Below are 57,671 nucleotides of genomic sequence, written 5' to 3'. Positions count from 1 at the left end.
ACATTAATTTAGTTAAAAAGTCAACCAAATGTGATTAGCTATAAATCATCATTTTGTTTTGTAGCAGGTTTTAAAGATAAGCCTTGTCATTCATAGTGTACTCTGTATTTTTATTTAAACATCAATATAAAGAGAGTGATATAGTAGTTATGGTCTGCAGTGAGGTGATGAAGAAAATAGTATTTCTGAAATACAGATCTGGCCTGAGATTTAGCAGCTAAACTTTTCTTGTTATTGAATAAGTTGCAATTGTAGTTTGCTCTGGTAAAACCTTAAAGCTACTATATTGTATGTCTATATTCTATGTCCATTTTTTATTATCTCCAATTTAGTTATTGAACATTTTACAATTAGCCCTTAGTATCACGAACATTTAGTAATCGAGGAGTATGTATGTTTGATATTTTAAAAGATTCTTATGGCAAATTTAATAAAAAAAATGTTTTACCCCTTTTCAGTGCCACTGTAACTATAGTAGTTTCGAAAATGAATGATAAATTTTCATTACGAGATTACCCCCTAAAAGCTGCGAGTTTGTATGTTAGTGCACTATCATTTATTTTAGAAAACACTATAGTATTATAATATTATTAAGTGCAACAGTAGTAATTCCAAAGTTTTTCTCTCATCCTTCTCTATCTAGTCCTCTCGGTTGGAAAGATCCAAGTTATAGTGAATTTCTTGCTACTCACATACCAGCTACCATAGTTACTTTCTCAATACTTGGTTTATGCATTTACCTTCCGATTGATAGCATTAGAAAAAACAAACAAATAGAGAATCTTAAAGCTAATTCTCAACCTAATTCATACATTTATAACACTTTAGTAAATGATGTTTCAGAAGAGCAAAGTATAGTATAAAGTACAATCAATTATAGATTAAGGCTTTAGAATCTTTTCATTCAGGTGCTTGTGATTAGCAACTATTCAGTTTACAATGCACCTAATATAGTTTAAATTTATGCCAAACAAGCTCATAATTAAATCTCTTTCAGTATTGCTAATTTTTTTGCTATCTTTATATATAATACTGCCAAACTTCTTTGATAATAAGTTTCTCACCTCAAAAAAGAGGATAAATCTAGGGCTCGACCTGAAAGGTGGATCATCTCTGCTTCTAAATGTAGACTTAGATTTTTACTTCAAAGAGAAACTAAGCATGCTAACCGATGAAATAAAAGAAGGTCTGTTAACACAAAAGATTGAATTTAGCGCAAAAAACGATAAACAAGTGGTTGTAACTTTAAATAATATTGATGATTACAAAAAAGTTTCAACGTTAATACATAAAATAAACCCAAATTTAGAATTGAGTAGAAAAAATACTGCAATTTTCATTTCATATAAACCGCATTATAAGAATTCATTAATCAATGAAGTAGTTTCAGAGTCAATAGTTAATGTTCAAAGACGCTTAGATAAGCTTGGTACTAAGGAAGTAAGTGTGCAAAAACAAGGACAAAATAAGATATTAGTCCAAGTTCCTGGAGTAGAAGACACTCAGCAGATAAAATCTCTGCTTGGCAAAACAGCCAAGCTGGCCTTCCATTTGGCAAACACCAATGTAGCTAAAATGCAAGATATCGATCATGACACTACGATTATGCTCAAGGATTCTTTGGGTAATTCCTACCCGATATTCCGCAAAACTGAAATAGGCGGTGATTCATTAGTTAACGCATCAGTTAGATTTGGCAATTTAGGTAAACCAACAGTACATTTCAAATTCGACAGCATAGCAAGCAAAAAATTTGCAAAAATTACTAAAGAAAATGTAGGAAAGCCTTTTGCAATTGTTTTAGATAACACAGTCTTAACTGTACCAACAATACGTGAACCTATTCTAAATGGAGAGGGAGAAATTAGCGGTAATTTCACTGAAAAACAAGCGAGTGAACTTGCAATACTTTTAAAATCAGGTGCACTACCTGCACCACTTAAAATAATTGAAGAAAAAAACATTGGTCCAAGCCTTGGAGAAGAGTCAATAAAAGCAGGAGAAATTGCAGCAATAATCTCTATCATAGCCGTTGGTTTATCTATAATCATTACTTACGGCAAATTAGGCTTGTTAGCGTCTGTTGCACTCGTTTTTAATGTAATCTCTATACTACTCATTCTTACCTTACTTGAAGCAACTCTTACTCTCCCTGGAATTGCTGGCATTGCTCTAACTGTTGGCATGTCGGTAGATGCAAATGTTTTAATATTTGAACGCATTCGCGAAGAAATAAGAGCAGGAAAAAGAACGGTTCGTGCAATTGAAGAAGGATTTAAAAACGCAATAAAAACAATCCTTGATTCAAACCTCACTACACTAATTGCTTCAGGAATAATGTTCATTATTGGTAGCGGAGCAATTAGAGGATTTTCTATCACTTTATCGATAGGAGTTTTATGCTCGATGTTTTCTGCAATTATAGTCACAAAACTTCTGATAGAATTGTGCATCAACCCACAAAAGCTAGTACTTTAGTATCTGTTCAGAAGAGTGACAAAATAAGATAGACGAGAAAAGACAACTAAATGGTTGTCATGCAAGTAGCTATCCAGTCTTTTCGTCGTCAAAAACGTTGTAACATGCTTACCAACTTAGTGTTTAATCTGGATTCCAGTGTGTCACCCCAGCGCCCAAACACTGAAATGGCTTTGTTGCATCACTAACTATGAAAGGCCAACTATACAAGCAACGTATTGAAAATCTTATTTTTTGCAATCAATCTGATCAAATTTAAGAATAGTAATTTATTGTTTGTATTAGTAAATTTAATTCTACTTAAAATAGCTAAAGCATTGAAATTCGTGAATTTTATCTGGGTTCTGTGAACAAAATATGCTGTGAGAAAATAAAGTAAAGAAAAAGTAGGAGAAATAAGGAAAAAGAGACCGTGAATAATATAGAGAAACTACCAATGGAATATTACATAGAAAAAAGAAAATGGGAACAAACTTTTGAGTTCTTAAAGGGAGTCAAAAAAGGACAGAGAAAATTTTGAAATGAACGTTAAGACTGCCACGATTTAAGAAAAATGTCAAGACGATGGGCATTTTCCAATAGTATAGTATTTTCTAAAATGGATGATAAAGTTCCATTATGGCATTACCAACCAAAAGTTGTAAGTCTGTATATTTATACATTAGAGGTCTGAGACGGCTTTTGATGTTATGCCAACAGTGTTCTATGGGATTCAAATCTGGTGAATATGTTGGAAGATAGAGCAAATGACAGCCAAAAGATTCTATTAATGACCTTGTTGTAGGAGTCTTATGAAATGTAGCATTATCCATAACTATGGTTGTACCAGGTTGTAACTGTGGAAGTAATATCTGCTCTAACCATGCATTAAATACTTCTTTGTTACACCCTCCAGTAAAAGTTATTGGTGCAATAAATCTCTTTCCAATCCACCCGGCTACTATACTGATTCTCTCTCGTTTTCTTCCTGGAATATCTTCATAAATTTTCTTTCCTCTTGGAGCGCGCCCATACTCTCGGTATAATCTATTGTCAACTCCTGCTTCATCTATATATAAGGTGCTAGAATGGTCTATTTTTGAGATTTTATCGGTAAATTGCTGTCTATCTTCTTGATTGCGCTCTTGATATAGTGTGACTTTTTTTTAAAGTAATTCTTAGCTGTTTTAGTCTATACCAAATTGAATGTATTCCAAATCCAAGATTTCGTTTCATCTCTGCCAGAGTATGATCTGGATTCTTTGTAACATATTCTTTGAGTATTTTTGGGTCTATTTTTCGAATAAAGCTGCCGTTTTTAGATGGCTTTAGGCTTTCACCAGCAGCTTTCTTTTTTAACCAGCGGTACAGAGTTGCTATTCCTATCTCCATAAGCTCTGCTACCTCAATCTTCGTCTTCCCTTTTTCTATCATCAATACTGCCTTTTCCCTTAAATCCACACTATATGCCATTATAACTTAAATACCTTATTATATCTTTATCATTTACTTTAGGAAATACTATAGTTGATGAAGAGAGAGGTAAATTACAGGAAATTTTATAAAAAAACCTCTGATCAAGAAATAGATAAATATAAGTGTAGAGTAGTGGTAAATCATCTGATTAGGAATAATGTAAAATCGTCTGATATAGAGGTAACAAGTGTGAGTAATGGAATAGTGATTAGAGGCAAGAGCAAAACAGGTGTTTAAAAAATATATTTAGTGTTTCTGTAGGTGGAGAGGAAGGAGGGCTGTATAATTTGTTTTAACTTTCGTGAAAACTGTATTGAGAAATAACCATATCAATATTAATATATTAATATTGATATGTTAAAATTATATTAGTTTTTTAATTAAGGAGAATATTATGTTAGGAAATTTACAGAGTGAAAAAATAGGAGTAGATTTACAACAAAAGTTGGATGTACAGTATGTGAGCGCATGGCATCGCAATTGCCTCAACAACTGTGAAAAAAATTCATGGACTGTGCCCGGTGAGGCACTATGCAAACTCAAGTGTGATTTACAGGCTTCCCCATCTGATTCACAAAAGTCAGCATCTATTGATGTAAGTGATACATTAAGAGGTATTGGAGACAATTTCCATGCTCTCGCAGATTCATTTTCTGTTCTGTAGCAGATACAGTAAAAAGCGTGAGGCTTCTCTTGTTTTCCGGAATTTTCAATAAAGAATTGTATTGACATATTATGGTAGGTTAAGTATATACGAGCTTGCTGATGCTCGGAAGAAATGACACAGACTAAGTATAGTATTGCAAGACATTATTAGTAATAGGGATCAGCAGCTGGCTACTGGATTGTATTTCTATTACTCTTCGTCATCAAAAATCAAGAAGGCTCTGCAACTTGATAACTCTATTCTTTTATTGACGTAGATGACTCCGAAAAATTGCGAAGCTGAAGTGCTAATGCTATATCCCTTAAAGAATAAAACCTATGTTATACTAGAAATAATGTGCGGAAAAGGGGGGATTCGAACCCCCGACATATTTTCATATGTGCACGCTTTCCAAGCGTGTGCTTTAGACCGCTCAGCCACCTTTCCATACTTATTCATAATATTAAAAATTATGCTGCTAAACAACTAGTATATATGGTTCGCCACGGAAATTCACAGTATTGTTAAACTTGTTTTTGCACGTTAAAAACGCTTTATCACAACCTGCAAGTATCGAATATTTATCTCCGGTAGAAATTTGATATGGAGGAGAAGCAAATAATGTAACTACTTTATTTTTGTATTCTTTAACTACAACTTCAAATGTTGCTGAACTAAACACTCCGTGCTTATAATATCCATCGCTTTCGATTAAATTAGTGTCTTCAAATCTTCTTTCATCTATCACTTTAGTAATTGTGCTCATTCTACTAAACTTTTTAGCATCAGCTTTACATCTATCATCGCAAAATTGTGCCCTGCATACAGGAGAATATAGCTCTGTTATGCTTCTCTCAAGCTTTGTCGCAAGACCTCTAATTTCAGCGATAAACCTCCCACTATTTAATGTTACTTTACCAAAAGTTCCTGCATGCAAATTCATAATTCCCTGACTCAAATCTTTATAATTCACAAGAAATATTTCAATATTTGCAAAGTCATACCTTCCTGATAAAACATCTTTTTCTTTAATATCGGTACTATTTAATATTCCTTCAATTTCTAGATTATCAGTTCTCAAATCGCTATTTAATATTATGCTACTAGCTGTAAACCCACTTGAAGATTTATAGAGTATATTATTGACATTTAAATCTTCGTCATAGTCGGTAAATCCCATTACTTTCCCACCTACAAGTGTTAATTTCCAGCAAGTAGCGATGGTAAGTAATTCTCCAGCTAAATGGTTTTTTAATTTGGTTTGCATAGTTGCCTCTTATAAATAATGGCATACCTGCATTTAGCTACACTTGTTTTTTCAAATCTCTATAAAAATTTTCGTGTGGAGCAAATGCAAGAAGTGTTAATATGTTATTTTGTTCGTTGTGAATATAGGCTAATAATGTCAGTTGATTAAAAATAGAGAATTTATACACGCGAACACCTGCAAGATCGCCTGACTTTAGCTCTCCAATATATGGGTTACCTTGAATTTGTTTGATGGCTTCTTCAAGTTTGGGTAGTTGATTATTGTGCAGCTTCTTCATTGACCGCTTAAAAGTGTTGGTGAGAAGAATCTTCAAAATTTTGTGGACTTATACTCCTCAACATTACCTGACTTGATATCCTCAATGCCTGAAAGGATTTCTTTGATAATATTATAGCTTAGCTCAGGGTTATCTTCAACAATCTGACCAATCTTAGCCCAATGCTCGATTTGTTGCGGTACAGAACGATTTTGCAATACGGAATGAGACTGCACTATCTTCTCAAATTCCCCATCAAGATTTACTGTTATACTCATTAGATTATTACTTCCTAGTTTTAGCTATTATATCATATATTGGAAATTTTTTCAACATTTTGAAAGTGCATAGTGAAAACACACACCACATTCAAGCTGTGGTGTGTATTGTTAAATAACTAGAAAGAAAACTTCACACCAGTGAGGAGAAGAATTCCTTGGTTAGAAGGTACATCAGTACCTTTTTGGTCTTTCAGCGCACCTTGTTCATCAGTCATAAAATAATGTAAGGCTGCATAAGGAACAAACTTGCTCTTATTGCAAGAAGATAGATCATACTGAACACCAAGTGCAATATCATGAAGCATATCTTTATCATTCATTGTACTGCCAAAGTATGTCAAGCTTGTATAGATATTATCATATTGATAACCAGCACCTGCAGTCCAATACATGGTATTGTTATCATTAAATTGCTTTAAGCCATTTTTTCTAGCAATATCAGTAGTCTCTTTATATTCTTTTGAAGCAAGGTCGAGTTCCTTGATACTCTTAGGTTGACCAGATTTGCCTAAATATGCAAAAGAAGCAGCGAATTTTACACTTTGATCTTCATCAATCTTATAATCAGCGCTTGCACCCAAATTAATGCCTGCCAGATTATTGTATTCTATGAACTCATTATAAAGGTGCTTATCTTTACTCGGTTGCTTTGAAAACCCATATTCACCAACTACGGAAGTTTTAACTTTTACATTATGTTTACTAAAGTCATATTCATATGATGCACCAGCGCTTACTATATGCTGGTAATCTGGCCCAACATGTCTTAACATTTCCTCATTCTTTACCTCTGTTACCTTATTACTTGAATCTTTGAGTAAATCTGGAACTATTTCTTTTACAACGGATAAACCACTATCGTAGCGAGGTGAGTAGCTAATACCAAATCTTGCACCCATATAATTTGGTGAGTAGTAAGCAGCTCTAAATGGCAATGTGGTCATAACCTCTTTGTTGTATTTTCCTGCCATACGGAAGGAGAGTTTTTCGCTCTCGCTCGAGAAGCTTTCAGTGTAAAGACGTGGTGTTACGTAAAATGGGAAGTTTGCAGCACTTCCTTCTAAGTTTACTTTTCTGAACCAGTCACTATCTGCAGCTCCATCAACAGTTGCAATTCTTGTTGCATCAAGTCTCATCAGAGACTCAGGACCAAACTGATAGCCAAGTTTCAGATCACCATATTTTGAATTCAAAAACACATGTGCACTTCTACCTCTTGCAGCATTCACGCCTTGTGAAGCTCCTTTACCTTCAGTAACTGGAACATGGAATTGTACATCGGCACCATAACGAAGACCAATATCCTCATTTTTATTTTCAGCTCTTAAGTGCAATATTGCATCTGAAATCATGCCCATGTTTTCACTGTAATCACCAATATTCCCTATCCCTTTAGGAAATATTGGATTTGCTCCTTTTATACTATCTGGAGTATTGTTAAAATAATCTGTAGATTTACCTGGCATAACATTATAATGGTTATAGCCACTTAGCCCATGGTTACCATAACCTTGAGAATCAACAACGCCACCGAAAGTTATTCTTAAACCATCCCCTTGATTGGTATTGATAATATCAACCCCACCAACTGAAACAACAGGACTTGCCTTACCTTTTTCCTCTGTATTGCTGTTAACAACCTTTACATCCTTTTTTATATCTTTAGCTTCAATTTTAGCATTCTTAGTTTTAGAACCCTTAATTTTTGACTTTTCTACATTAGAATTTTTAGTGCTTAGAGCTTTCACCTTTGAATCCTCTATAAGCTTTGCTTTTTTCTCTTTTGCTAGCCTAATTTCATCTTTTTTCTTTTGTTTTGCTACTAATTTTAACTCTTCTTTTTTCTTCTTTTGTTCAGCTGCTAATTTTAACTCCTCTTTTTTCTTCTGCTCAGCTGCTAATCTTAGTTCTTCTTTTTTCTTAAGCTCCTCGGCTTTTTTTCTTGGATCAGCATTACATATCCTGTCCATTTTTTCTTTTAGTTTCTTATTTGACGTCTTCATCACTTCCATCTTTCCAGAAGTTTTGATTGACTCGTTACTCTCTTGCTTTTTTACTTCCTTCATACTCTCGTCAGAAAAGTCAGCAGCAAAGCCACTGAAAGAACATAAAGTCAATAGAGAAGCTAGAGCAGTTCTAGTATAAATAGATTTTTTCATGAAGTGCCCCCAAAAAATTTTAAAATCATAACATAAATAGTATAAAGGTGTTGAAAATCCAACTTAAAGCAACCTTATAGCGAAAATAAAAGTAAAATGCAATACTTTAAAAGCAACTTTCTTAATACGCTCAACGTGTATATTAACCAAAATTTAGTACAGAGGTTTGCTTGTTAGTGTATTATAACTCTATACTTATTCTATGGAAGTAAAATTTACTCAAAGTAAAAGCATAAAAAGATTAAATTATTAATATAAATTGTTGACAATAATATTAATTTGTATTACAGTTGGTAGATTATTGTTTTATTTTTGACAGATTGGGGTACTTATGGATTTTAGTTTTTTACGCAATTGGTTTAGCACTACAGGTGCTGCTACAGGCTCAGAGCCAGGTAATACTGAACAGCCAGACTCTATCTCAGTAGATGATGGCAAATACGAGATGAAAGAATATGACGATGAATTTGAGATCATTGAAGATTATGAATTTATAAATCGTGCTGATCCAAATGAGCCATGTTCTTTACCTTCTGATACCAATTCTCATTGTTGTGGAGTCAAATAGGAAACAGAGCAGAGTTGTTTAATTGTAGAAGTAGCAAGAGAGGTAAGAAATTTGCATAAAGTGCTCTCAAGCAAAGCAATAGTACTGTATATTTTATTGCGCAAAATGTTCTGTTTTATATATAACCAAAGCCTCTCAACAGGATTAAGTTCAGGTGAATATGGAGGTAGGTATATAATCTCAATGTTTTTAGGTACCTTTAAATTTTTTGACTTATGCCAACTAGCACAGTCCATAACAAGAACAGCTTCTCTTGTCCCTAGATATTGCAACATTTGCTCAAGAAATATATTCATGCAATCAGTGTTAACATTTGGTGCAAATAAGCTAAAACTCTCTCCATTTTTAGGATTAACTGCACTGTAGAGATAAAAATTATGCCTACCTAACTTTATTTTAACCCGAGTTCTAGTACCTTTTTTAAACCATCCATGCCCAACTTTCGAATGTGTGCCAAACCTTGATTCATCAAAGAAAAATAGCTCTTTTTCAGGATACTTTCCAATAACTTCATTGAGATTTTTTTTTGAATTCCTCTTGTTTACTTTTATCTTGTACGTTGTGTACTGGTCTTGGTGTAATATATGAAAATTTCATCTTTTGCATATGGCGGTGTACTGTAGATTTGCTAATATTTAAGTCGAACTTTTCCTGTATTCTTATTCTCATTTCTTTAATGGTAATATTAGGGTTTTCTTCTATCCATGCTTCAATTTGCTGTAGTTGAGCCTGATTTAATTTAGTTTTTCTTCGGCGTGATCGAGGAGCAAACAGTTTTTCTTCTCTGCCAAATTTCAAGAGTTTTATCCACGAAGTTAGTGCCTTTCTTGAAATGCAATATATTTTTGCTACAGACGTTATACTGTACTTTTTTGCTGCAATTACAGCGTTTAGTTTTTTTGAAACATATGCATTATTCCTTACTTTCTTCAGCATCTCTTTTGCTGATTTTACTACTTCTTCATCCAATAATTTTGATCTGAGTGCCATTTATACCTAAACTATTTCACTTATTTCATTATGGCTTTTCTTCCATTATTGTCTATCTGTTTCCCGTGTAACGGGAATTGGTATGACTATAAAATAGATGAAAGTATTGTAAAAATTGCAGGATTTGATAGAGAGAAATTATTAGAAATGGGTAATTTCTGCAAGATAAGCTATGGCGATGATGATGGTAAATTAAGTAAAAAAAGATGTAACAACCTAGCTCAAAGAGCGTACAAAACTGAATTTGAAATTGTAGAAGATTTTGAAATTGTTCCATCTACTGAAAAAATGTATAAAACTAGAGCTGAACTCATCAGCGAAGGTTATGAAATTATTCCATTTGGTAATAGCTTTGAGAAAGATGCTGGTCACGTTTTTATAAAAGGTAAAGAAATAACAATAGCTTACCATGGCACTCGTCTGAGCCAGAGTTTTAATGATGGAATTACTGATATAAATGTACTTTTTGCTACTTCGGAATTTTTACCTGAAGGTGGAAGAATTCATTGTGGTTTCTATAATTCATTTATGGATTCATGGCCTAATCTGTATGGCATTTTGAAATCTCATGCTGAAAAACAGGGATCAGAAATCAAGGATTTTAAAATTAATCTCACAGGTCACAGTATGGGAGGAGCTATTGCTAATACCAATTCTCATTGTTGTGGAGTCAAATAGGAAACAGAGCAGAGTTGTTTAATTGTAGAAGTAGCAAGAGAGGTAAGAAATTTGCATAAAGTGCTCTCAAGCAAAGCAATAGTACTGTATATTTTATTGCGCAAAATGTTCTGTTTTATATATAACCAAAGCCTCTCAACAGGATTAAGTTCAGGTGAATATGGAGGTAGGTATATAATCTCAATGTTTTTAGGTACCTTTAAATTTTTTGACTTATGCCAACTAGCACAGTCCATAACAAGAACAGCTTCTCTTGTCCCTAGATATTGCAACATTTGCTCAAGAAATATATTCATGCAATCAGTGTTAACATTTGGTGCAAATAAGCTAAAACTCTCTCCATTTTTAGGATTAACTGCACTGTAGAGATAAAAATTATGCCTACCTAACTTTATTTTAACCCGAGTTCTAGTACCTTTTTTAAACCATCCATGCCCAACTTTCGAATGTGTGCCAAACCTTGATTCATCAAAGAAAAATAGCTCTTTTTCAGGATACTTTCCAATAACTTCATTGAGATTTTTTTTTGAATTCCTCTTGTTTACTTTTATCTTGTACGTTGTGTACTGGTCTTGGTGTAATATATGAAAATTTCATCTTTTGCATATGGCGGTGTACTGTAGATTTGCTAATATTTAAGTCGAACTTTTCCTGTATTCTTATTCTCATTTCTTTAATGGTAATATTAGGGTTTTCTTCTATCCATGCTTCAATTTGCTGTAGTTGAGCCTGATTTAATTTAGTTTTTCTTCGGCGTGATCGAGGAGCAAACAGTTTTTCTTCTCTGCCAAATTTCAAGAGTTTTATCCACGAAGTTAGTGCCTTTCTTGAAATGCAATATATTTTTGCTACAGACGTTATACTGTACTTTTTTGCTGCAATTACAGCGTTTAGTTTTTTTGAAACATATGCATTATTCCTTACTTTCTTCAGCATCTCTTTTGCTGATTTTACTACTTCTTCATCCAATAATTTTGATCTGAGTGCCATTTATACCTAAACTATTTCACTTATTTCATTATGGCTTTTCTTCCATTATTGTCTATCTGTTTCCCGTGTAACGGGAATTGGTATAAGATAGCTGCTTTATGCCTCAATAAAACAGAAGGAGCTGAAGATGTTCATGTTGCAACTTTTGGTGATCCACGAGTTTTTGATCTTACTGCTAGTGAATTTTATAATGATGTTCTTCAAGAAAAAACCATTAGAGTAACTCAACATAGACAAGACCCAGTACCAGCGGTATCACCTGGTATTTGTGGTTATGCTCATGTAGGTGCACAATTGAGAATATCAGTACCTGAAGGATATTTTGTTCATCAAATAGATGGTTATCATGAAGCCATTAAAATAATGGATGAAAAGGATTTCCGATCGAACAATAACGTTTCTCTCTTTTATTACCCTTCGAGAATATTAAGTCGAATTAACTGTGCAGTTTTAGGTAATGCTCAATATTATGCTGCTAATTTAGGTAATTATATTCTTGGTGGACAAAATTTTTTCGAGAAAGTAAAAAAGGAATACCAAGATAAAAACTTAGAAAATTTTTCTAAGCTTGAACAAGCAGAAGTTAAGCAAAGGGCACATCAAAATGTCTTTTCTACTACAAGGAGTTTATAACTACTATACAGAGCAATCATTAGATTGCTCTGTAGCATCTATTCATTTAAATTCAATATAAAAATTTTCACCAGAAGTTATTTTCCATTCTTCTTTAAATTTCTTTAGGTGTTCTTTTTTTTCGCATTCTAAAAGCAGTTCTTCTATGCTCTTATTATAGCTTTCTGTAGTAATTCTTCCTTGATGATGCATAAACCTCAAATAAATCAAATAAGTGTTAATCACATCTGTTTCACAATAATCGCGAATCTCTTGTATTTTGCCACTATCATATAAGTCCATAACTTGTGAACCATCAACTCCAATCTTACCGGGAAGATTAAATGCTGCGCAAACTTCGTTCATCTTCATTCTTGCAGAAGCTCCAAAATCAGAGAGAGATTCAAGCAAATCACAATGCCAATCACTACTGTACCTCTGATTGTAACTATTCCACTTATCGCCAGCTTTGTGAAAATATTCTGCTTGAATGCCATGAACCATAGCACGGTACTTCAGTACCGGTATATCAAAAGTGCGTCCATTGAACGAAACTAGTCTTGGCTTTTTCTCTGATATGTAGTTAAAAAATCCCTTTACTAGCTCTTTTTCATTGGAGTTTAATGTGCCTCCAGATCTTATTTCTTGTAGTGTGAACATTTCATAACCGCTCTGGCGTGTTATATTACAAAGTAAAAAACTAATAACTACAACAAGGTGGAGGGGCTGACGCAGAAAAGAGTTTTGCCCGTTTGTTATTTCAAGATGATATTTTGTTAATGCATCCCTCTTTTCTTCTACACTGCTATCATCACTAATATTGAGTAAATTCTTACAGGAATTTACATCTGGTATAGTTTCAATATCAAATACCAACAAAGAATTAAGCATTACTTATATATTCCTCAGGGCGATCAGTCCAAGGTCGCACTTTTACGAACAAAAAGAGATGAACTTTACACTCAAATAACTTTTCCAATTCTGTACGCGCCTCGATATTAATTTTTTTTATGCTACTGCCGTCTTTTCCTAGCACTATTTTCTTATGATTATCTTTCAATACAAATATGATCTGTTTTATGACTAAACTCTTATCTTTTTTTTCCTCAAATTGTTCAGTTATAACAGCTGTAGAGTATGGCAATTCTTCACGTAGGTTCAAGAATAACTTCTCTCTTGTAATTTCTGCTGATAAAAAATCAGCTGAGGAATCGGTTACTTGATCTTTTTCATAGAACCAAGGGCTTATCGGTGCAATTTCAGATAAGTAATTCATCAAATTAGAAAGTCCATCATTCTTCAGTGCCGATATCGTAAAAATTTTTTCAAACTTATAAAGCAAATTTAGGTGCTCATGTGCCATCTTGAGCTCTGATTTCTTTACTAAATCAGTTTTATTGATAACCAAAATGCATCTGCCTTTTGTGCGCTCCAGTCGTGCAAATATCGTTTTTATTCTTTCTATATTTTTTAGGTAATTGTTTACATCAACAAGCAACAAAGTAATGTCACTATCCTTAACTGCTCCCCATGCAGATTTGACTAAAGCTTTTTCAAGATTTGTTTCTGCTGAAAACACTCCTGGAGAGTCAGTAAAAACAATTTGCGCATTGTTGCATATAGCAACACCCCTTACCTGCGTCCTTGTTGTCTGCACTTTAGGGGTGACAATTGCAATTTTCTTGCCTACGATGCTGTTAATTAGCGTTGACTTTCCAGCATTTGGCAAACCAGCTATCGTTACAAATAAGCATTTTTCTTCTTTCACAAAGGAAATTATAAAGAAAACTAAACGTTAACGTCAATTGATTATTTTGCAGGTAGATCGCGCTCTTCCTCTTTTGAAGAAAAACGCTCAACTATAGGTGATATAATATAATCATTCACTTTTTCAGCTATTGGTTCAATAACACAAACTGTTACAAGGCACCCTGCGATTACTGCTATGGGTGCTATCACCGCACCTGCTAAAGCTGCCGATCCCATTCCAAGCATTGCACCCAGGGAAAACAGCAGTTGCAGCTGCAGCAAGACCAACTCCAATTGCAGCACTTGCAAGTGCGAAAATACCAGAATAGATAGGCTCATATTTTTCATCCTTTTGAATATGATCTTTTTTGCAAAATTTGTATAGTAGCTTCCCCGCAAACAGAGCTGTAATCAATGCTGGAACTATAGAACCAACAATCCCACCCATTACCAATGGTGATAGAGTTGTAAAACTGAGCCCTAAGCCTGTAAGTGCTCCTATTGGTGTAGCTATACCTGAGAGAAATAACATTGCTTTAGTATCGTCGTCCATATAATCCTCCTAAATAATAATTTTCTAAAAAGCTTTTAGCTACTTTTAGTATAGCTGAACTAGTTGAATAGGGGAAGGAAATTTTTTATGTTAAAATTAAAGAGCGGGAGAAGGGGTTCGAACCCTCGACCTCAACCTTGGCAAGGTTGCGCTCTACCAACTGAGCCACTCCCGCAATGAAAATTTACTTATTCTTATTATAGATGCATATCATAATTTGTAAACCCTACATACATGAAAATCATGAGAGCCAATTTTCTATGATCTTTTCGTATACTTAAAACTCATTTTTGATTATTGTATGTGTCATAAAACATATTAAATTTATGAGAATATTTATATATAAAGACGACCTGCCAGCCAGTGCAATACCGAATGATATAAAATCTATAGCTGTTGATACAGAGGCAATGGGGCTACTTCATGGTAGAGACAGATTATGCCTTGTGCAGCTCTCTTTTGATGATGGCAACGCTCATTTGATTCAATTTAAAAACGATTATACAGCTCCAAATTTGAGAAAAATATTAGAGGATAAAAATATAACCAAAATATTTCACTTTGCGCGGTTTGATGTAAGTATAATACATTATTATTTAAAAACCTGGGCACTGCCTTGCTATTGCACGAAAATAGCCTCACGTTTAGTTCGCACTTATACAGATAGTCATAGCTTAAAAGAGTTGTGCTTAGAACTACTTGATATAAAATTAAATAAGCAACAACAATCTTCTGATTGGGGAAATGAAAATTTAACAGACAAGCAAAAAAGTTATGCTGCATCTGATGTTTTATATCTCCATAGAATAAAGGAAAAGCTAGATTTAATGCTGGAACGTGAAAATAGAAAAGAATTAGCCGAAAAGTGCTTTGAATTTCTTCCTACTCGTATTGAGCTAGATTCAATGGGTTGGGGAAATGTAGATATTTTTAACCATCAGGTTTTATGCAAAACACCTTGAGTTTGCAAGAATTTAGTTGATTAGCTACTAATTGGTACGCTATATTTTATAAAAATTTAGGTATTTTATGAGTGATGATATTAAAGCGGTAAATGATCAAAATTTCGAATCTGAAGTTGCTAACCACAAAGGATTTGTGCTGGTAGATTTTTGGGCAGAATGGTGCGGGCCATGCAAAACTCTGATGCCACGTATCGAGCAGTTAGCCAAGGATAGAAAAGACAAGATCAAGATCTGCAAGTTCGACATAGATGGAGAAACTGAGGTGCCAAGTAAGTATGGAGTTCAATCTATACCTACTTTAATCATATTTCAAGATGGTAAGGAAATTGCACGCAAAATTGGCGCAATAAATGATTTACACAGTTGGGTTGATAGTGAAATAAGCGAGTAGACAAATTTCCTTTTGCGTGTATTATAAGTGTTAATAAAAGGGATTGTAGCTCAGTCGGTTAGAGCAGTTCGCTCATAACGAATTGGTCGTAGGTTCGAGTCCTACCAATCCCACCACTATCGATACAATTGCAAGGTCTACTTTCTTGGATAAGCTTTTTGCCTTATTAAAGTACTTGGTTGTTAGTGTTTGAAAAATCCATGATATTAGATTCCTTGCATAACTGGAATTCAAAAATTCCAGCGCGGTTTTCTTATTGGATCTCAGCTGGGATGACGCCTGGTTATGAAAGAAATCTATTGTCAAAAAAAATTACTTCCGCGTATTTTGAATCTAATTATAATTGCGATTAAAGATATTTTAAGAGCTCAAATTTGTCTGCAGACTTTCAATTAACTTTTCAATAAAAAACGTAGCGTATCTTTTTCAGTGTATGTAGGTGCACACACATACTTAATTTCTGTCGTATGTGCGCTACCAAATCTTTTTATACAGGAGGATTTTATGTCCAGAATTCCAGATACTTGACCTTTACTTTAGCTAATAAAAATCAATGGGTGCCTATGGTTTTTATAAAGAAAGTGTAGGAAATAACCAAAAACTATTTCCAGGCATAAATTTGCTATGCATACCTAAAAAGTAATGATATTAGCATAATGTTCATATTTGTATGCTAATATTAACATTATTTAAATTGAAGAATATTATGGAACAACAAGCATCAAACAAAGAGAAAGGGATTGAATTTAGATATAATCAATGTAAGGAGAAATGCCATTCCTACAAAACAAAACGTACAGACCAAGAATGCCTAGATAAATGCTATGAGAAGTACGTTTCTAAACTTTATCCACAAATTAGTGAGAAATTATTAGCTAGTGAAAACAATCTCTATGATGAAAGCGAAAAATTATTGCTTATAGCAAATGAAATACACAATCAAGATGCAATGTTTTTTTAATCACAAAAGAAACACTTATTTCAATATTTGAAGAGATGTTAGCTTTTTAGATATACTCTGACTTATTGAATAATTCTTTAAATTGGTAAAATACTGTTTCTTTTCCTCTATTTCTTTTTCACTATTCTTTTCACATATCACTTTTGTTTTTATCTCTTGATTGAGCGAGCCCTTCTTTTTGAAATAATCATCTGTGAATTCTAAAAAGAGTGAAATTAGCTCAGGAAGAGTGTATTTGTGTTCACTTGATGAGCACAATTCTGTAATCGGAGAAAAGTGAATATCATCTGCCTTAATAGGTAGTAACGATAGAAACTTATTCCAGCATTTTCTCATTATTCCAACTTCAGATTCAAGGTTTTTTATTTTAGCTAAATCGGTATGCTCCATGAAAAACTCTTTGTATTGCTCAAAACCTTCAAAAGTTTCTTTTTTTTGATAGTTTTTTTTCCTATGACTTTTTTCTATATCAGAAATTTTAGTACCTATATTTGCCTGCTTATACCAATTCTCATTGTTGTGGAGTCAAATAGGAAACAGAGCAGAGTTGTTTAATTGTAGAAGTAGCAAGAGAGGTAAGAAATTTGCATAAAGTGCTCTCAAGCAAAGCAATAGTACTGTATATTTTATTGCGCAAAATGTTCTGTTTTATATATAACCAAAGCCTCTCAACAGGATTAAGTTCAGGTGAATATGGAGGTAGGTATATAATCTCAATGTTTTTAGGTACCTTTAAATTTTTTGACTTATGCCAACTAGCACAGTCCATAACAAGAACAGCTTCTCTTGTCCCTAGATATTGCAACATTTGCTCAAGAAATATATTCATGCAATCAGTGTTAACATTTGGTGCAAATAAGCTAAAACTCTCTCCATTTTTAGGATTAACTGCACTGTAGAGATAAAAATTATGCCTACCTAACTTTATTTTAACCCGAGTTCTAGTACCTTTTTTAAACCATCCATGCCCAACTTTCGAATGTGTGCCAAACCTTGATTCATCAAAGAAAAATAGCTCTTTTTCAGGATACTTTCCAATAACTTCATTGAGATTTTTTTTTGAATTCCTCTTGTTTACTTTTATCTTGTACGTTGTGTACTGGTCTTGGTGTAATATATGAAAATTTCATCTTTTGCATATGGCGGTGTACTGTAGATTTGCTAATATTTAAGTCGAACTTTTCCTGTATTCTTATTCTCATTTCTTTAATGGTAATATTAGGGTTTTCTTCTATCCATGCTTCAATTTGCTGTAGTTGAGCCTGATTTAATTTAGTTTTTCTTCGGCGTGATCGAGGAGCAAACAGTTTTTCTTCTCTGCCAAATTTCAAGAGTTTTATCCACGAAGTTAGTGCCTTTCTTGAAATGCAATATATTTTTGCTACAGACGTTATACTGTACTTTTTTGCTGCAATTACAGCGTTTAGTTTTTTTGAAACATATGCATTATTCCTTACTTTCTTCAGCATCTCTTTTGCTGATTTTACTACTTCTTCATCCAATAATTTTGATCTGAGTGCCATTTATACCTAAACTATTTCACTTATTTCATTATGGCTTTTCTTCCATTATTGTCTATCTGTTTCCCGTGTAACGGGAATTGGTATAAGCAGCTACAAAGGAGTATTGTTGATGAAGGAGAAAATATTATGAATAATAAAAAGGTTTCAATAGAAGAAACTATAGATAATAATAATTATAGGAGGGTTAAAATGAATAGTAGTGATCAAAATATAAAAACCGTAGGGGAAATGTTGTCTGATGCTATCTTCGCTCTTAATTATGAAGAAGTAATATCTTTAGTGGAACAGGCAAAGCAAGAGGGCAATAGTGTAGACACAAAGCAAATCTTGAATAAAGCCTTAGAAGACGCTAATAAGACGGAAGTTGGTAAGAAAGATAAAGTATCTAAAAGCAAACTCGCAGAAATTAAAATATTTCTTGAAAAAGAGTTAGAAAAAACTACTGCTGTATTACCAGTAAATGATAGTGTAGAAAGTATGGGTGCTACTGTAATTAGCCAAGAAATTCCTGTGGTAGAGCGTGAAGGAAGTGAATCATCACTGAGTTCTGATAATAATGATTTTTCTAAACTTGAAAGTGACGATTCTCCTAGAATTTCTTCAGATTCTCCTTCGTTTGATATTATTTCTGAAACAGAAGTACCTGAAACTGCAGCAGAAATGCCTTCAATGGTCACTGAGGAAAAGTCTGATAATCTAAATGACGAAAAAGATGATCAGCAAAATTTTACAATACCTACAACTGTAGATCAGGGCACATCGCCTATTCCTGGAAGTCAATTTGGTACTGCACACAATGAAGAAGATTTTACTGTTCAATCTCAATCATCATCATTAGGTTTTGCAAATGAAAGTCTTGATACTGTAATATCAATTGGTAATAACAGGGAAGAGCAAATTTCCAATAAACCCGCTGAGCGTGTAGAGCAAATAGCTAACAAAGATACACAACCAGAACTTGTGATACCAATAGCTGATGAGCAAGGCAGCAAAAGTAATCAAAAAACAACTGTTTCGCAAAACACAAAAAAGTATGTCGTAGCTGCTTCTGCGCTTGCAATAACTGGTATTGCCTTAGGAGCAGCTGTTGCAGTTTACTTGGAAATGTTAGCAATAGGAATAGCAGTTGCAGTTTGTTGTCTTATTGCAGCTACAATTACGTACTGCTATAGGCCTAAAAGCTTAGTTGAGGATAATCAGGTCAAAAAGGTTATGCAGACAGAAGAATGTCAGTCTAAGTAATAAATATAGTAGTCTATCATTTAATAATTTATTATAATTATATTGATTGTTAATAGATAAAAACTTGGTAGACTACGAAGAAATATTCTTAAATAAAATCAAAGATATAAAAGAAGAAGGGCGCTATCGTGAATTCACGCATTTTGCGTCATTACCTGGCAAACTTCCCTATATTATGGATTATGAAAGAAATAGAGAGGTTATTGTCTGGTGCAGTAATAATTATCTGGGAATGTCACAAAACGATAGTGTCATTGCTGCTATTCAAAATTCATCTGTTGGTGCTGGAGGAACAAGAAATATATCAGGTACAACAAAGGAAGTTGTTGAGCTCGAGAAGTCTTTGGCTGACTTGCATCAAAAAGAAGCTGCTTTAACTTTTGCTTGTGGCTATCTTGCCAACCAAACTACACTTAGTACTTTATCGTCTGTTATTCCGGGCGTGGTAATTTTTTCAGATGAGAAAAACCATTCTTCAATGATAGAAGGTATAAAATCAGGAAAAAGACCGAAGCACATATTTAGGCATAATGATGTTGATCACTTAGAGCAGTTGCTAAAGTCTATAGATATAAAAACGCCGAAAATAATAGCACTTGAATCTGTATACTCAATGGATGGTGATGTAGCACCGCTTGAAGCGATATGTGATCTAGCAGATCAGTATAATGCAATTACCTATTTGGATGAGGTACACGCAGTTGGCATGTATGGACCGCGCGGTGGCGGAATTGCAGAAAGAGAAGGTTTGATGGATAGAATAACTGTTATTCAGGGTACATTATCAAAGGCTTTTGGAGTGATGGGTGGATATATAGCGTCTTCAAAGAGCTTGGTGGATGTAATAAGAAGTTCAGCCCCAGGATTTATTTTTACTACTGCTATGTCACCCGTTTTAGCAGCAGCAGCAAAGGCAAGCGTTGAGCATTTAAAATCGAGCAATGTTGAAAGAGAGAAGCAAAAGCAGTCTGTTGAAAAGGTAAAAGACTCACTGAGAAACGCAGGAGTGAATTTTATGCAAACAGAAACTCATATAATTCCAATCATAATTGGCGATCCTGAGTTGTCCAAAAAAGCATCAAAATTGTTATTTGATAAGTATGGAATATATGTACAACATATAAATTACCCAACAGTTTCAAAGGGGACTGAGCGCTTCCGTATTACTCCTACGCCTTACCATACAAATGAAATGATAGAGCATTTAACAAAATCTCTTGTAAAAGTTTTTGAGAAATTGTCTGTTTGTATAATGCACCCATTTGTCTAGACCATTTTTTTCAAAGTGATCCGATTTTTAAAATGAATATGTTGATAAATACGTCGACACACATTTAAAGTATTTATCAATATATTCATTTACTGTTTATGATAATAAAGATCAGCAGGAACTTTATAATGTAGAGTCTGATGTCGCCTTCTATAGTTATACCAAGCAACAAAATCATTTATTATAAGATTTAAATCTCTGATACTATTTGGTCTATAATAATATATAGCTTCTTGCTTTAAAGTTCTCCATAAGCGCTCAACAAATATATTGTCGAAGCAACGTCCTTTATGGTCCATACTGATTTTAATATTAGCACGCTCTAATTCCATAATAAAGTTGTAGCTAGTAAACTGCACCCCCTGATCACTATTAAAAATCTCAGGTTTACCTTGTTTTAGAGCTTCTTTGAGAGTATAAAGGCAAAATCCAGCATCGAGATATGGTGATAATGAATGAGCAATAATATAGCGACTATACAAGTCCATTATTGCCACAAAATAGATAAACTTACCTTCTACCATAATATATGTTATATCAGTAGCCCATACCTGATTAACTCTACAAATAATCAAATCTTTGAGTAAATAAGGATATATTTTATGCTTTTTTTCTTTAATACTTGTATTACATCTTTTTCTACAATACAGCCCACTAATCTTCATTTTTTTCATAATTCTTAAGATTTTTTTGTGATTGACTACTACTCCACTCGCTATGATTTCAGCAGTAATTTTACGATATCCATAACGGCAATCAGAAGCCAAATATACTTCTTGAATCAAATTTGCTACTTCACTTTCGTTATTAATTATAGGCCTATAATATAGGCTAGATCTGCAAATCCCCAATAAATCAGCCTGTTTCCTAATTGACAGATCAGAATCTTTTTCTATAAACCTTACTCTATCTTTTTTGCTTATTTCAGTAATTTTTTTTTAAATAGCTATTTTCCACTGTCAATTCTCCTATTACTTTATGTAAACTTTCTATTTCTTGCGCTAAGATTCTTTGTTTTCTCGCACTTTCACTTTCTTCAACAAATAGGTCTTTTAACCTTGCCAATACTCTATCACGCCAATCATATAGATTTGTTGATGGTATTTTATATTCACTACATATCTCAGCTGTGCTTTTTTGATTTTTTATTGCTTCCAAAGCTATCTTTGCTTTTAACTCTGGTTCATATTTTTTTGTTGCCATACTTTTACCCCTTTACCTTCCTACTCGGATCAACCATTTTTTTTTGGTCTAGTTTATGGGGTGCATTATACTGACTATTTGTTCCTATAGTTGTCTTTTCTCGTCTATCTTATTTTGCCACCCTGCTGCAATGAGGGGTAGGTAAGACCATTTATTATTTTCACTACGTGACTTTTGCTCTTTTGAATGAACTTTAGTTTATATCTCCAGCAATGACAAGCGCGTTATCTTCCCTTAATCTCCCACCGCTTTCTTGCAGAAAAAGCCTACCGAGTGAAGTTTTATATTTATTAATTACAGAGTAAATTATTCCATTGTATCTTCCGGCAGCAAGATATGCAAAACCTAGTACCGTTGAGCCAAGGGAGCGTAGATTATTATTGTCAAGTGGTAATTTATTTAACAAATTACCACTTATGTCTATTATTCCCCCTTCACGAGCTTTCATCCGCATTTTTACATGGCGAGATTTGAAATCTTCAAGAAAAGCTCCTTTCTTTTCCTCTGCCCAGAAAGTTTCTCTAAGGGCTGGAGCATCAATCACAGCTGCTACAACTCTGTTTTTATGAATGAGACAAACTGATACTGCAAAATAAACCATACAACTAAAAAGGTTTTCCTTGCCTTCTATAGGCATAATAAACCAAGTATAACCGCCGTCTTTTAGATCTTGGCCCACATCGTCTTCAAAAATAAAGTCATAGTTCTGGTTGTAGTTTTTCAAGCAATCGTATATAAGTTGCTTGGATTTTGAATAAGTTTTATTGATAAAGTCTGCTGACTTAACGCTTGAAATTTGCAATTCATTAAAATCACGTATAAGCTGCTTGGAGGCACTGCGTACAGAATCAAGCATCACATTGATTCGTGGTGATGAAATGGCCATTTACTCTTTTACTCTTTCGTAATAGCTGTTATCAGGAGTATGTAATACAATTTTATCCCCTTCTTTTATAAATTGAGGCACGTTAACACGTATTCCGTTTTCCAAAATTGCAGGCTTATAAGAAGCAGTAACAGTCTGACCTTTGATAACAGACTCTGTCTCTTTTACAGTTAGTGTAACGTGATCAGGCACATGTGCAGAAATTATTTTATCTTGATAAGTTACTACTTTAATTTTCATATTATCTTGCAAATAAGCCTTCTTTTCCCCTAATAAGTCTAAATTTATAACAATCTGCTCGTAACTACTTGGATGCATAAGATTTACGATATTCCCTTCAGTAAAGAGATAAACATATTCCTCTTCATCTAAAATTGCCCTTCTGATTGTTGCATCAGAGCGAAACCTCTCATAGTACTTTGCTCCTGTTTGGATATTTTTCATTTCAGCTTGTATATATGCACCACCTTTACCAGGTTGAGTATGCATAATACTTACAACCAAAAACAATCCACCGTTATGTTCTAGTACCTGACCTGGCCTGATATCATTAGCCCTTTCTGCCATAATTACACTTTTAATTTGGTCTGATTATTATAAATAACTTTATACAAATATCAAAATTTTTATTGGCCAATGAATTCTGGCATGTTGATTACTATATACCTTTCCTTCATGTTGATGTATGGAAATACTTCTTTAGTAAAAGATAACATAATGTTTTTTTTTGTGCTGATAACCAAAATTTCTAATATATCCCCTGAGCCGAAATTATTCACAGACTTCACATAGCCATATAATTCATTACTCTCTAGTCTTACTTCCATATTCACAAGATCATCTTGGTAAAATTCATCCTCATCATTTAACTGTGGTAGCTTATCTCTTTCTATATATAACTTTTTATTTCTTAAAAGCTCTGCTTCATTACGGGAATTCACACCGCTAATTGTTGCTATTACTAAATTATTACTGACAACAGACACCAAGCTTATTTTATAATTTTCACTTCCGATTATTAGTTCACCATATAGGAAAATATTTTCGGGCTTTTCAGTAAAGGTTTTTATTTTGACAGCTCCTTTGATTCCATGAGGAGAAGTAATTATTCCGAGGCATATATTCATATTAATATGATAGTTGAAATCAGCTTTTTGTCCATAGAATTGACAATTTACTGAATTAACATACAATTAATATTGTAATAATTATAGCGGGTAATGTGTGAGTTCTATCAGTAATCAAGAAAAGCAAAGTATTATAAGTAGCTTAGAAAAAATCAACTGCAAGCTAAAAGGTGAATCTATAAAACTATAATGCACCCCATAAACTAGACCAAAAAAAAATGGTTGATCCGAGTAGGAAGGTAAAGGGGTAAAAGTATGGCAACAAAAAAATATGAACCAGAGTTAAAAGCAAAGATAGCTTTGGAAGCAATAAAAAATCAAAAAAGCACAGCTGAGATATGTAGTGAATATAAAATACCATCAACAAATCTATATGATTGGCGTGATAGAGTATTGGCAAGGTTAAAAGACCTATTTGTTGAAGAAAGTGAAAGTGCGAGAAAACAAAGAATCTTAGCGCAAGAAATAGAAAGTTTACATAAAGTAATAGGAGAATTGACAGTGGAAAATAGCTATTTGAAAAAAAAATTACTGAAATAAGCAAAAAAGATAGAGTAAGGTTTATAGAAAAAGATTCTGATCTGTCAATTAGGAAACAGGCTGATTTATTGGGGATTTGCAGATCTAGCCTATATTATAGGCCTATAATTAATAACGAAAGTGAAGTAGCAAATTTGATTCAAGAAGTATATTTGGCTTCTGATTGCCGTTATGGATATCGTAAAATTACTGCTGAAATCATAGCGAGTGGAGTAGTAGTCAATCACAAAAAAATCTTAAGAATTATGAAAAAAATGAAGATTAGTGGGCTGTATTGTAGAAAAAGATGTAATACAAGTATTAAAGAAAAAAAGCATAAAATATATCCTTATTTACTCAAAGATTTGATTATTTGTAGAGTTAATCAGGTATGGGCTACTGATATAACATATATTATGGTAGAAGGTAAGTTTATCTATTTTGTGGCAATAATGGACTTGTATAGTCGCTATATTATTGCTCATTCATTATCACCATATCTCGATGCTGGATTTTGCCTTTATACTCTCAAAGAAGCTCTAAAACAAGGTAAACCTGAGATTTTTAATAGTGATCAGGGGGTGCAGTTTACTAGCTACAACTTTATTATGGAATTAGAGCGTGCTAATATTAAAATCAGTATGGACCATAAAGGACGTTGCTTCGACAATATATTTGTTGAGCGCTTATGGAGAACTTTAAAGCAAGAAGCTATATATTATTATAGACCAAATAGTATCAGAGATTTAAATCTTATAATAAATGATTTTGTTGCTTGGTATAACTATAGAAGGCGACATCAGACTCTACATTATAAAGTTCCTGCTGATCTTTATTATCATAAACAGTAAATGAATATATTGATAAATACTTTAAATGTGTGTCGACGTATTTATCAACATATTCATTTTAAAAATCGGATCACTTTGAAAAAAATGGTCTAGACAAATGGGTGCATTATAACTTGATGATACAAAGGAATCTATAATAGTAGCACGTCGTAAATCTGTTGTTAAAGGGATATTGGAACATCTCAAAAACCCTTCCATTGCTAACTGTAATGTTATGATCGATGCAGAAACTGGATTTGGTAAGACTTACGACATTGGAATACTGAGTCATGTACTAGCCCAAGCAGGATTTCATCATCTTGTTGCAGTACCAAGCAGTGATCTAGTAAACCAAGCTAAAAAAATGATGAGTAGTGCATTTACTGTAAACATTAGGACACCTAAAACTGCTGAGGAAATTAAAAATGCACTGAAGGCAACTAAACCTACAACAATTATAGTGACACATGACCTGTTATTACAGCAAGAAAATGATCGTAAATTTAAAGACCAAAATACCAAGTTGTGGATTAGTGTTGATGAAGCAGACAGTATTAACAAGCAGCAGGATTTTGAGAATATGTGCAAGCTTGATGAGAAATATCCTACGACTTACCTAACTGCAACACCAAAGAGAAGGATTTTAAATAGATGCGGAAAAGTTATCAGCCCGACAAGATTGAGTAGACGTTGTATTGCAAACGCCATCGAAACAGCAAGTGTTATTGCAAAAACCAATAGGAGAACAAATTTCACTCTAGCATTTGTAGTGAATATTGCTGTTACTATAATACCTATGATTACATTATTTCCTGTTATAAATAGTAATGTTGCTGCTGTAATTGGTCTAACTTCAGATTATTGGCTGTATTCTGCTTTGATTGGAAACTTATATTATACAATTTCTATGTTTATATTTGGTATAGTAATGTTGCCAATTTGGTGGGTACTAACTAAAGCAACTGGTGTAGAGTCAAAAGAACTGCTTTCTAGATTTCTTGCTAACGTGCGTAGCTTATTTACTAGAGAAAAATCGAGCCCAGCTCATGAATATGTTGAAGAGAGCGAAGAAGTTTTTAATTACAATAAGCTTGTTGATACCGATGATTTATTAACTTCTATAAGATGGAATGTGCAAAGCCCAATTGGAGAAAGTGCTCTGCTTTTAGCTGATGATGTAAATAGTATAGTTAATCTTAACTTTGCGTTGCAGGGTAGAGATAATTTAGTATATGAAGGTAGTACACGTTATGAAGTGTATAATAAATTTCAGCCTGAAGGGATATCTTATCAAGACTATAGGCTCAAGTTACGCGAAGCGAACTTTATAAGCTGCGTTAAAAAGCAACATCCTAGTCTGACAGAAGAGCAGATATCTGAATTAAAAGAAAAGGTGGATTTCAGTAGTACTGCTGAATATCTAAAATATAGAGTAATGCATTCAATGATCGATCTTACTCTCTCATATTTAATGAAGTGTGATAATATTACTTTAGATAAAAAAAGAAGAGAAGGTTTGAGTGAATTGATAGAAGATGTTAAAAAGAATGTTAGCACCACTAATGATAACAATATTATAAGCTACCTAGAGAGAAAAGGCTTTAGTGAGCAATTTGCTAGAGATGAGCTCTTACTGCAAATAAAGACAGTAATTGAAGCACTGAGTAAAAGTGATAATGAGCAATGCAGCTTAATAGTTGATAATTGGCGCTTAAGCAAAGAGCTCCATGACCTCATGGAAAGAGAGGAAGGTATACTACATAGTCTCATTGATTTCTGCAAACAAAATAAATGTATCTTTGCAGGAATTGGGAAAAATGATCTTGGTATTGGAGAAAACAGACTCTTTTCAGCGATAATACGTAATCAGATAGGTGGATATCGAACTCTTTATTGTGATTATGAAAAAAGAGATTTTGATTCATTGGCTAAATATGCGTTGACAACGGTTATAGATGGATCGAAAGGTCGTGGATTTGATAGTGAATATAATCATGTTGCATCAATATTTGCAGATTCGGTTAGTCAGTTCAATAATCCATCTGAAGCCCTACAGAATCTTGGAAGAAATAGAGAGCGTAATGAGAGCAGACAATCATGGTTTTTCGCTGCTGCAGGTGAAGAAGTTGAGCTATTTGTGAATAAGATCTTAGCAAATTTTAAAAACGAACCACAGAAATTTTGTCAGAAAGTTTTGTTTCCAGCTACTAATAAATACAATAAGTTGCTAAAAAATAGAATGGGAGAAGAACTTGGAAGAAAAATAGAAATCTATATTAGTAAAAATATTGATGCATTAGGAAATATTGATGATTCAGCTCTGAAGAAGTTTTCTAGTGATTTGATAAAAGAAACGTATGAAAAAGTTCATGATATAAATGATTTTGATGTCAAAAAGACAGAACAAGATTTACATAAGATTTTAAAAAGTACAGAGGCATACCTTCGTTCATATGAGAACAGAATTAAAAACAACGGTAAATTATCTTGCACACGCTCAGCTTTATTTTCTGTGGGGAGTGCTATAACAAAGGTAATGTATTATCTTTGGGCAGGTTTGACTATTTAGTCTTTTTGGCTAAAGCGTACAATATAGATAAATCTGGAGATACCAGTGCAAGAGCGTATGTACACATAATCAGAAACTGTCACTGTGAAAGTAGTGTGAAGGCGCAAAATGTATTGGTTCATGCATTAGAAATTGCCAAAGAACATGACAGCAGTTTCAAAAGAAATAGTTTGTACGAAGGCAATGAGGATAGATGTAAAGAAAAAATCATCTCATATTTTCAATCCAAGCAATATATACGTGCATTAGATAGAACAATTGCTCAAATTGAAAATAAACACTTGGTAACAATTTTGAAAGCTGTAGGCTACAAAGATGATGCTAATAAAATGGCACAAGAAATCAAAGATTTTTTATGTGATTTAAAGAATTTAAATTGTGTAGACTTGAGAGAAAAATATTATCAAGGCAACTTATATCAAGAAAGCAAATTATACAAAATCAATAATCAAGTTAGTACGATAATTGATGAAATTGTAAGGTGTCATAAGTGGCATCATGGAATAGAGGACTTAGAGCTAAAATTAAAAATCAACCATAATATTTTTGAAGTCAGAGTTAACAATGATTTTTCTAAGTTACGTGAGAAAAACTTTAACAAACGCTCTAAAGAAAGGACATATCTAGGTAGAGCTATGTTACTTATTGGGTTTATAATTTCAATGGAGCTTATAGGTAGAATATCATCAGGTCAGACCATGCCATTGCCTTTACTTTGCGGTTTTATAGTATTTGGACCATTGGCACTCTTGTGTGGTGCATTGTTATATGAAATAACAACCTATTTAGTGAGAGGAGCATTTTTTACTTTTGGAGTGCCAATTCTTTTAGGAGAACTGTCTAAATGTGTTTTGAGAAACGGCTTAATGAAAAGTTTGTTAGATATGACATTATCGCTTGGTAACTCGGCTTTTTTCAATATTCCGAAAGACATCGTGCAATCGTTTATATTTGAGGATATAACAAAATTTGACTCACTAAGTGATATAAATGAGCTTACACTGATAAGAGAACAGGAAAAGGCAAAGTGTACAAATGAAGTAGCTGATAAAGTTGTAGCTACTGCTTTATCTGCAATTTTGATACAGCCAACAACTAGTGAGCAGGAAGGTTTAGTTTTTAACTAGAACTTTTCAGATAAATACTGAGTGAGGATTTCAATGCCTTCATCAATCTCTTTTTCAGTGATAATGAGTGGAGGCAAGATTCTTACAACGTTATCTGATGTTACTCCAACAGTGAGTAAACCACGGTGACTTAGCTCTTCTGCAAATTTTTGGTTATTCATTTTTACTTTTATTCCTAGCATCAACCCTTTTCCTCTCACTTCTTCTATCATTGGAAACTTGCTTGCTAAGTCCTCTAGTTTGTTTTTTAAAGACTTACCTCTAACTTCAACATTTTCTAAGAAGCCAGGGCTGAGCAATTCATCCAATACAGCATTACCTACTGAAGTTGCAAGTGGATTACCACCAAAAGTAGAACCATGCATACCGACCGCCATATACTTAGCAACCTTTTCAGTTGCAAGACAAGCCCCTAGAGGGAAACCTCCTCCTATTCCTTTTGCAAGAGCACATATGTCAGGCTTAATTCCTATGTGTTCATATGCAAATAACTTTCCTGTCCTGCCAGCACCGCACTGAACGCAATCAAAAAATAGCAGTATGTCGTTTTCGTTACATAGTTCTCTTAGCTCTTTCATGAAGACTTCACTCATTACTTTAATACCACCTTGTCCCTGTATTGGTTCTATTAATATAACACCTATGCCATTAGAAATTGCTTTCTTTACACTCTCAATATTGGGCTCTATGTTATCACACCAGTCAATATAAGGATTCAGTAATTCAGAAAATTTCTGTCTATCGTTTGTTGCACAAGTTAAAAATGTCCTTCCATGAAATGCACCATGAAATGTTAGAATTCTATAGCGATTTTTATTACCTTTTCCATTTTGATAGGCCCTAGCGATTTTAAGTCCACATTCCACTGCTTCTGATCCAGAATTTGCAAAAAATACAGTATTAGCAAAGCTGTTGTTTATTAAATTTTCTGCAAATTTGTTGGTAGTAGATATATTATAGGTATTTGATATATGCCATAGTTTTTCTCCTTGTAATTTTAGGACATCAGTTAATCGTGGGTTGGCATGACCTAAACTGCTAACAGCTATTCCAGAGTGAAAATCTATATAGCGCTTATTATCGATATCATACAAGTAAATACCTTTGCCATAAGAAAAATTTATGTTAACAGGAGAATAAACTGGCAAGATAGGAGAAATTGTCATAAAAGTATGATATGCTAATTTTTTATTAATACCATAAAAGACGTTATTTCACAATGAGAAGAATATGTATAAATTAAGTAAATTAATTTTTACTACACTAAAAACAAATAGATATACAAAAATTATCTCGCTATTCTTATTAATTTTTGTGGTTTTATTGGGCACAATATACCGCAGTTATTCATTAAAGAATAATTTTCTTTCTTTTTACCGTAATTCAAATGCAAACTTAAAAGATCTATTGGAAAATAGTATAATAAAAAAATATCATTATTTACTAATAGAAAAACATCATATTAAATATAACAGTTTTGATTACATAAACCAGTTGGTAAAATTGCGTGCTGAATTGTTACAATCAGTAAGCAAAGTAAGAAATTTTAGCTTAATACTGTATGATCAAAATGCCAGAGTAATTTTCAGTAATTTTAATACTCAAGGTCATGACTATGAGCAGTTGCTTACAAATGATGAAATTGATAAATTGCTAAGCAATCAAGAAATATTTTACGCTACAGGAAATACATTAACTTCTACTTTCCCTATATTTCATGAAGATGACATTAAGCCTTCATTTTTTTTGAAGATCATTCAAAGCTATAATGGCTCTTATATTATGGTATATAGTCTATTTTCAATATTAATGGGCTTATTACTGGTTATCTTAATACTAATAATGCTTTATTTGCACTTTTCCAATACCCAAATGCTAGCCAAGCAGCATAAAACTAATATTGAATTACAAAGGGTTAAAGAGGCATTAGAGCAAGAAAATGCAAATAAGATAAAATTTTTTGCAAGTGTTACACATGAGTTGCGTACACCTCTTAATGCTATTATTGGATTTGCAAAGTTGATCAAAAATGAAACTTTAGGTTCGGTAGATCACTCTAAATACAAGGAATACGTAGACGATATATATAATGCTGGTACACATTTACTTGCTTTGATTAATGATGTGCTCGATTTTTCTAAAGCTGAATCAAGTAGTTTAACAGTAGAGAAAGTGAAGTTTAATCTGAATAAGATAATAGATTCGTGCTTAAAAATGTTATCACCTAAACTAAAAGAAACAGGGATTAGTTTAAAGAAAGAGATATCTGATAAACAATTATTAGTTATCGCCGATCCCAAAAGAATGAAGCAAGTTATAATAAATTTGTTATCAAATGCAATCAAGTTCACTCCTCAAGGTGGTGTAATAAGAATGATTATTAAAGAGAATATAGAAAAAAATTTATTAACTATTGAGTTTCATGATAATGGAATAGGGATAATGCAGCAGGACATATATAAAGTTATGTCCGTTTTTGGTCAAGCAGATTCAGGATATAGAAATGAAGGTACAGGTATCGGATTACCGCTAAGCAAGAAATTAGTAGAGTTAATGGGTGGGACTTTCAGCATTAAAAGTGAAGCAAAGCTTGGTACTACGATAACATTGAACTTCTTTTATGAAGAACAAACATGTGAAGATCTGATTGATTTTTAGTAGAATATATTTGATATTGCACTTTTATATCTAGTACATTCCTAAGTCATACTGACATGATACCTCTTGACTGCTAACAAGTAGCGGGATGTCAGTGAACTTAAACTACTTTAGCTATACTTCCTAAAAATACTTTATAACTCTTGAGTATAAAGAAAATTCCTTTAATAATGGAGCATGCTAACCAGGAACTTAATAAAACAAGCAACTCAAGTAGGAAGTGGTGAAAACGTAATACAATATGTCGAATATCTCTATCAATTTGAGAAATTTAGAAATACATTGAACCTCACTTTGTCACTAATAAAGCAAAATAGACTCTCATTTGAAATATATCAAGAAGGATTAATGGATATGGAAGAGGGAGTGTGTAAGACAATTCGATCTTCTGGTTTAAATAAGTATGTTATTGTGCTAAGAAGGTCAAATCCTTACATCATAGTACATGAACTTTCACATATGGTTGAAAATGAACTGAACTTAAGCTTAGAGCAAGAATTTCTCTATAAAGTTTATCAGGATATTGAGCAGAACTTGAAGCAGTCAAATATTCTGGTACAAAAAATTATTGGTCAAATTATATTTAAAGAGATACAAGCTTATCGAACTGCAAAATCACGCGCATCCGAATTATTTGCACGCTATTTTGAGCTATTCGCTTGGGCTCAGGAGGTTTATCCTAAAGACAAGGAATATCTAATTCGCACTCAAGATTTAAACAAAGTATTTCTTGCTACTAACCAATGGAGAAAGAGCTATCTAGATCCACAAATAATGGAGAGAATAGATAAAGAAGTAAAGGAGTATAGCAACAAAACGGCCTTTAAAGATATAAACAAAGTACAAAGCAGCTGGACTAATAAATTTTCTCCTGGGAGCAAAAGAATTGGTTCTATATTTGGAGACAGTGATTAGATTATAGCTAGATGTTCTTCTGCATTTACCATTATAGGTGAATCCACTAATGAGCAGTGGAATTGTGATTTTCATTGATAAGGTAATTCTAGCATTTTACAATGCGAGTGATGAGATATAATAAAGAGATGCATGCAAATATAGACTTGCCACCTGAGGTAAGCACTAGAGATCTTATAGTAAATATGCTAAAAGGTTCAGTAGGTTGTGTTCTAGGGCGATATAAACAACCAGTAATATCTCCTAATGGGCTGAAAGGAATAGAAGAGGTAAAATTGTCTGATGATTTTATTGATGTGCTGATGGGAAGGGAAGTACAAAATCTTACAATTCTGTCATAGCAAAGTGTATCAGGGTAATAATGCGTGCAAATGGGGAAGGAATATCAGAAGAGAAAGAAATAAAATCCCAGGGATTGGTTACAACACTAAAGGAAGAAATTAGGATATCTGCCCGAGAGAGCATTATAGAATGGGCTGCTAACGGAAGGATTTAAGCAGACCACTACCTAATTTAGAATATGTTACTGTAGCTACAAGTCAGTAAAGCAGGCAATAATAGTAAAGTTAAAAAATTTACTTGCATTAATAATTTATTAATTGTATACTCTTAATAGGATAATATATTAAGGATATTTATTATGAGCATATTAAGTAAAAAATCATTATTAAAAACAGCTATTGTAATGTTGTTATTAATTTGTGTGTCAAGTGCATCTTTTGCTTTTGAAAAAAGTGCAAGCAACAGTGAGAATGAGCATAAAAATGAAAAAAAACAGGAGTGTTATGTAGGTTTGACCGTAGGTCAAAAACTTCATCCTTTTCATGACTTAGTGAACAAATTATTCAGTGCCTCTGCTGGTTGTAAACTTGAAGATTTTATACAAATTCTCATTGTTGTGGAGTCAAATAGGAAACAGAGCAGAGTTGTTTAATTGTAGAAGTAGCAAGAGAGGTAAGAAATTTGCATAAAGTGCTCTCAAGCAAAGCAATAGTACTGTATATTTTATTGCGCAAAATGTTCTGTTTTATATATAACCAAAGCCTCTCAACAGGATTAAGTTCAGGTGAATATGGAGGTAGGTATATAATCTCAATGTTTTTAGGTACCTTTAAATTTTTTGACTTATGCCAACTAGCACAGTCCATAACAAGAACAGCTTCTCTTGTCCCTAGATATTGCAACATTTGCTCAAGAAATATATTCATGCAATCAGTGTTAACATTTGGTGCAAATAAGCTAAAACTCTCTCCATTTTTAGGATTAACTGCACTGTAGAGATAAAAATTATGCCTACCTAACTTTATTTTAACCCGAGTTCTAGTACCTTTTTTAAACCATCCATGCCCAACTTTCGAATGTGTGCCAAACCTTGATTCATCAAAGAAAAATAGCTCTTTTTCAGGATACTTTCCAATAACTTCATTGAGATTTTTTTTTGAATTCCTCTTGTTTACTTTTATCTTGTACGTTGTGTACTGGTCTTGGTGTAATATATGAAAATTTCATCTTTTGCATATGGCGGTGTACTGTAGATTTGCTAATATTTAAGTCGAACTTTTCCTGTATTCTTATTCTCATTTCTTTAATGGTAATATTAGGGTTTTCTTCTATCCATGCTTCAATTTGCTGTAGTTGAGCCTGATTTAATTTAGTTTTTCTTCGGCGTGATCGAGGAGCAAACAGTTTTTCTTCTCTGCCAAATTTCAAGAGTTTTATCCACGAAGTTAGTGCCTTTCTTGAAATGCAATATATTTTTGCTACAGACGTTATACTGTACTTTTTTGCTGCAATTACAGCGTTTAGTTTTTTTGAAACATATGCATTATTCCTTACTTTCTTCAGCATCTCTTTTGCTGATTTTACTACTTCTTCATCCAATAATTTTGATCTGAGTGCCATTTATACCTAAACTATTTCACTTATTTCATTATGGCTTTTCTTCCATTATTGTCTATCTGTTTCCCGTGTAACGGGAATTGGTATTAGTTTCACTTACTTGCCCTTTTGGACTTTCGGTTTGTTTCTCTTTTGTGAATATTCTCTGATAGTCAGTGTAGCCTCTATTAGTGTCACCGATATCGCCATCACCTTGATCAAAAGTTATTTTTTTACTTCCATTTCCCATATCCTCAATTTCAACTTGAGGAGAAACAGATGATAGGAAATCGTTATAACTGTAGTTATAATCAGCAGAAAAGAATATTTTTCCTTTGAAGTTATGGAAATTATTAGATAACATTCCAATTTCTTCATCAGTATCACCATCAAATAGTTTTACTTTAGTGAAATATCTTTGATTGTTGATTCTCACTATTTCACCACTCGAGTTTCTTTGTATCTGATAATCATTTGGATCATGTTTAATGGTAAAAAGTTTACCAGAGGCATATTTTTCTAAGTTTATAAGGCCCACATTTATATGTTTATGAGAATAATCTCTCTTTTCATATTCATGTGCAAATACTGGGTCAATATATTTGTATTCGTCTGGTATGCTACTATATTCTCTTCCTTCAGAATCAGATGGTGCTAATTTATATTGTCCATCTTTTTCCACCAATTTTAGGTGAGTAACATTGCCTGGCAATTGAAACCTTATGTTTTTTCCATGATCATGAATGAACAAGTTACTTTCATTTATAACTTCACCTCTTTCATTTTTTATCTCTTCAGTAATATAGAAACCCATATTTTTGAATGCATGTAGATTTTCGCCTCCTTGCTTTACAACCGCTTCGTATACATCGTCGTCTGTTCTATCAGTCCCTTTATCATCCAATAATGTTCCTTTTTCTACGATTACGCCGCTTTCTCTTTGCTCATCAGAATATTGAGCATGCTTTGAATCCTGATGATTTAGAATTTTGGTCCCTCTAAGAAGCAGAGAATCTAAATCTTTTTGAATGTGTCCAGTGCTAGGATGCAACAATTCATTTTCATGTAAATGTGCTTCATCAAAGTATTCATCACGTTCAACTGTTCTACCGTCTATTAAAGAAGCTTTATAATGACCATTTTCTTTTGTAATAGCCATATAAGCACCACCGTCATATTGAGTATTCAAGTTGTGCAATATGTCCTCAAAAACAAAAGTTTCTTTAGTTTGACCTTCAACTTGCTTAAAAAAGCCCGATTCGCTCGACAACTCTCCAAGCTTTGTATTCCCATCATATATAGATAGTGCACCCATATCTCCGTGACCAAGAGCTTGCATAGAAAAAAACTTGCCTTCTTGTAGATCAATATGATTTGTACCTCTTATCAAGTTTGGATCGATATTAACCATCTCTTCTAACATCTTTTCTACGTCAATGTTCTGAGTTTCTTTTACTTGTTTCAAGCCAGCGTTTATGGTTTTATCAAGCAAATCATCTTTCAGTTGTGTATATTTGTCCTGTGTAGCATTATATAATCTCTTATCTTCATTATGATAATTAGTGCTGGCTGAATTGCATTTTTCTACAAATTTCTCATAAGAGATCTCTCCTCTTTTGTATTGTTCGTATGCATCATGACGCTGTGTTTCTTCCTGTTCACACAGGCTTTTCAACACATCATTATATTTTATATCCTTCTGCTTATCTAAGTCTTCTTTCCCATCATAGTAAGATTTTCTAAGATCTTCACCATGTTTTGATAATATCCTCAAAGCTTGCATTTTATACTCTTGACTATTTTGATATTCATTACCTTGTTGATCAGAGTAAGTCAGCTTAACCTGCCCATCAGTAGTTTTTACTACCTTTAAAAAATGATATTCCTTTGATATATCGAGGTTATCATTTGTTGCCCTATTAATAGCACGAGCAACATCATAAAATGCAACATGTTCTACAGGAGAAAAACTTCCAACGTTTTCTCCATCTATCTTTTCTATATTTGCTTTATAGTAGGATATGTTTTTAATTTCTCCACCCACTATTTCTTGACCAGTTGCTATAAAATCTCCTTTTGTAACTTGCAAAGCGTTGAGATGTTCCATTGCAGTTTCTGTATCATTCTCAGCAAGCCAACTTTTGAAGTCAGCATCATGTCCTTTTATGTCTTTCAAGAAACTTTTTGATTCATCTGAGTTACCTTGACGTAAAGCATCTAGGTAGTCTCTTAATAAACTAGGATCTTTTTCCTGTAAGTACATTATCAACGCATGACCAGTTTTATACACTAAACTGTTTTCTTCACCATTGGCTGAGTATTGTAAATTTAAAATTCCACCTAGATCCAAATTTGCGGCTTCAGTTTTATCAATGCTTGACCCTTGAGCATTGAACTTGTGATCTGAATGATGTTCAAAGTAATCTGCAATTCCCTCCATTAATACTGTAGGTAGAGATTTTCCTCCTGTAGCCAAGTAAGTTAAACCATGTGCAAATTCATGCTGAAGGTTATGAACGCCACCTTGCTGATAGACATACATCTCAGCAAAAACATCAGCTTCTCCTTTGTAGTAACATTTACCACCCTCATCTCCAAGGTAATACCAATTCCCGTTACACGGGAAACAGATAGACAATAATGGAAGAAAAGCCATAATGAAATAAGTGAAATAGTTTAGGTATAAATGGCACTCAGATCAAAATTATTGGATGAAGAAGTAGTAAAATCAGCAAAAGAGATGCTGAAGAAAGTAAGGAATAATGCATATGTTTCAAAAAAACTAAACGCTGTAATTGCAGCAAAAAAGTACAGTATAACGTCTGTAGCAAAAATATATTGCATTTCAAGAAAGGCACTAACTTCGTGGATAAAACTCTTGAAATTTGGCAGAGAAGAAAAACTGTTTGCTCCTCGATCACGCCGAAGAAAAACTAAATTAAATCAGGCTCAACTACAGCAAATTGAAGCATGGATAGAAGAAAACCCTAATATTACCATTAAAGAAATGAGAATAAGAATACAGGAAAAGTTCGACTTAAATATTAGCAAATCTACAGTACACCGCCATATGCAAAAGATGAAATTTTCATATATTACACCAAGACCAGTACACAACGTACAAGATAAAAGTAAACAAGAGGAATTCAAAAAAAAATCTCAATGAAGTTATTGGAAAGTATCCTGAAAAAGAGCTATTTTTCTTTGATGAATCAAGGTTTGGCACACATTCGAAAGTTGGGCATGGATGGTTTAAAAAAGGTACTAGAACTCGGGTTAAAATAAAGTTAGGTAGGCATAATTTTTATCTCTACAGTGCAGTTAATCCTAAAAATGGAGAGAGTTTTAGCTTATTTGCACCAAATGTTAACACTGATTGCATGAATATATTTCTTGAGCAAATGTTGCAATATCTAGGGACAAGAGAAGCTGTTCTTGTTATGGACTGTGCTAGTTGGCATAAGTCAAAAAATTTAAAGGTACCTAAAAACATTGAGATTATATACCTACCTCCATATTCACCTGAACTTAATCCTGTTGAGAGGCTTTGGTTATATATAAAACAGAACATTTTGCGCAATAAAATATACAGTACTATTGCTTTGCTTGAGAGCACTTTATGCAAATTTCTTACCTCTCTTGCTACTTCTACAATTAAACAACTCTGCTCTGTTTCCTATTTGACTCCACAACAATGAGAATTGGTATTAGTATTGAGATTGAGAGTATGACTCCAACGAGTGGAAACGAAGGCATCCCCACTCTTATGCTAATGACAAATGGTTACTATCACTTTAATAATAGCAGTCTTTTTACTCCATACATTGGTTTTGGTGTAGGATTAGCCCAATTAAGCCAATTCATCAATTTTGACACGAAAGATGATTTCATAAAAGCTTATCAGGGAAAGTTTGGTTTAAGCTATCGTTCAAGTAGTTCAACTGAGATATCTTTTGGTTACAGATTTCTTGGTTTGCTAAATAATACTCCTAAGGTAAAGCAGCTTCAAGATTATGATAGATATCATTCTCATTCTCATATAGTAGAAATTGGATTCAGGTTTTATATCTAGTTCATTGAGTGGTAGGTACCTACCACTTAAAAACTTACTTTTATTAAAAGATTGACTTGTTTTATTACTAGTATAGCATACCAAAGATATTTATTATTAGTATAAATATCACTACTAAAAACAGCTATTTCAATGTTGTTATTAATCTGTGTGTCAAGCACATCTTTTTCTTACAAAAACAGTGAGAGCAACGGTAAGGATAAAGATAAAAAAGCAGAACATTTTTATACGAGTGTAAATCTAGGTGTGGTAAAATCGGCGTTACTTAATACAGAAAAAGGATAGGAGAACTCTAATAAAGAAGGTTTTTTATTAGCAGTGCTATTGGCCATAGAGTTGAAAACGTGGGTACAGAATTTGAGATTCTTGATATATCTTCAACGAAAAGAATAGAATTTAGTAATTCTTCTTATATTATTAATGATTTTTAATAATGAAAGCGATTTTATCCCATAAGTTGGAAATTGGCAAAAGGTTTATTACAGGGTAAAGAAAGAAATTAAGATGTCTGACCAAGAGAATATAATAAATGAGTTGCTGATTAATTCATGGAAAGGGTTTAGGAAGGCCGCTATTTGATCTAGAACTGCATCTATAAGTCAGCAAAATAGGTAATAGTGTAGATTTAGCTCAAGGTATATATGTTTTCCAGTTAACTTCTACAGCATTTCAAGGTATAGTTTTTTATAATCAAAGTATTTATGAAGACTATTTTAGCTATTGAAACAAGCTGCGATGAAACTGCAGTTGCAATTGTAAATAGCAACAAGCAAGTTCTTGCTCACGAAATTCTTTCTCAGGCAGAGCATAAAAAGCGCGGTGGAGTGATTCCCGAAATAGCATCACGTGCTCATATGAAGCATTTAAGTGGTTTAATAAAAAGTGCTATGGAAAAATATAACCTTAGTTTTTGTGATTTGGATGCAATTGCAGCGACATCAGGACCAGGACTCATAGGTGGATTAATAGTTGGTACAATGATGGCTAAAGCAATTGCGCATGTAGCACAAAAACCGTTTATTGCAGTCAATCACTTAGAAGCACATGCGTTAGTTGTTAGGCTACTATATGAAGTTAAATTTCCGTTTTTAGTCCTACTGATATCAGGTGGCCATTGTCAATTTTTAATTGCACAGGATGTAGGTAAATACATCAAACTTGGAGAAACGCTTGATGACTCATTAGGAGAAGCATTTGACAAAGTCGCTAAGATGCTGGGTCTAAGCTATCCAGGAGGTCCATTGATTGAAAAATTAGCTAAAAAAGGTGATGGTATGAGATTTAAACTGCCAAGGGCGATGACAAAACGCTCCGGATGTGACTTTTCGTTTTCTGGAATTAAAACAGCAGTAAAAAACTTAATACGAGAACTTGTAATGAATGAACAGGATGTATGTGATATGTGTGCCTCATTTCAAGAGTGTGTCAGCGACATACTACTTGATAGAGTCAAAAATGCAATTACTATTGCTTCATCCTTAAATATTAAAATTAATGATTTTGTAATTACTGGTGGAGTTGCAGCAAATAATTTCCTGAAAGAGAGATTAAAAAAGCACATAGACTTGAACGTGCTTTCTCCTCCAAGCAATTTATGTACAGACAATGCAGTGATGGTTGGATGGACAGGAATTGAAAGGTTACAGAGAAACTATGTAGACTCTCTTGACTTTGCACCAAGGCCAAAGTGGGAATTAGAAAATATTACTGGCACAAAAAATTATCTACTATATAATGCGGCCGCTGGTGAATTTTTGTAGGCTTGAAAATTATAGTGGAAAGCCTTATTCACTACCAGCATTACTATTTATGAGGTACAGTATGTTCAAAAATACAGTTACTAGTGTTTTCAAAGCTAAATCTAGTACAAGCGCAAAGACACTCAGTTCAGGTTTATTTGCTGCGGGAACCATTGGTATGGCCAGAGCAATTAGTAAGATTGACCTCTCTTCATTACAAGGCAATTCAGAAGATAAAGTCAATAAGCAAGACCTAATAATCATATATGATTATATTAATAAAGTAACTCAAGAAGAAAACTATAATATATGTACTAATAATCTTGATTGTATAAAAAGCAGGATTTTAGCAGAAAATATAAGTAATTCATTAGCTGAAAAATTTCGTCAAGATGGATGGAATATAACAAGTGATGATGGTTCTTCGCTATTAACAGTGGCTATTGAAAGAATCGGGAAAGAACAAAAGAAAAATAGGAATTATGATATTCATGTTAAAATAGCTGTATCTCTAATCCTTGGTATGGACAGAGAATTGATTATAAAATTGGAGAATTTTGCAGATAGTAATGATAAAACACTTCTACATTATTTAGCTGAGTTGGATAAAGAAGATATTTTACGTTTTGTGATAGAAAATTCTAATTTTGACATTGAAGAAGCATTAAGGAATAAAGATAGAGATGGCAAAACACCACTACACTATGCGGCTAAATCTGGCAATAAAGAATGCTTGAAAATTCTCATAGAAAATGAAGCAGATTTTAGTTGCACTACCAATAATAAAACTGAGTTACACTATGCTGCCAGAAGCGGAAGTCCTAACCTCCTAGAATATTTAAAAGAAATATTGACAGCAAAAGGAATTTTTGATAGGGAGAAAATTAAAACAGATAAATATGGAAATAACGCATTACACTATGCTGTGCAATCTGGAAATGCTGAGTGCATAAAATTCTTCATTTATAATCAAGTACAATTTTTAAAAAATAAATATAATGAGAATCCTTTTCATAAGATTGCAGGTAACTCAGAAACTCAAGAAAATGCCATAAATTTTCTTATAGAGCATCTAAAATTTTTAGGTAGACTAAAAAGTGAAATTAATCAAGAAAATGTAGATGGTAACACCCCATTGCATATAACTGCAAAACATGGAAATAAACAGCTAATAGAATTGTTTATTCAATCAGGTGCAAAAATTGTTCAGAATAAACAAGGTAACACCCCCTTACATATTGCTATTATACATGGTAATACATATTGTATAGAGCTATTTTATGAAAATATAGGAAATAGCATACTTCAATCCAAAGGTGAGTATGGAAGAGATCTTGTACATTTAGCTGCAATGTACGGGAAGTATGATTGTCTAACATTTTTACTCAATAAATTTCCTGATTACGATTTAAGCACAGAAACACGCAAAGGAAATATGGCCCTACACTTAGCTCTATCGAGTAATACAGAAACAGAACTAAGAAAAAAATGTGTGAGTCTATTAATAGACAGAAGCATGCAAGTAAATAAGAGTAATAATGAAGGAAACACCCCTTTACATTTTGCTGCCCAACTTGATTTATCGTTTTTAAGCATGATAGAAAAAAAGTTGGAAGAGAGGAAATTTGACGTTTACCAAGAGGTTTTGCGTGAGAATAGCAACGGTGACACCGTCTTTCATATGGCAGCACGTGTTGGTAATAAATCATGCCTTGAGTACCTTTTTACAAAAGAGAGAGTGGAAGAAATATTAAGTAAGAAAAATAAGGATGAACAAACTTTACTACACTTATCTATCCTCAGTGGAAGAGTAGAATGCATTAAGTATTTGGTAGAAAAAAGCCCAATTGGTATTTTTCCAGAACAAAATACACAAAAAAAGTTGTTATTTGCAGCTGTTTTGAGCAGCAATAAGGAATGTCTTGAATTTGTAGCAAAAGAACTTGTAGATAAAAAGGTGGCTGCTAGCATCAAAGTGTTATGTGATGAAAACAACAATACATTGTTACACATGGCTGCTCTTGCCGATGGCGTAGTATGTTCTCAGTATATTATTGAAAGCGTTTCTAAATCAACTATTAGAAAACTCTTTAACACAAACAATCATAAACTTACACCTTTACACTTAGCTGCCATGACCCTTAATGCTGAAGTAATAGAATATTTTATAACAGATAATTATCACTATACTGAGAAAATGTTAAATGTTGTATCTAAATCTGACAGAACACCATTACACTATCTTGTAATGCATGATAATGATTTTGAAAGAATCTTAGATGAGGATTTTAAGCAAGGTCAATTTTTGAAAAAGTTGGTTTTAGAAAAGCGTAAACAAAATGAGCACTTAAGGGAAAAAGCTATTAAAGCCTTATTATACCTAACAACCATCAACAGAGGGCAAATTATAAATAAGAAAATAAATTTTGACATAAAAGATAATAAAGGAAAAACATTTTTAAAATATGCTATTGAATATAAAAATATAAGTATCTTGAAGTTATTTTTAGATCCTTTTTATGAAATACGGGAAAACCTCAAAAGGGAATATGATAAACTTGAGCTAGAATATCAAGAAAAAAGCCGAAAGATTTTAGAATTCATTACCATGGTCATGTTAGCATCAAATTTTATTAGTTATTTTTGCATTCCCAATAATCAGCAGTCAGAATCTGCAATAAAAAAAACTTTTGACTATATTGTCATGTTCTATTCTATCCTATCACTTACATTTATGTTATCCAACCTCATGATTGGCAATAAAAAAGAACCTATTAAACGTAAGATAGAAAGCTATACTGAAAAAATAAACAGCATTGAAGAGGTCACAGGAAAGTTAGCCAAGACAATAGTAGAAGTTCATAATTCAGAAGGATACAACGCAATATTGGAACAACTAGCAAAGAATTCAGAAGACATTTTACAAGTGAAAAGTATGCTTGACAAGCTTATGCATGCAGTTAGCTTAGAGAGTAGAGACAAACTCAATATTTCTTCTCAGAAAATGAATAGGCGTGGTAGTACAGTGTTAGCAGAAAGAAGAAGTTCTTCTTTTCTGGGCAATTTAGGAGAAAAGCTTGATCAGTATGTAAGACGCACCAGTAGAGTACAAGATACAATGGACAAGTTAGATAATGAATCATGTTTTATAACTATAAATGAGCATTCAGAAAGTAACCCAAAAGCTCCGAAAAACAAATTCAAGAATGTTGCAATCAAGCTAAAAATAGGCAATATCTTTAGTAAGAAAAAAGAAGATCTTATCGCTTCATCAAGCTTATCAGAAGGTGCTAATCACGAGAATATTACAAAAATGAATGAAGAAAACTGTGGGTTGATAAAACGATTTGGTGATACCAATGGGTATTCAATATTTTCGACTCCTTTTAATCCAAGCAGTTCAACCTCAAGAGAAGAGTGTGGTAACAATCATAGTGCAGCGCGTCATGTGAGTTATGGTAGTGCAAATAATCCTGTGAGTGATAAGGAAGTTAGTAAATCTCCATCTCTAATACTTTCTAACTTTGAGGAGGGGATTACTGTTGACTGTTTTAAATTCGAAAGATAGACCAAGGGTATATACAAATCCATCTTGTGTGAGAAAAAGAGCAATTACAGCTAGATCATTGGAATATGTAATACTTCCTGATCATATAGCAAGAGGAAAATAGATGCAGATTGTAGTCACTGACTCTGATAGCATCAATTTTTAGATTTAAGTATTGAGTAGTAATACCAATTCTCATTGTTGTGGAGTCAAATAGGAAACAGAGCAGAGTTGTTTAATTGTAGAAGTAGCAAGAGAGGTAAGAAATTTGCATAAAGTGCTCTCAAGCAAAGCAATAGTACTGTATATTTTATTGCGCAAAATGTTCTGTTTTATATATAACCAAAGCCTCTCAACAGGATTAAGTTCAGGTGAATATGGAGGTAGGTATATAATCTCAATGTTTTTAGGTACCTTTAAATTTTTTGACTTATGCCAACTAGCACAGTCCATAACAAGAACAGCTTCTCTTGTCCCTAGATATTGCAACATTTGCTCAAGAAATATATTCATGCAATCAGTGTTAACATTTGGTGCAAATAAGCTAAAACTCTCTCCATTTTTAGGATTAACTGCACTGTAGAGATAAAAATTATGCCTACCTAACTTTATTTTAACCCGAGTTCTAGTACCTTTTTTAAACCATCCATGCCCAACTTTCGAATGTGTGCCAAACCTTGATTCATCAAAGAAAAATAGCTCTTTTTCAGGATACTTTCCAATAACTTCATTGAGATTTTTTTTTGAATTCCTCTTGTTTACTTTTATCTTGTACGTTGTGTACTGGTCTTGGTGTAATATATGAAAATTTCATCTTTTGCATATGGCGGTGTACTGTAGATTTGCTAATATTTAAGTCGAACTTTTCCTGTATTCTTATTCTCATTTCTTTAATGGTAATATTAGGGTTTTCTTCTATCCATGCTTCAATTTGCTGTAGTTGAGCCTGATTTAATTTAGTTTTTCTTCGGCGTGATCGAGGAGCAAACAGTTTTTCTTCTCTGCCAAATTTCAAGAGTTTTATCCACGAAGTTAGTGCCTTTCTTGAAATGCAATATATTTTTGCTACAGACGTTATACTGTACTTTTTTGCTGCAATTACAGCGTTTAGTTTTTTTGAAACATATGCATTATTCCTTACTTTCTTCAGCATCTCTTTTGCTGATTTTACTACTTCTTCATCCAATAATTTTGATCTGAGTGCCATTTATACCTAAACTATTTCACTTATTTCATTATGGCTTTTCTTCCATTATTGTCTATCTGTTTCCCGTGTAACGGGAATTGGTATAAGCAGTTGGTAAGGCTATCGCAAGTAAAGAAGGAATATAGATAGCCTTGCTATGAAAAAGTTTATATTCGCATATCATTAATATTTTATTACATTAATGATATGATAAAGCAATAACTGTTAATACTTTTGAAATAAAAACTATATATGGTACATATAATTAAATAAAAGGAAGATTGTGGAAATCACTCCGTCAATAAAAAAGGAATTAAAGCAAAGTATACTATATACTTGTCTAGAGAAGTGCAAGAGTGCGTTTTGGTTCATTTTCTGGTTTAGCTCAGGGATTAATGCGTTAATGTTATTTTTGCCACTTTATACCTCTCAGGTACTTGATCGAGTGATATCGAGCGAGAGTGTGTCAACACTAGTTATGCTGACGATTATTACTTTATCTGCGTTTGCATGTTCTGCAATGCTTGAAACTTGTCGATATTTAGCTATGGCTAAAATTGGTGATTGGATTGATAAAACTGCAACACCAGATCTAATAGTAAGGTCAATCAGGTTAACATCAGTACAAAGCTCAACTTCAAGTGGTGAAGCAATACGAGATCTTGGAGTAATAAAAAATTTCATTACAGGAAATGGTATATTTTCACTGTTCGATACTCCATGGTCGCTAATTTACCTTGTTGTGATCTTTATGATACATACCTCTACAGGGTTTATAGCTATTGCCGGGATCATTATATTAGTTTCAATGGCAGTATGGAATGAACTTGCCACTAAGCGTATATTGCGAGAAACCAATGAAGAAACTATACGCAATATTAATGCTATAGATGTTGCAACAAGAAACGCAGAGGTGGTTGAAGCTATGGGCATGTCAGAATTTATAGTTTCTGATTGGTGTAAACGGAATGATCAAAATCGTGCAATGCAAGTTACAGCGCAGAATCGTTCTAATGTGATTACTGGAATTACTAAGTTTCTACGCTCAACTCTGCAAATATCAGTAATTGGAACAGGCGCATTACTTGCAATTACAGCTCACAAAACTGCCGGTAGTATCATTGCTGCCTCGATTTTGATGGGTAGAGTATTGGCTCCATTTGATGCAGCAGTTCATACTTGGAAATTTTTAAATCAAGCCAGAATGTCATATGAGAGGCTACAAAGACTTATACTAACATCCCCAAAAAGAGAGCAAACTATGGCTCTACCAGAGCCTGAAGGGAAGTTGGAATTTGATAGGGTATTTTTTACTCCTTATGGGAGCAATAAGCCAACAGTAAAAGGAATCTCATTTGTAATAGAACCAGGGGATGTTGTTGGTGTTATTGGTGCAAGTGCTTCTGGTAAGTCGACCATTGCAAAACTAACCGTTGGTGTTTGGAAACCCATATCAGGTGTAGTCAGACTAGATGGCGCTGATGTATATACTTGGAATCGAGAGAACTTTGGTAATTATGTTGGTTACTTACCTCAAGATATTGAGTTATTTAACACGAGCGTTAAAGCTAATATTGCCCGCATGAGACCAGATCCAAATCCTGAAGAAATAATCAAAGCAGCAAAAATTGCAGGAATACATGAATTAATACTGAGCTTACCAAATGGGTATGATACAACAATAGGAGGACCTGGAGGAGTAATACTCTCTGGTGGCCAAAAACAGCTTCTTGGACTTGCAAGGGCTTTCTATGGTAATACTAAGCTTTTAGTGCTTGATGAACCGAATGCTAACTTAGACAGTAATGGAGAGGCGCGCTTGATTAATGCAATCAATGTTGCAAGAGAGCAAAATACTACCACTGTTATCATCACTCATAAGCTACAGCTACTATCTGTAGTCAATACAGTGATCGTCATGTCAGATGGGGTTATTTATGCTATGGGACCAAAAGATGAGATTTTGAGTAGATTAGTTGCTCCATCACCAGATGCCACAGAAGATAAACGTTCTTCAGCAAGTGGTTAAGAAAGAGAGAAGTTGTCACACTTCTCTTTCTCTTATAGAGTACTATATGCACAGTTTATAAAATCTTAAGCAATTGTTATTCGAAAAATCCAATAATGATTAGCCACGGAACCTATTTGCTAATTCTCTCACATTAACCTTAGACATTTCTGATGTAGGCTCTTGTGTATATGAGACATCAGATTTAACGCCTTTTTTGTCATGACCTTTAGTAATAGAACATACTACAGTATCAGCCTTTACATGCTTAACACTTGGATCTGATTGAAACCCATGCTTTCTTTCCATTTGTGCTTCAAGCTTACTGCTATCATGTGTAACCCTACACCTTTCTAGATTACGGTCACGTTTGTCAGGAGCTACATATCCATCTATATCATTACATAAGAACGGGCGCACTTTGAACCTGTCTGAACTAACACCATTTTCAACACTTGCAGAATTATGAGCTTTTCTATTATTGCGCATTTTATCTACAGCTTCCTTTATTTTTTCTTTTGATGGTTTTGGCAGCAGTGCTGGCTTATATGCACATGCTGGTAGTTCTGGAAATGAGTCTTCCTGAGACAGCAAATGACTTTGGTTTCTCTTACTATCTGATTCTTCAATATTCTTTATTGATGTCTTGAAAGAGTTTTCGTTTTTCTTTTTTAGATCTAACTCATTTAATCCGCTTCCAACATTATTTTTTCTTGTTGTAGTGTGAATAACACCTGGAAGTTTCACTTCATACTTAAATTTTTTATCAATGGTATCCATTGACTCATTAGACGAGGAATCTATTTGAAACCTATCGTTTGAAAATTTTGATTTTGCAGCATCAAAAAATATACTACGTTTTTCTATCTTTTTATCAGTCATATTTTACCTCTAAACCTATCAATTAATAAAAGTATAAATTAAGAGGTATTAATTTTATTATAATAATAAAGGCTCAAGAAGCATCACCGTAGGGTTTTCTATATAGTACTTAAAGGCATTTAAAAATTTTGCTCCGAGTGCTCCATCAACTGCTCTGTGGTCAACAGAGAGAGTAACTGTCATTATCTCTGCTATCTCTATTTTTTCACCTATGACAACCGGCTGTTTTTTAGATTCACCAACAGCCATAATGCAAGATTGCGGTGGATTGATTATAGCGCTGAAAGTTTTTATACCAAACATGCCTAAGTTGGAGATAGTAAATCCTCCTCCTTGAAATTCTTCAGGCTTTAGTTTTCCAGATCTTGCCCTACTTACTAAATCTTTCACTTCTTTTGATATAGATAAAACACTTTTTTCATCAGCATTTTTTACTATAGGAGTAATCAGTCCATCCTCAAGCGCTACAGCAATTGAGATATCTATATTTGAGTATCTTACTATTTTAGTATCTATCCACGATGAGTTTATATCAGGAAATTTTTTCATGCTGAAAGCCACAGCTTTTATAATTAAGTCATTAATTGTTACTTTATTGTTTTCATTTGCTGAATTAACCTCATTTTTGAGCGATATTAGCTTATCAACGTGGCAGTCTACAGTTAAATAAAAGTGTGGAATATTTTGCTTAGATTCAACTAGGCGCTGCGCTATCACTTGGCGCATATTGCTTACTTCAACTGTTGTATTTTCCTCAAATCTCTCATAGCTTTTAGTTTGATCTAAAAATTCTAATACATCAGCTTTGATGACACGACCATATGGACCTGTACCTTTTAATCGCTTTATATCAACACCTTCATTTTGAGCTATTTTTTTAGCTAAGGGGCTTACTTTTATTCTATTTTCTATTGCTCTATCCTCTTTTTTAGATCCCAGTGTCACACACTGGGATGACATTGAAGAGCTAGATGAAATCGAAGGGTTGGATGATACTGAAAAATCGGCTTCAACCTCCTTCTCAACCTTGGTATTGACGGCAGAAGCTAAATCAAGTGCGCTTTTATCTTCCCCTTCCTCTAACATTAGAGCTATCAGTTGATTTACAGGTACGCCACTTGTTCCTTCCGACACTAAAATTTTTGCTAAAACTCCTTCATCGACAGATTCAAACTCCATTATGGCTTTATCAGTCTCAATTTCAGCGATTACATCACCTATTTCAACTTTATCTTGTTCTTTTTTACACCACTTTACAATTTTTCCTCCAGTTTTACTCATTGTTGGGGAAAGAGCAGGCATCAATATTTCTATAGGCATTTATTCTGCATTAAAAGATCTATTTAATTTTTAATTTACTCTTTACCCTATGTCAATCTAATCGTAAATTATGATACTTATATCATCCTAGTACGTGATGCTGGAATCTTGGTTGACTACTGTTATCCTACTATTTCTATTGCTTAGTCCTAGACAAAGTACAAATAGTAAGATCATCATGAAAATAGACGAACCTATTATAATGGAAATAGAAAAATGTAGTGCTTACTATCCTCTCACAAACATATAGCTTGGGTACAGAAAAATTTATATGAGGGAGCTGGTTAAATTGATAAAAGATCAGAATTAACAGTAGTTTCCGAATCTTCTGTAGCAGGCTCTTCATGTGAAGCAGAGGATACACTAACTTCTTTATCCTCTGTCCTCTGTATAGAACTACCATAAAAACTCCTTAACATCTCTTCAGCAGATGAATTTAAAATCTGTATAATAGACTTTTCACTTTGTTCTTTCATCGATTGATCCATTCTAGAAATCAACTCGGAAAATTCACTACCTTCTTTTCTAGCTTCACTTTCTATCTTATTTTTTATGCTTTCTATATTACTTTGGTTAATTTCTTCTTTCGTTATGTTAAATGAATTAGCAATACCTTGATACTTAATCTCACAATCGCCACAACCAATTATACACAGAGCGACAGATCTAGATATTTCACTTGCAGCCCAATTGTGTATAGTGTAAGCCAAGTAATTGTCATGGTATTTTATATCAAGCTGTTCCTCTATAAACTCAGAAATTTTCTTTTTTAAAGACATAAAGTACCTCCTTCTTACATTACTGTACCTTCTGATTAAAGTACAACAGCTGCTCCTAAATAGCAATCCATATATGGTTTACTTTAATAAATTATTAAAGTAAGAAGCTTTTACATCCTAAAACATAACTTAGATAGGCCAATGTAAAAAAATTTTTAAACGAGAATTATTGTGTATATATATTACTTATTTGGTAAAATTATTTTGGCAAAATAGCATATAAAAGTTGAGGCTAATTATGAATATTAAAGAACGAAAGGATTTACAACAGGAGTTATTAGGAATTGTTTTCAATATACTGGTAGAAAGTGAAGATAGTATCATAGAAACTATGGAGCTAAGAGCAGTAGAGATAATTAAAAAACTAAAAGAACACATTAATGATGATATAGAACATGGTACAGGATTTGATAGTCAAAAAATGCCAATTTTAGACTGGATCGTTGCTTGTGATTCTCAGAATCATGTTAGACTAAACAACAAGTCGCTATTAAAATTTGAAAAGACAATTAAGGATGTTGGAGGAAGATCAAAGCGAAATTCAAGAGGTTATGTTGGAGGTGAAAGAGAAACATTTCTGAATTTCCACTTCTTTGAAAACGTGAATGAAAGAAGGGCAAGGAACTATGAGAGATTAGATCATATTCTAAATCAACCTCGGAGAGTTCTCCTTAGCAACAGGGATGAAAATATAGTAAGGCAAAGAACGCAAGAGATACTAAATAACATCAGAGATCTTGATAGAGCAGCTGACAGAGAACTATTCTCTGGAAACAGGAGTGAAAGTATAAGAAGACCAGGAGAACAAATGCAGCCAAGTGAAGTATCACTAAATCTCTCCGAAAATAGGGATGAATATACAATAATGAGAGAAAGAAGAAGAGCGGGAAGGCGAATGCGGCCAAATTTTGTTAGACGTGAAAGAGAAGTACCACTTAGTTCAAAAATAGGACAATTAATTGTTGTAGTTTCGTCCATAATTGTAGGTGCTTTCATTGGTACAATGGTTGGTATGGTCATTGCTGGTTTATGTATTGAGCTTTGTGTAATCACCACTGCAGAACCGATTCTTCTCATCATGGGTGCTACTGCTGTTATAGGAGCCATTGTAGCAAGAACTGCTCCTTTATTAAAGCTAATAGAGATGTTTAAAGGTCAAGCTTTCTCCTAGTAGCGGTCTGGAAAGCTCTAATACTGAACATACTTATTTAAATAGGCAAAGAGTTATTTAGAAAAAAATTGGAGAAATGTTCAAGGAAGTTCATTGGTAAAATGCAGAGGTTTAATTATAGCTTTGTAGTTTAGATTCTGGTTGAAGATTTTTATTTTAGCAGTTAAATCAAAGTCAGATCTAATTAGAGAGAGGATCTTCTTATCTCTTCTTTACCTTCATTTTCATTTCTAACAATTTTTTTTCCACTTAATATGTCTTTTATTTCATCTCCTGTTAAAGTTTCAAACTCCAGTAGATTTTCAGCAATGAGCTCCAAGTCTTTCCTACGCTTGGTTAAAATGTCTTTTGCTTTTTCATAGCAAGAAAATACAACTTTCTTTATTTCCTCATCTATAAGTCTTAACGTATCTTCAGAAATTGTCTCAGAATCATGTGTGATTTGTTCACGATTGTGATATATTGGCCCTATTTTGTCGCTCATTCCCCATTTTGTCACCATAGCACGTGATAAATCTGATTATAATGCACCCCATAAACTAGACCAAAAAAAAATGGTTGATCCGAGTAGGAAGGTAAAGGGGTAAAAGTATGGCAACAAAAAAATATGAACCAGAGTTAAAAGCAAAGATAGCTTTGGAAGCAATAAAAAATCAAAAAAGCACAGCTGAGATATGTAGTGAATATAAAATACCATCAACAAATCTATATGATTGGCGTGATAGAGTATTGGCAAGGTTAAAAGACCTATTTGTTGAAGAAAGTGAAAGTGCGAGAAAACAAAGAATCTTAGCGCAAGAAATAGAAAGTTTACATAAAGTAATAGGAGAATTGACAGTGGAAAATAGCTATTTGAAAAAAAAATTACTGAAATAAGCAAAAAAGATAGAGTAAGGTTTATAGAAAAAGATTCTGATCTGTCAATTAGGAAACAGGCTGATTTATTGGGGATTTGCAGATCTAGCCTATATTATAGGCCTATAATTAATAACGAAAGTGAAGTAGCAAATTTGATTCAAGAAGTATATTTGGCTTCTGATTGCCGTTATGGATATCGTAAAATTACTGCTGAAATCATAGCGAGTGGAGTAGTAGTCAATCACAAAAAAATCTTAAGAATTATGAAAAAAATGAAGATTAGTGGGCTGTATTGTAGAAAAAGATGTAATACAAGTATTAAAGAAAAAAAGCATAAAATATATCCTTATTTACTCAAAGATTTGATTATTTGTAGAGTTAATCAGGTATGGGCTACTGATATAACATATATTATGGTAGAAGGTAAGTTTATCTATTTTGTGGCAATAATGGACTTGTATAGTCGCTATATTATTGCTCATTCATTATCACCATATCTCGATGCTGGATTTTGCCTTTATACTCTCAAAGAAGCTCTAAAACAAGGTAAACCTGAGATTTTTAATAGTGATCAGGGGGTGCAGTTTACTAGCTACAACTTTATTATGGAATTAGAGCGTGCTAATATTAAAATCAGTATGGACCATAAAGGACGTTGCTTCGACAATATATTTGTTGAGCGCTTATGGAGAACTTTAAAGCAAGAAGCTATATATTATTATAGACCAAATAGTATCAGAGATTTAAATCTTATAATAAATGATTTTGTTGCTTGGTATAACTATAGAAGGCGACATCAGACTCTACATTATAAAGTTCCTGCTGATCTTTATTATCATAAACAGTAAATGAATATATTGATAAATACTTTAAATGTGTGTCGACGTATTTATCAACATATTCATTTTAAAAATCGGATCACTTTGAAAAAAATGGTCTAGACAAATGGGTGCATTATAGATGCTAGTTTTATATCTGAGGATGCGCCGCTTGTGACTTTATCATAGCCAAAAATTAGCTCTTCTGCCACACGTCCACCCATTGCAACAGTTATATCTGCTAGCATCTTTTCTCTTGTGAGGGACACTCTATCTGTTTCTGGTAGTCTCATAACTAAACCGAGTGCTCTACCACGTGGAATAATTGTTGCTTTGTGTATAGGATCAGAAGGAGGCATATTATCTCTTTCAGCCAAATAAAAACCCAATACATCCTTTTTGCCTTCTTGATCTATACCCAATATGTTATACATGCACTTACTTACACAACAACCGTCTTCTTTCACCTTAAAAAATCATGAATACTATCGGATATATTGATTGTAGTGGACGACTACACCATTCATTGATTATAGGTAGTAATTTATCTGTAATTCCAGATATCTCTGCTGCAGATATTTTTTGCCTCAAGTTCAGTTGTTTACCTTTTTTTTCACTATCTGTGGTTCGCTCTCTATCTCTTGGTGTCAAAAGTTCAAATATTTGTCCTCAAAGTTTTTTCCGTTTCTTCTCTTCTCTTTCAGTGGGTAAATGGTACCTTCCAGACTCGCTTCCAGTAGCCTTGTTACCATCTCTCCCCATCAATGGTCCCGTATAGATGATAGAATATTTGTTTCTAATTCTTTATAGTCTACCAATCCAGTAGTTCCATTTACTTGACTCATGTCAAATCTCCATTTTTTGTTTCTATTTTATTTTTACTTCTCGCTTTGACGCAGTTTTTTGAACGTTCCCCATCATTTGTTTAAATGGTATGATAAAAAACAATAATTTTTATCTTAATGTTTAAGACGGTAGATGCCAGTGTCTAGGCACTGGCATGACACCCATTTCTTTCTATTCAAATAGCCTCTTTAGTATCATCTACTTTCATGACACCATTTGTTCCTATGTTTTTGTCTATCTTATTTTGCTATTCTGCTGCTCTAGATTAGAATACTGATTCTTCTAGAAGTTGTTCACGCTCCTCTTCTATTGCAATAGAGTTATCGTGATTTTTAAATAAATCTCTGATTTTTGTTTCTATTTCATTTGCAATTTCTTTGTTTGCCTTGAGGTAACTTTTTACATTTTCTCTTCCTTGGCCAAGACGCGTATTGTTATATGAATAATAAGCGCCTGCCTTTTCAAGGACACCAAGTTTTGCTCCTATATCTATTATTTCCCCAAGTTTTGATATGCCTTCATTATACATTATATCAAATTTTGCCTCTCTAAATGGAGGAGCGACTTTATTTTTTACAACTTTAACTCTCGTTTCATTACCCGTAATATTCTCTTTATCCTTTATTGCACCAATTTTTCTTATATCAAGTCTTATAGAAGTATAGAATTTTAACGCATTCCCACCGGTGGTAGTTTCAGGATTTCCATATACTACTCCTATTTTCATACGAATTTGGTTAATAAATATCAATATACAGTTTGCTTTTGAAACTGCAGAGGTGAGCTTTCGTAGCCCATGACTTAGAAGTCTTGCTTGTAGTCCCATGTGCTGGTCGCCCATATCTCCTTCAATTTCAGCTCTTGGAGTTAGTGCTGCAACAGAGTCAATAACTATTACATCAACTGCACCAGAACATACTAAATACTCAACAATATGCAACGCTTGTTCTCCAGTGTCTGGTTGTGAAATCACTAAATCATCGGTGTTTACTCCAAGTTTACGAGCATATATAACATCCAGTGCGTGCTCCGCATCGATAAATGCACATAAACCTCCTTTTTTCTGTGCTTCAGCAATTACATGCAAAGCAAGGGTAGTTTTACCAGAACTCTCAGGGCCAAATATCTCAATTATACGTCCTTTTGGCAATCCCCCAACACCCAGAGCTGAATCAAGTGCAATCGACCCTGTAGATATCGTGTCTATTTTTTCTACAGGGTTTTGCTTTAGCTTCATTATTGCACCTTTACCGAATGCTTTTTCAATTTGACTTATTGCATTATCTAGTGCTTTTTGCTTATCATTATTTCTTTCTTCTGGATTATGTGCCATGGATCATTTATTAACTTGTATAGTCTCCATGGTAATTGAACGCAACCAATCTGCCAAGGGTTTTTTAATAACGAAGAACGTTAGTTACCTAAAATTAGATAGATAGACTTTGTAGTGCGATACAAAATAACGATAGAATACAATGGTAGTGGTTTCTCTGGCTGGCAAAAGCAACAACACTCTGCTAACTCAATTCAGGAAACCATAGAAAACGCTATATTTAATTTCAGTGGCGAGAGAGTCTCTTTGCATTGTGGTGGCAGAACTGACACAGGGGTTCATGCTTTAGGGCAAGTTGCTCATTTCAATATGGAAAGGCAATTTGAGCTTTACAGAATAAGAAATGGAATAAACTATCACTTAAAAGCGATTCCTATAGTTGTGCTTAGTGCAGAAGCCGTAGATGATGCATTTCATGCGCGATTTTCAGCAAAAAAAAGATATTATGAATATAGAATAATTAATCGCTACGCTCCTGCAGCTCTGGAAATCGGTTATGTGTGGCAAGTATTTAACCCACTTGACGTAAACATCATGCGTGAAGCTGCTAGACACCTGCTTGGAAAACATAATCTTTCAAGCTTCCGCTCAAAAGATTGTCAAGCTACAAATCCGGTCAGAACAATCGATGATATTGATATAGTACAAAATGGAAGTCACATATACATCAAAATATCTGCGATTTCCTTTTTGCATAACCAAGTGAGGATTATTGTTGGCACTTTAGTTGAATTTGGAAAAAATAGAACTAATCCACAAGAAATGTTAAATATATTAAGTCAATGCAAAAGAAACGCCGCTGGGGTCACTGCGCCGCCTCACGGCTTATACTTAGTAAAGATAGATTACTAGCTTAAGTCCTCATTGGCATCACTATGTATAGTGCACTTGGATCATCTTCATCAGTGATAATTGTAGCGCTATTACCATCTGATAGGCTGACCTTACATTTGTTTTTTATACAAGATAAAGCATCAAGCAAATAACGAGAATTAAATCCTACTTCCATAAGAGCTCCATCGTAATCCACCTCTATAGACTCAGTCGCATCACTGCACTCTTGGGAATTTGAATGTAGAGTTAATAAATTCTCTTGCAATGAAAATTTAATTGATTTTATTTTATCGGACACAACAACGGAAACTCGGTCTATAACACTAGCAAGTTTGCTACTCTCAACAATCATTTGTTTATCTTGAGACGTTGGAATGACAGCTTTGTAATCTGGAAAAGTCCCATCTATCAATTTTGATATTAGAATATACTCACCACATGTAAATTTGATTTTTCTATCTGAAAGTTTTATATTTATCTCATTACAATCACCCAATACTTTCAACAGTTCCATGATAGTTTTACGTGGAATGATCACCCCAAATTCTCCGTTGATATCTTCAGGTTTAGGCCTTTTTATACATGATAAACGGTGGCCATCAGTTGCAACGCAGTACAGAAATTGCTCATCTGTATGCAGATATATCCCGTTTAAATTATACCTTGTATCATCCAGCGACACAGCAAACTTCGTTTTAGTCAACAAGTCTACCAAATCTGCACTTAGTAGAGTGAAATCGTATTGATGATCACCTTCTTCAAGAACAGGGAAGTTATTTGAAACTACGTTCGGTAAAGAAAAATTTGCATTTCCACAGGATATCAATAATTTTCCTTGATTATTCATTTCGAAATTGACATCCAAATTAGTTGGCAATTTTTTCACTATGTCATGTAAAGTATGTGCTGAGATTTTCACTTCTCCTTCTGCTGATACATTTGCAGTAAGTGAGGCAAATATTGAAATGTCAAGATCAGTAGCCTTCAATTTTATGCTGCCATGTTGTGCTTTGATATTTATACACGCTAAAACATCTATCGCGTTGCGCCTTTCAACCACTCCACTTACCCTGGATAGCGTATTTAAAAGGCTTGCACGACTTACACTAAAACGCATTTGTTCACACACAGAACTTTGTTCTTTGATTCCTATATCTACAATTTTTGACATATTAATTCTCAAAAATATATTTTAAATGATATTCATATTCTATGTAAAGTGATATCCATATTTTTGTCTGAGAGACAAAACAGCCTATCTTATACTTTAGTGATCAATAATTTGCTTTGTATGGCATAAGTCATGCATTTTTTGGTACGCTTTTTGAAAGCCAAGCAAGGAATAAGTATCATCAACATTTGCTGTTTTTACTTTTCCATTAACTACCATTGATAATCCCTGCTTCATTTTTAGAATCAAATCTTGGTCCATTTTTGTATCATCTGTCCACGCAAGACTTCCCTGTATTATTGGCAATTGATATTTAATTTTTTTATCGATATTGAGAACTACAGGCTCATTATTATAC

At 33.5% G+C, this 57,671-nt stretch carries 55 protein-coding genes, 3 tRNA genes and 5 pseudogenes (1 of these 63 only partly in view); 31 read left to right on the top strand and 32 right to left on the bottom strand.

From position 1 onward, the window contains the following. Nucleotides 1–393 precede the first annotated feature (393 nt). Both OOK99_RS00620 and secD read left to right on the top strand, forming a co-directional pair. Nucleotides 394–585: a hypothetical protein gene (locus tag OOK99_RS00620; RefSeq protein ID WP_264719866.1), complete on the top strand. Its 192-nt coding sequence runs from the start codon at nucleotides 394–396 to the stop codon at nucleotides 583–585. 378 nt (nucleotides 586–963) lie between these two features. Beyond that, complete coding sequence (gene secD, locus OOK99_RS00615; protein WP_264719865.1) at nucleotides 964–2,478, top strand: protein translocase subunit SecD; 1,515 nt, start codon at nucleotides 964–966, stop codon at nucleotides 2,476–2,478. Between the two features lie 593 nt (nucleotides 2,479–3,071). Here the strand turns inward: secD and OOK99_RS07030 are convergent. Next, nucleotides 3,072–3,554: an IS630 family transposase gene (locus OOK99_RS07030; RefSeq protein ID WP_406719359.1), complete on the bottom strand. Its 483-nt coding sequence runs from the start codon at nucleotides 3,552–3,554 to the stop codon at nucleotides 3,072–3,074. Between the two features lie 28 nt (nucleotides 3,555–3,582). Beyond that, nucleotides 3,583–3,930: a transposase gene (locus OOK99_RS00610; RefSeq protein WP_264336275.1), complete on the bottom strand. Its 348-nt coding sequence runs from the start codon at nucleotides 3,928–3,930 to the stop codon at nucleotides 3,583–3,585. A gap of 57 nt (nucleotides 3,931–3,987) precedes the next feature. Between OOK99_RS00610 and OOK99_RS00605 the strand changes: the two genes are divergently transcribed. Further along, on the top strand, nucleotides 3,988–4,170 hold the full coding sequence (locus tag OOK99_RS00605) for a hypothetical protein (RefSeq protein WP_264336274.1): 183 nt from the start codon (nucleotides 3,988–3,990) through the stop codon (nucleotides 4,168–4,170). Between the two features lie 157 nt (nucleotides 4,171–4,327). Beyond that, a complete protein-coding gene (locus OOK99_RS00600; RefSeq protein WP_264719864.1) occupies nucleotides 4,328–4,597 on the top strand; it encodes a hypothetical protein in 270 nt (89 codons plus the stop codon). Nucleotides 4,598–4,939: 342 nt separating this feature from the next. Here the strand turns inward: OOK99_RS00600 and OOK99_RS00595 are convergent. The 5 genes from OOK99_RS00595 to OOK99_RS00575 all read right to left on the bottom strand — a co-directional run bounded on the left by OOK99_RS00595 (nucleotide 4,940) and on the right by OOK99_RS00575 (nucleotide 8,545). Beyond that, nucleotides 4,940–5,026, bottom strand: a tRNA-Ser gene (locus tag OOK99_RS00595). A gap of 31 nt (nucleotides 5,027–5,057) precedes the next feature. Next, on the bottom strand, nucleotides 5,058–5,846 hold the full coding sequence (locus OOK99_RS00590) for a DUF2163 domain-containing protein (protein WP_264719863.1): 789 nt from the start codon (nucleotides 5,844–5,846) through the stop codon (nucleotides 5,058–5,060). Nucleotides 5,847–5,883: 37 nt separating this feature from the next. Beyond that, nucleotides 5,884–6,126 carry a type II toxin-antitoxin system RelE/ParE family toxin gene (locus tag OOK99_RS00585; protein ID WP_230608979.1) on the bottom strand — a complete coding sequence of 81 codons (243 nt, stop codon included), beginning with the start codon at nucleotides 6,124–6,126 and terminating at the stop codon, nucleotides 5,884–5,886. Between the two features lie 32 nt (nucleotides 6,127–6,158). After that, entirely contained in the window at nucleotides 6,159–6,383 is a 225-nt protein-coding gene (locus tag OOK99_RS00580; protein ID WP_127463811.1) for a TA system antitoxin ParD family protein, read from the bottom strand. 119 nt (nucleotides 6,384–6,502) lie between these two features. After that, complete coding sequence (locus tag OOK99_RS00575) at nucleotides 6,503–8,545, bottom strand: WD0745 family porin (protein WP_264719862.1); 2,043 nt, start codon at nucleotides 8,543–8,545, stop codon at nucleotides 6,503–6,505. Between the two features lie 331 nt (nucleotides 8,546–8,876). Between OOK99_RS00575 and OOK99_RS00570 the strand changes: the two genes are divergently transcribed. Next, nucleotides 8,877–9,113 carry a hypothetical protein gene (locus OOK99_RS00570; RefSeq protein WP_264719861.1) on the top strand — a complete coding sequence of 79 codons (237 nt, stop codon included), beginning with the start codon at nucleotides 8,877–8,879 and terminating at the stop codon, nucleotides 9,111–9,113. On the opposite strand, the gene OOK99_RS00565 is transcribed toward OOK99_RS00570, so the two are convergent. Continuing rightward, nucleotides 9,092–10,103, bottom strand: a protein-coding gene (locus tag OOK99_RS00565; RefSeq protein WP_264719384.1) for an IS630 family transposase whose coding sequence is annotated in 2 segments (ribosomal slippage) — nucleotides 9,092–9,640 and nucleotides 9,642–10,103 — 1,011 coding nt in all. Because the reading frame shifts where the segments join, the coding sequence is not laid out codon by codon here. The genes OOK99_RS00570 and OOK99_RS00565 overlap by 22 nt on opposite strands. A 30-nt stretch (nucleotides 10,104–10,133) precedes the next feature. On the opposite strand from OOK99_RS00565, the gene OOK99_RS00560 reads away from it, so the two are divergent. Further along, nucleotides 10,134–10,781 carry a lipase family protein gene (locus tag OOK99_RS00560; protein WP_264719860.1) on the top strand — a complete coding sequence of 216 codons (648 nt, stop codon included), beginning with the start codon at nucleotides 10,134–10,136 and terminating at the stop codon, nucleotides 10,779–10,781. Here OOK99_RS00560 and OOK99_RS00555 read toward each other — a convergent pair. Further along, nucleotides 10,760–11,771 (bottom strand): IS630 family transposase gene (locus tag OOK99_RS00555; protein ID WP_264719384.1). Its coding sequence is split into 2 segments (ribosomal slippage): nucleotides 10,760–11,308 and nucleotides 11,310–11,771, totalling 1,011 coding nucleotides; the frame shifts between segments, so codons are not numbered across the junction. The genes OOK99_RS00560 and OOK99_RS00555 overlap by 22 nt on opposite strands. Nucleotides 11,772–11,801: 30 nt before the next feature. Between OOK99_RS00555 and OOK99_RS00550 the strand changes: the two genes are divergently transcribed. Next, on the top strand, nucleotides 11,802–12,404 hold the full coding sequence (locus OOK99_RS00550) for a lipase family protein (protein ID WP_264719859.1): 603 nt from the start codon (nucleotides 11,802–11,804) through the stop codon (nucleotides 12,402–12,404). Between the two features lie 42 nt (nucleotides 12,405–12,446). On the opposite strand, the gene OOK99_RS00545 is transcribed toward OOK99_RS00550, so the two are convergent. Genes OOK99_RS00545 through OOK99_RS00535 form a run of 3 tightly spaced genes read right to left on the bottom strand, consistent with a single transcriptional unit; the run spans nucleotide 12,447 to nucleotide 14,480 of the window. Then, nucleotides 12,447–13,274, bottom strand: coding sequence for a 3'-5' exonuclease (locus OOK99_RS00545; RefSeq protein ID WP_063630733.1), 828 nt, complete (start codon nucleotides 13,272–13,274; stop codon nucleotides 12,447–12,449). Further along, nucleotides 13,267–14,151, bottom strand: a complete 885-nt coding sequence (era, locus tag OOK99_RS00540; RefSeq protein WP_017532191.1) for a GTPase Era — start codon at nucleotides 14,149–14,151, stop codon at nucleotides 13,267–13,269. The genes OOK99_RS00545 and era overlap by 8 nt, the downstream gene beginning before the upstream one ends. Before the next feature lie 41 nt (nucleotides 14,152–14,192). Next, on the bottom strand, nucleotides 14,193–14,480 hold the full coding sequence (locus OOK99_RS00535) for a hypothetical protein (protein ID WP_264719858.1): 288 nt from the start codon (nucleotides 14,478–14,480) through the stop codon (nucleotides 14,193–14,195). Between the two features lie 29 nt (nucleotides 14,481–14,509). On the opposite strand from OOK99_RS00535, the gene OOK99_RS00530 reads away from it, so the two are divergent. Continuing rightward, nucleotides 14,510–14,689 carry a hypothetical protein gene (locus OOK99_RS00530; RefSeq protein ID WP_264719857.1) on the top strand — a complete coding sequence of 60 codons (180 nt, stop codon included), beginning with the start codon at nucleotides 14,510–14,512 and terminating at the stop codon, nucleotides 14,687–14,689. Nucleotides 14,690–14,787: 98 nt separating this feature from the next. Here OOK99_RS00530 and OOK99_RS00525 read toward each other — a convergent pair. Further along, nucleotides 14,788–14,860, bottom strand: a tRNA-Gly gene (locus tag OOK99_RS00525). A 151-nt stretch (nucleotides 14,861–15,011) separates the two neighbouring features. On the opposite strand from OOK99_RS00525, the gene OOK99_RS00520 reads away from it, so the two are divergent. The 4 genes from OOK99_RS00520 (at nucleotide 15,012) to OOK99_RS00505 (ending at nucleotide 17,002) form a co-directional block, all read left to right on the top strand. Beyond that, nucleotides 15,012–15,647, top strand: coding sequence for a ribonuclease D (locus OOK99_RS00520; RefSeq protein ID WP_264336266.1), 636 nt, complete (start codon nucleotides 15,012–15,014; stop codon nucleotides 15,645–15,647). A gap of 67 nt (nucleotides 15,648–15,714) precedes the next feature. After that, the gene (trxA, locus tag OOK99_RS00515) at nucleotides 15,715–16,041 is read left to right on the top strand and encodes a thioredoxin (RefSeq protein WP_264336265.1); all 327 of its coding nucleotides are present in this window, start codon (nucleotides 15,715–15,717) and stop codon (nucleotides 16,039–16,041) included. Between the two features lie 39 nt (nucleotides 16,042–16,080). Beyond that, nucleotides 16,081–16,157, top strand: a tRNA-Ile gene (locus tag OOK99_RS00510). A 590-nt stretch (nucleotides 16,158–16,747) separates the two neighbouring features. Next, the gene (locus tag OOK99_RS00505) at nucleotides 16,748–17,002 is read left to right on the top strand and encodes a hypothetical protein (RefSeq protein ID WP_264336264.1); all 255 of its coding nucleotides are present in this window, start codon (nucleotides 16,748–16,750) and stop codon (nucleotides 17,000–17,002) included. 15 nt (nucleotides 17,003–17,017) lie between these two features. On the opposite strand, the pseudogene OOK99_RS00500 reads toward OOK99_RS00505, so the two are convergent. Next, nucleotides 17,018–17,506 (bottom strand): annotated as a pseudogene (locus OOK99_RS00500) (alpha/beta hydrolase); the annotation flags it as partial. A gap of 7 nt (nucleotides 17,507–17,513) precedes the next feature. Further along, nucleotides 17,514–18,525 (bottom strand): IS630 family transposase gene (locus OOK99_RS00495; RefSeq protein ID WP_264719384.1). Its coding sequence is split into 2 segments (ribosomal slippage): nucleotides 17,514–18,062 and nucleotides 18,064–18,525, totalling 1,011 coding nucleotides; the frame shifts between segments, so codons are not numbered across the junction. A 30-nt stretch (nucleotides 18,526–18,555) separates the two neighbouring features. Here OOK99_RS00495 and OOK99_RS00490 point away from each other — a divergent pair. Further along, entirely contained in the window at nucleotides 18,556–19,767 is a 1,212-nt protein-coding gene (locus OOK99_RS00490; protein WP_264719855.1) for a TomO hydrophobic C-terminal domain-containing protein, read from the top strand. 64 nt (nucleotides 19,768–19,831) lie between these two features. Beyond that, nucleotides 19,832–21,037 (top strand): 5-aminolevulinate synthase, encoded by a 1,206-nt coding sequence (gene hemA / locus OOK99_RS00485; protein ID WP_264720202.1) that lies wholly within the window; start codon nucleotides 19,832–19,834, stop codon nucleotides 21,035–21,037. Between the two features lie 89 nt (nucleotides 21,038–21,126). Here hemA and OOK99_RS00480 read toward each other — a convergent pair. From OOK99_RS00480 to rimM, 4 genes are all read right to left on the bottom strand, one after another. Beyond that, nucleotides 21,127–22,240, bottom strand: a protein-coding gene (locus tag OOK99_RS00480; protein ID WP_264719779.1) for an IS3-like element ISWpi17 family transposase whose coding sequence is annotated in 2 segments (ribosomal slippage) — nucleotides 21,127–21,976 and nucleotides 21,975–22,240 — 1,116 coding nt in all. Because the reading frame shifts where the segments join, the coding sequence is not laid out codon by codon here. Nucleotides 22,241–22,433: 193 nt separating this feature from the next. Beyond that, the gene (locus OOK99_RS00475) at nucleotides 22,434–23,126 is read right to left on the bottom strand and encodes an inositol monophosphatase family protein (protein WP_264719854.1); all 693 of its coding nucleotides are present in this window, start codon (nucleotides 23,124–23,126) and stop codon (nucleotides 22,434–22,436) included. Continuing rightward, nucleotides 23,127–23,693: an elongation factor P gene (gene efp, locus OOK99_RS00470; RefSeq protein WP_017532253.1), complete on the bottom strand. Its 567-nt coding sequence runs from the start codon at nucleotides 23,691–23,693 to the stop codon at nucleotides 23,127–23,129. It abuts the gene before it with no gap. A gap of 59 nt (nucleotides 23,694–23,752) precedes the next feature. Further along, complete coding sequence (gene rimM / locus OOK99_RS00465; protein WP_006014540.1) at nucleotides 23,753–24,253, bottom strand: ribosome maturation factor RimM; 501 nt, start codon at nucleotides 24,251–24,253, stop codon at nucleotides 23,753–23,755. 255 nt (nucleotides 24,254–24,508) lie between these two features. On the opposite strand from rimM, the gene OOK99_RS00460 reads away from it, so the two are divergent. From OOK99_RS00460 to OOK99_RS00450, 3 genes are all read left to right on the top strand, one after another. After that, nucleotides 24,509–25,623, top strand: a protein-coding gene (locus OOK99_RS00460) for an IS3-like element ISWpi17 family transposase (protein ID WP_214303219.1) whose coding sequence is annotated in 2 segments (ribosomal slippage) — nucleotides 24,509–24,782 and nucleotides 24,782–25,623 — 1,116 coding nt in all. Because the reading frame shifts where the segments join, the coding sequence is not laid out codon by codon here. 172 nt (nucleotides 25,624–25,795) lie between these two features. Next, nucleotides 25,796–28,171, top strand: coding sequence for a DEAD/DEAH box helicase (locus OOK99_RS00455; RefSeq protein WP_264719853.1), 2,376 nt, complete (start codon nucleotides 25,796–25,798; stop codon nucleotides 28,169–28,171). 95 nt (nucleotides 28,172–28,266) lie between these two features. Beyond that, a complete protein-coding gene (locus tag OOK99_RS00450) occupies nucleotides 28,267–29,298 on the top strand; it encodes an ECF transporter S component family protein (RefSeq protein WP_264719852.1) in 1,032 nt (343 codons plus the stop codon). Here the strand turns inward: OOK99_RS00450 and OOK99_RS00445 are convergent. Continuing rightward, the gene (locus OOK99_RS00445; protein ID WP_264719851.1) at nucleotides 29,295–30,464 is read right to left on the bottom strand and encodes an aspartate aminotransferase family protein; all 1,170 of its coding nucleotides are present in this window, start codon (nucleotides 30,462–30,464) and stop codon (nucleotides 29,295–29,297) included. The two genes, OOK99_RS00450 and OOK99_RS00445, sit on opposite strands and share 4 nt — an antisense overlap. Before the next feature lie 64 nt (nucleotides 30,465–30,528). Here OOK99_RS00445 and OOK99_RS00440 point away from each other — a divergent pair, with 64 nt between their 5' ends. The 5 genes from OOK99_RS00440 to OOK99_RS00420 all read left to right on the top strand — a co-directional run bounded on the left by OOK99_RS00440 (nucleotide 30,529) and on the right by OOK99_RS00420 (nucleotide 33,805). Then, complete coding sequence (locus OOK99_RS00440) at nucleotides 30,529–31,956, top strand: sensor histidine kinase (RefSeq protein ID WP_264719850.1); 1,428 nt, start codon at nucleotides 30,529–30,531, stop codon at nucleotides 31,954–31,956. Between the two features lie 177 nt (nucleotides 31,957–32,133). Beyond that, nucleotides 32,134–32,871, top strand: a complete 738-nt coding sequence (locus OOK99_RS00435; protein WP_264719849.1) for a WD_0702 family putative metalloprotease — start codon at nucleotides 32,134–32,136, stop codon at nucleotides 32,869–32,871. A 110-nt stretch (nucleotides 32,872–32,981) separates the two neighbouring features. Further along, complete coding sequence (locus OOK99_RS00430) at nucleotides 32,982–33,212, top strand: hypothetical protein (protein ID WP_264719848.1); 231 nt, start codon at nucleotides 32,982–32,984, stop codon at nucleotides 33,210–33,212. A gap of 20 nt (nucleotides 33,213–33,232) precedes the next feature. Beyond that, complete coding sequence (locus tag OOK99_RS00425; protein ID WP_264719847.1) at nucleotides 33,233–33,367, top strand: hypothetical protein; 135 nt, start codon at nucleotides 33,233–33,235, stop codon at nucleotides 33,365–33,367. A gap of 144 nt (nucleotides 33,368–33,511) precedes the next feature. Continuing rightward, nucleotides 33,512–33,805, top strand: a complete 294-nt coding sequence (locus tag OOK99_RS00420) for a hypothetical protein (RefSeq protein ID WP_264719846.1) — start codon at nucleotides 33,512–33,514, stop codon at nucleotides 33,803–33,805. Here the strand turns inward: OOK99_RS00420 and OOK99_RS00415 are convergent. Both OOK99_RS00415 and OOK99_RS00410 read right to left on the bottom strand, forming a co-directional pair. Next, a protein-coding gene (locus OOK99_RS00415) for an IS630 family transposase (RefSeq protein WP_264719384.1) occupies nucleotides 33,762–34,773 on the bottom strand; the annotation gives its coding sequence in 2 pieces (ribosomal slippage) (nucleotides 33,762–34,310 and nucleotides 34,312–34,773; 1,011 coding nt in all). The genes OOK99_RS00420 and OOK99_RS00415 overlap by 44 nt on opposite strands. Nucleotides 34,774–34,825: 52 nt before the next feature. Then, complete coding sequence (locus OOK99_RS00410) at nucleotides 34,826–37,405, bottom strand: peptidase M2 (protein WP_264719618.1); 2,580 nt, start codon at nucleotides 37,403–37,405, stop codon at nucleotides 34,826–34,828. Between the two features lie 30 nt (nucleotides 37,406–37,435). On the opposite strand from OOK99_RS00410, the gene OOK99_RS00405 reads away from it, so the two are divergent. The 5 genes from OOK99_RS00405 to OOK99_RS00385 all read left to right on the top strand — a co-directional run bounded on the left by OOK99_RS00405 (nucleotide 37,436) and on the right by OOK99_RS00385 (nucleotide 44,128). Beyond that, nucleotides 37,436–38,447 (top strand): IS630 family transposase gene (locus tag OOK99_RS00405; RefSeq protein WP_264719384.1). Its coding sequence is split into 2 segments (ribosomal slippage): nucleotides 37,436–37,897 and nucleotides 37,899–38,447, totalling 1,011 coding nucleotides; the frame shifts between segments, so codons are not numbered across the junction. After that, the gene (locus tag OOK99_RS00400; RefSeq protein WP_264719845.1) at nucleotides 38,444–38,821 is read left to right on the top strand and encodes a P44/Msp2 family outer membrane protein; all 378 of its coding nucleotides are present in this window, start codon (nucleotides 38,444–38,446) and stop codon (nucleotides 38,819–38,821) included. Before OOK99_RS00405 ends, OOK99_RS00400 begins: the two co-directional genes overlap by 4 nt. Nucleotides 38,822–38,953: 132 nt before the next feature. Continuing rightward, nucleotides 38,954–39,106: a hypothetical protein gene (locus tag OOK99_RS00395; RefSeq protein WP_264719844.1), complete on the top strand. Its 153-nt coding sequence runs from the start codon at nucleotides 38,954–38,956 to the stop codon at nucleotides 39,104–39,106. A 416-nt stretch (nucleotides 39,107–39,522) separates the two neighbouring features. Next, a complete protein-coding gene (gene tsaD, locus OOK99_RS00390; protein WP_264719843.1) occupies nucleotides 39,523–40,581 on the top strand; it encodes a tRNA (adenosine(37)-N6)-threonylcarbamoyltransferase complex transferase subunit TsaD in 1,059 nt (352 codons plus the stop codon). Nucleotides 40,582–40,642: 61 nt separating this feature from the next. Then, nucleotides 40,643–44,128 carry an ankyrin repeat domain-containing protein gene (locus tag OOK99_RS00385; RefSeq protein WP_264719842.1) on the top strand — a complete coding sequence of 1,162 codons (3,486 nt, stop codon included), beginning with the start codon at nucleotides 40,643–40,645 and terminating at the stop codon, nucleotides 44,126–44,128. Nucleotides 44,129–44,302: 174 nt separating this feature from the next. Here the strand turns inward: OOK99_RS00385 and OOK99_RS00380 are convergent. After that, nucleotides 44,303–45,314 (bottom strand): IS630 family transposase gene (locus tag OOK99_RS00380; RefSeq protein ID WP_264719384.1). Its coding sequence is split into 2 segments (ribosomal slippage): nucleotides 44,303–44,851 and nucleotides 44,853–45,314, totalling 1,011 coding nucleotides; the frame shifts between segments, so codons are not numbered across the junction. A 262-nt stretch (nucleotides 45,315–45,576) separates the two neighbouring features. Here OOK99_RS00380 and OOK99_RS00375 point away from each other — a divergent pair. After that, nucleotides 45,577–47,322: a type I secretion system permease/ATPase gene (locus OOK99_RS00375; protein ID WP_015588031.1), complete on the top strand. Its 1,746-nt coding sequence runs from the start codon at nucleotides 45,577–45,579 to the stop codon at nucleotides 47,320–47,322. Between the two features lie 99 nt (nucleotides 47,323–47,421). Here OOK99_RS00375 and OOK99_RS00370 read toward each other — a convergent pair whose 3' ends face one another. The 3 genes from OOK99_RS00370 to OOK99_RS00360 form a co-directional block, all read right to left on the bottom strand. After that, nucleotides 47,422–48,183, bottom strand: a complete 762-nt coding sequence (locus tag OOK99_RS00370; protein ID WP_264336290.1) for a hypothetical protein — start codon at nucleotides 48,181–48,183, stop codon at nucleotides 47,422–47,424. A gap of 57 nt (nucleotides 48,184–48,240) precedes the next feature. Beyond that, nucleotides 48,241–49,503 carry a pyruvate dehydrogenase complex dihydrolipoamide acetyltransferase gene (locus OOK99_RS00365; protein ID WP_264336289.1) on the bottom strand — a complete coding sequence of 421 codons (1,263 nt, stop codon included), beginning with the start codon at nucleotides 49,501–49,503 and terminating at the stop codon, nucleotides 48,241–48,243. Nucleotides 49,504–49,787: 284 nt separating this feature from the next. Continuing rightward, nucleotides 49,788–50,282, bottom strand: coding sequence for a WBM0748 family T4SS-associated protein (locus OOK99_RS00360; protein ID WP_264336288.1), 495 nt, complete (start codon nucleotides 50,280–50,282; stop codon nucleotides 49,788–49,790). A gap of 238 nt (nucleotides 50,283–50,520) precedes the next feature. On the opposite strand from OOK99_RS00360, the pseudogene OOK99_RS00355 reads away from it, so the two are divergent. Further along, nucleotides 50,521–51,514, top strand: a pseudogene (locus OOK99_RS00355) (hypothetical protein). A gap of 123 nt (nucleotides 51,515–51,637) precedes the next feature. On the opposite strand, the pseudogene OOK99_RS00350 reads toward OOK99_RS00355, so the two are convergent. Then, nucleotides 51,638–51,973 (bottom strand): annotated as a pseudogene (locus OOK99_RS00350) (ATP-dependent zinc metalloprotease FtsH); the annotation flags it as partial. A 71-nt stretch (nucleotides 51,974–52,044) separates the two neighbouring features. Here OOK99_RS00350 and OOK99_RS00345 point away from each other — a divergent pair. Beyond that, nucleotides 52,045–53,159, top strand: a protein-coding gene (locus OOK99_RS00345; RefSeq protein ID WP_214303219.1) for an IS3-like element ISWpi17 family transposase whose coding sequence is annotated in 2 segments (ribosomal slippage) — nucleotides 52,045–52,318 and nucleotides 52,318–53,159 — 1,116 coding nt in all. Because the reading frame shifts where the segments join, the coding sequence is not laid out codon by codon here. A gap of 110 nt (nucleotides 53,160–53,269) precedes the next feature. On the opposite strand, the pseudogene OOK99_RS00340 reads toward OOK99_RS00345, so the two are convergent. The 3 genes and pseudogenes from OOK99_RS00340 to recA form a co-directional block, all read right to left on the bottom strand. Next, nucleotides 53,270–53,491 (bottom strand): annotated as a pseudogene (locus OOK99_RS00340) (ATP-dependent zinc metalloprotease FtsH); the annotation flags it as partial. Beyond that, a pseudogene (locus OOK99_RS00335) lies at nucleotides 53,492–53,974 on the bottom strand (transposase); the annotation flags it as partial. 266 nt (nucleotides 53,975–54,240) lie between these two features. After that, on the bottom strand, nucleotides 54,241–55,308 hold the full coding sequence (gene recA / locus OOK99_RS00330; protein ID WP_264719839.1) for a recombinase RecA: 1,068 nt from the start codon (nucleotides 55,306–55,308) through the stop codon (nucleotides 54,241–54,243). Between the two features lie 114 nt (nucleotides 55,309–55,422). On the opposite strand from recA, the gene truA reads away from it, so the two are divergent. Then, nucleotides 55,423–56,160 carry a tRNA pseudouridine(38-40) synthase TruA gene (truA, locus tag OOK99_RS00325; protein WP_264336495.1) on the top strand — a complete coding sequence of 246 codons (738 nt, stop codon included), beginning with the start codon at nucleotides 55,423–55,425 and terminating at the stop codon, nucleotides 56,158–56,160. Between the two features lies 1 nt (nucleotide 56,161). Here truA and dnaN read toward each other — a convergent pair whose 3' ends face one another. Beyond that, complete coding sequence (gene dnaN / locus OOK99_RS00320) at nucleotides 56,162–57,313, bottom strand: DNA polymerase III subunit beta (RefSeq protein ID WP_010407054.1); 1,152 nt, start codon at nucleotides 57,311–57,313, stop codon at nucleotides 56,162–56,164. Between the two features lie 96 nt (nucleotides 57,314–57,409). Continuing rightward, nucleotides 57,410–57,671, bottom strand: partial view of an invasion associated locus B family protein gene (locus OOK99_RS00315; protein ID WP_064085618.1) — the 3' portion only. It continues 251 nt past the right edge of the window; the window shows 262 of its 513 coding nt (coding positions 252–513); its start codon lies beyond the right edge, outside the window; its stop codon occupies nucleotides 57,410–57,412.

Origin of the sequence: Wolbachia endosymbiont (group B) of Eucosma cana (assembly GCF_947250645.1) — a bacterium.
Lineage (GTDB): Bacteria > Pseudomonadota > Alphaproteobacteria > Rickettsiales > Anaplasmataceae > Wolbachia.
This window is presented reverse-complemented; position numbering and strand designations above follow the sequence as displayed.

Bases quoted from the DNA above. Each gene is read 5' to 3' on its own strand.
- OOK99_RS00620 (WP_264719866.1), top strand. From the start codon at position 394: ATGTTTGATATTTTAAAAGATTCTTATGGCAAATTTAATAAAAAAAAT.
- secD (WP_264719865.1), top strand. From the start codon at position 964: ATGCCAAACAAGCTCATAATTAAATCTCTTTCAGTATTGCTAATTTTT.
- OOK99_RS00610 (WP_264336275.1), bottom strand. From the start codon at position 3,930: ATGGCATATAGTGTGGATTTAAGGGAAAAGGCAGTATTGATGATAGAA.
- OOK99_RS00605 (WP_264336274.1), top strand. From the start codon at position 3,988: ATGAAGAGAGAGGTAAATTACAGGAAATTTTATAAAAAAACCTCTGAT.
- OOK99_RS00600 (WP_264719864.1), top strand. From the start codon at position 4,328: ATGTTAGGAAATTTACAGAGTGAAAAAATAGGAGTAGATTTACAACAA.
- OOK99_RS00590 (WP_264719863.1), bottom strand. From the start codon at position 5,846: ATGCAAACCAAATTAAAAAACCATTTAGCTGGAGAATTACTTACCATC.
- OOK99_RS00585 (WP_230608979.1), bottom strand. From the start codon at position 6,126: ATGAAGAAGCTGCACAATAATCAACTACCCAAACTTGAAGAAGCCATC.
- OOK99_RS00580 (WP_127463811.1), bottom strand. From the start codon at position 6,383: ATGAGTATAACAGTAAATCTTGATGGGGAATTTGAGAAGATAGTGCAG.
- OOK99_RS00575 (WP_264719862.1), bottom strand. From the start codon at position 8,545: ATGAAAAAATCTATTTATACTAGAACTGCTCTAGCTTCTCTATTGACT.
- OOK99_RS00570 (WP_264719861.1), top strand. From the start codon at position 8,877: ATGGATTTTAGTTTTTTACGCAATTGGTTTAGCACTACAGGTGCTGCT.
- OOK99_RS00560 (WP_264719860.1), top strand. From the start codon at position 10,134: ATGGCTTTTCTTCCATTATTGTCTATCTGTTTCCCGTGTAACGGGAAT.
- OOK99_RS00550 (WP_264719859.1), top strand. From the start codon at position 11,802: ATGGCTTTTCTTCCATTATTGTCTATCTGTTTCCCGTGTAACGGGAAT.
- OOK99_RS00545 (WP_063630733.1), bottom strand. From the start codon at position 13,274: ATGCTTAATTCTTTGTTGGTATTTGATATTGAAACTATACCAGATGTA.
- OOK99_RS00535 (WP_264719858.1), bottom strand. From the start codon at position 14,480: ATGAAAAATATGAGCCTATCTATTCTGGTATTTTCGCACTTGCAAGTG.
- OOK99_RS00520 (WP_264336266.1), top strand. From the start codon at position 15,012: ATGAGAATATTTATATATAAAGACGACCTGCCAGCCAGTGCAATACCG.
- trxA (WP_264336265.1), top strand. From the start codon at position 15,715: ATGAGTGATGATATTAAAGCGGTAAATGATCAAAATTTCGAATCTGAA.
- OOK99_RS00505 (WP_264336264.1), top strand. From the start codon at position 16,748: ATGGAACAACAAGCATCAAACAAAGAGAAAGGGATTGAATTTAGATAT.
- OOK99_RS00490 (WP_264719855.1), top strand. From the start codon at position 18,556: ATGGCTTTTCTTCCATTATTGTCTATCTGTTTCCCGTGTAACGGGAAT.
- OOK99_RS00475 (WP_264719854.1), bottom strand. From the start codon at position 23,126: ATGGCCATTTCATCACCACGAATCAATGTGATGCTTGATTCTGTACGC.
- efp (WP_017532253.1), bottom strand. From the start codon at position 23,693: ATGGCAGAAAGGGCTAATGATATCAGGCCAGGTCAGGTACTAGAACAT.
- rimM (WP_006014540.1), bottom strand. From the start codon at position 24,253: ATGAATATATGCCTCGGAATAATTACTTCTCCTCATGGAATCAAAGGA.
- OOK99_RS00445 (WP_264719851.1), bottom strand. From the start codon at position 30,464: ATGACAATTTCTCCTATCTTGCCAGTTTATTCTCCTGTTAACATAAAT.
- OOK99_RS00440 (WP_264719850.1), top strand. From the start codon at position 30,529: ATGTATAAATTAAGTAAATTAATTTTTACTACACTAAAAACAAATAGA.
- OOK99_RS00435 (WP_264719849.1), top strand. From the start codon at position 32,134: ATGCTAACCAGGAACTTAATAAAACAAGCAACTCAAGTAGGAAGTGGT.
- OOK99_RS00430 (WP_264719848.1), top strand. From the start codon at position 32,982: ATGAGATATAATAAAGAGATGCATGCAAATATAGACTTGCCACCTGAG.
- OOK99_RS00425 (WP_264719847.1), top strand. From the start codon at position 33,233: ATGCGTGCAAATGGGGAAGGAATATCAGAAGAGAAAGAAATAAAATCC.
- OOK99_RS00420 (WP_264719846.1), top strand. From the start codon at position 33,512: ATGAGCATATTAAGTAAAAAATCATTATTAAAAACAGCTATTGTAATG.
- OOK99_RS00410 (WP_264719618.1), bottom strand. From the start codon at position 37,405: ATGGCTTTTCTTCCATTATTGTCTATCTGTTTCCCGTGTAACGGGAAT.
- OOK99_RS00400 (WP_264719845.1), top strand. From the start codon at position 38,444: ATGAGAATTGGTATTAGTATTGAGATTGAGAGTATGACTCCAACGAGT.
- OOK99_RS00395 (WP_264719844.1), top strand. From the start codon at position 38,954: ATGTTGTTATTAATCTGTGTGTCAAGCACATCTTTTTCTTACAAAAAC.
- tsaD (WP_264719843.1), top strand. From the start codon at position 39,523: ATGAAGACTATTTTAGCTATTGAAACAAGCTGCGATGAAACTGCAGTT.
- OOK99_RS00385 (WP_264719842.1), top strand. From the start codon at position 40,643: ATGTTCAAAAATACAGTTACTAGTGTTTTCAAAGCTAAATCTAGTACA.
- OOK99_RS00370 (WP_264336290.1), bottom strand. From the start codon at position 48,183: ATGACTGATAAAAAGATAGAAAAACGTAGTATATTTTTTGATGCTGCA.
- OOK99_RS00365 (WP_264336289.1), bottom strand. From the start codon at position 49,503: ATGCCTATAGAAATATTGATGCCTGCTCTTTCCCCAACAATGAGTAAA.
- OOK99_RS00360 (WP_264336288.1), bottom strand. From the start codon at position 50,282: ATGTCTTTAAAAAAGAAAATTTCTGAGTTTATAGAGGAACAGCTTGAT.
- recA (WP_264719839.1), bottom strand. From the start codon at position 55,308: ATGGCACATAATCCAGAAGAAAGAAATAATGATAAGCAAAAAGCACTA.
- dnaN (WP_010407054.1), bottom strand. From the start codon at position 57,313: ATGTCAAAAATTGTAGATATAGGAATCAAAGAACAAAGTTCTGTGTGT.